General features: G+C 59.9%; 50 protein-coding genes, 2 tRNA genes and 1 pseudogene (2 of these 53 cut by a window edge). 20 read left to right on the top strand and 33 right to left on the bottom strand.

Going from position 1 to position 56,772, the window contains the following annotated elements:
- Positions 1–190, top strand: partial view of a paraquat-inducible protein A gene (locus ACZZ0A_RS20860; protein ID WP_095114359.1) — the final stretch only. 434 nt of this gene lie to the left of the window's left edge; 190 of the gene's 624 nt are visible here — the last part of the coding sequence; its start codon lies off the left edge, out of view; its stop codon occupies positions 188–190.
- Positions 183–2,486, top strand: coding sequence for a PqiB family protein (locus ACZZ0A_RS20855; RefSeq protein WP_007912970.1), 2,304 nt, complete (start codon positions 183–185; stop codon positions 2,484–2,486). Before ACZZ0A_RS20860 ends, ACZZ0A_RS20855 begins: the two co-directional genes overlap by 8 nt.
- Before the next feature lie 182 nt (positions 2,487–2,668).
- Here the strand turns inward: ACZZ0A_RS20855 and mksF are convergent, their stop codons facing one another.
- The 3 genes from mksF to mksB are packed head-to-tail and all read right to left on the bottom strand — an operon-like array spanning position 2,669 to position 7,474.
- Positions 2,669–5,509 carry an Mks condensin complex protein MksF gene (mksF, locus tag ACZZ0A_RS20850; protein WP_007912969.1) on the bottom strand — a complete coding sequence of 947 codons (2,841 nt, stop codon included), beginning with the start codon at positions 5,507–5,509 and terminating at the stop codon, positions 2,669–2,671.
- On the bottom strand, positions 5,506–6,207 hold the full coding sequence (gene mksE, locus ACZZ0A_RS20845) for an Mks condensin complex protein MksE (RefSeq protein ID WP_095114361.1): 702 nt from the start codon (positions 6,205–6,207) through the stop codon (positions 5,506–5,508). Before mksE ends, mksF begins: the two co-directional genes overlap by 4 nt.
- Positions 6,197–7,474 (bottom strand): Mks condensin complex protein MksB, encoded by a 1,278-nt coding sequence (gene mksB / locus ACZZ0A_RS20840; RefSeq protein ID WP_414893553.1) that lies wholly within the window; start codon positions 7,472–7,474, stop codon positions 6,197–6,199. The genes mksE and mksB overlap by 11 nt, the downstream gene beginning before the upstream one ends.
- Before the next feature lie 218 nt (positions 7,475–7,692).
- On the opposite strand from mksB, the gene ACZZ0A_RS20835 reads away from it, so the two are divergent.
- Together ACZZ0A_RS20835 and rimI are read left to right on the top strand one after the other, a co-directional pair.
- A complete protein-coding gene (locus ACZZ0A_RS20835) occupies positions 7,693–8,439 on the top strand; it encodes a hypothetical protein (protein ID WP_007912965.1) in 747 nt (248 codons plus the stop codon).
- Complete coding sequence (rimI, locus tag ACZZ0A_RS20830; protein ID WP_007912963.1) at positions 8,432–8,884, top strand: ribosomal protein S18-alanine N-acetyltransferase; 453 nt, start codon at positions 8,432–8,434, stop codon at positions 8,882–8,884. Before ACZZ0A_RS20835 ends, rimI begins: the two co-directional genes overlap by 8 nt.
- Before the next feature lie 103 nt (positions 8,885–8,987).
- Here the strand turns inward: rimI and ACZZ0A_RS20825 are convergent, their stop codons facing one another.
- Entirely contained in the window at positions 8,988–9,392 is a 405-nt protein-coding gene (locus ACZZ0A_RS20825; RefSeq protein WP_007912958.1) for a hypothetical protein, read from the bottom strand.
- A 141-nt stretch (positions 9,393–9,533) separates the two neighbouring features.
- On the opposite strand from ACZZ0A_RS20825, the gene can reads away from it, so the two are divergent.
- A complete protein-coding gene (gene can, locus ACZZ0A_RS20820) occupies positions 9,534–10,178 on the top strand; it encodes a carbonate dehydratase (RefSeq protein ID WP_007912954.1) in 645 nt (214 codons plus the stop codon).
- 8 nt (positions 10,179–10,186) lie between these two features.
- Here can and ACZZ0A_RS20815 read toward each other — a convergent pair whose 3' ends face one another.
- The 6 genes from ACZZ0A_RS20815 to ACZZ0A_RS20790 all read right to left on the bottom strand — a co-directional run bounded on the left by ACZZ0A_RS20815 (position 10,187) and on the right by ACZZ0A_RS20790 (position 19,019).
- Positions 10,187–10,711, bottom strand: coding sequence for an SET domain-containing protein-lysine N-methyltransferase (locus ACZZ0A_RS20815; RefSeq protein ID WP_007949698.1), 525 nt, complete (start codon positions 10,709–10,711; stop codon positions 10,187–10,189).
- A 180-nt stretch (positions 10,712–10,891) separates the two neighbouring features.
- Positions 10,892–12,064: a hypothetical protein gene (locus tag ACZZ0A_RS20810; protein ID WP_463543679.1), complete on the bottom strand. Its 1,173-nt coding sequence runs from the start codon at positions 12,062–12,064 to the stop codon at positions 10,892–10,894.
- A gap of 120 nt (positions 12,065–12,184) precedes the next feature.
- On the bottom strand, positions 12,185–13,879 hold the full coding sequence (gene acpA, locus ACZZ0A_RS20805) for an acid phosphatase (RefSeq protein WP_463543678.1): 1,695 nt from the start codon (positions 13,877–13,879) through the stop codon (positions 12,185–12,187).
- A gap of 99 nt (positions 13,880–13,978) precedes the next feature.
- On the bottom strand, positions 13,979–15,706 hold the full coding sequence (locus ACZZ0A_RS20800; protein WP_463543677.1) for a J domain-containing protein: 1,728 nt from the start codon (positions 15,704–15,706) through the stop codon (positions 13,979–13,981).
- Positions 15,707–15,717: 11 nt separating this feature from the next.
- Positions 15,718–17,415, bottom strand: a complete 1,698-nt coding sequence (locus ACZZ0A_RS20795) for a molecular chaperone HscC (RefSeq protein ID WP_007912942.1) — start codon at positions 17,413–17,415, stop codon at positions 15,718–15,720.
- A gap of 185 nt (positions 17,416–17,600) precedes the next feature.
- Complete coding sequence (locus ACZZ0A_RS20790; protein WP_007912940.1) at positions 17,601–19,019, bottom strand: short-chain fatty acid transporter; 1,419 nt, start codon at positions 19,017–19,019, stop codon at positions 17,601–17,603.
- Positions 19,020–19,370: 351 nt separating this feature from the next.
- Between ACZZ0A_RS20790 and ACZZ0A_RS20785 the strand changes: the two genes are divergently transcribed.
- Positions 19,371–20,684, top strand: coding sequence for an MFS transporter (locus ACZZ0A_RS20785; protein ID WP_007912938.1), 1,314 nt, complete (start codon positions 19,371–19,373; stop codon positions 20,682–20,684).
- 39 nt (positions 20,685–20,723) lie between these two features.
- On the opposite strand, the gene ACZZ0A_RS20780 is transcribed toward ACZZ0A_RS20785, so the two are convergent.
- Positions 20,724–22,094: a GntT/GntP/DsdX family permease gene (locus tag ACZZ0A_RS20780; RefSeq protein ID WP_007912937.1), complete on the bottom strand. Its 1,371-nt coding sequence runs from the start codon at positions 22,092–22,094 to the stop codon at positions 20,724–20,726.
- A gap of 190 nt (positions 22,095–22,284) precedes the next feature.
- Here ACZZ0A_RS20780 and ACZZ0A_RS20775 point away from each other — a divergent pair.
- The 4 genes and pseudogenes from ACZZ0A_RS20775 to ACZZ0A_RS20760 all read left to right on the top strand — a co-directional run.
- A pseudogene (locus tag ACZZ0A_RS20775) lies at positions 22,285–23,109 on the top strand (PAS domain-containing protein); the annotation flags it as partial.
- Positions 23,089–23,649, top strand: coding sequence for a methyl-accepting chemotaxis protein (locus ACZZ0A_RS20770; RefSeq protein ID WP_371748318.1), 561 nt, complete (start codon positions 23,089–23,091; stop codon positions 23,647–23,649). The pseudogene ACZZ0A_RS20775 and the gene ACZZ0A_RS20770, both read left to right, overlap by 21 nt.
- Before the next feature lie 182 nt (positions 23,650–23,831).
- Positions 23,832–24,431, top strand: coding sequence for a flavin reductase family protein (locus ACZZ0A_RS20765; RefSeq protein WP_007912933.1), 600 nt, complete (start codon positions 23,832–23,834; stop codon positions 24,429–24,431).
- A gap of 73 nt (positions 24,432–24,504) precedes the next feature.
- Entirely contained in the window at positions 24,505–25,137 is a 633-nt protein-coding gene (locus tag ACZZ0A_RS20760) for a LysE family translocator (RefSeq protein WP_007912932.1), read from the top strand.
- A gap of 80 nt (positions 25,138–25,217) precedes the next feature.
- Here the strand turns inward: ACZZ0A_RS20760 and ggt are convergent, their stop codons facing one another.
- The gene (gene ggt, locus ACZZ0A_RS20755) at positions 25,218–27,050 is read right to left on the bottom strand and encodes a gamma-glutamyltransferase (protein ID WP_463543676.1); all 1,833 of its coding nucleotides are present in this window, start codon (positions 27,048–27,050) and stop codon (positions 25,218–25,220) included.
- Between the two features lie 260 nt (positions 27,051–27,310).
- On the opposite strand from ggt, the gene ACZZ0A_RS20750 reads away from it, so the two are divergent.
- Together ACZZ0A_RS20750 and ACZZ0A_RS20745 are read left to right on the top strand one after the other, a co-directional pair.
- Positions 27,311–28,420, top strand: a complete 1,110-nt coding sequence (locus ACZZ0A_RS20750) for a DUF2817 domain-containing protein (RefSeq protein ID WP_463543675.1) — start codon at positions 27,311–27,313, stop codon at positions 28,418–28,420.
- Between the two features lie 283 nt (positions 28,421–28,703).
- Positions 28,704–29,180, top strand: coding sequence for a helix-turn-helix domain-containing protein (locus ACZZ0A_RS20745; RefSeq protein WP_007912922.1), 477 nt, complete (start codon positions 28,704–28,706; stop codon positions 29,178–29,180).
- A gap of 68 nt (positions 29,181–29,248) precedes the next feature.
- On the opposite strand, the gene ACZZ0A_RS20740 is transcribed toward ACZZ0A_RS20745, so the two are convergent.
- The 6 genes from ACZZ0A_RS20740 to ACZZ0A_RS20715 all read right to left on the bottom strand — a co-directional run bounded on the left by ACZZ0A_RS20740 (position 29,249) and on the right by ACZZ0A_RS20715 (position 34,861).
- Positions 29,249–29,325: transfer RNA gene (locus tag ACZZ0A_RS20740), tRNA-Met, on the bottom strand.
- An 86-nt stretch (positions 29,326–29,411) separates the two neighbouring features.
- Positions 29,412–30,866 carry an amidase gene (locus tag ACZZ0A_RS20735; protein ID WP_463543674.1) on the bottom strand — a complete coding sequence of 485 codons (1,455 nt, stop codon included), beginning with the start codon at positions 30,864–30,866 and terminating at the stop codon, positions 29,412–29,414.
- 60 nt (positions 30,867–30,926) lie between these two features.
- Positions 30,927–31,973 carry an ABC transporter substrate-binding protein gene (locus ACZZ0A_RS20730; RefSeq protein ID WP_007912918.1) on the bottom strand — a complete coding sequence of 349 codons (1,047 nt, stop codon included), beginning with the start codon at positions 31,971–31,973 and terminating at the stop codon, positions 30,927–30,929.
- Between the two features lie 27 nt (positions 31,974–32,000).
- The gene (locus tag ACZZ0A_RS20725) at positions 32,001–32,807 is read right to left on the bottom strand and encodes an ABC transporter permease (protein ID WP_025109361.1); all 807 of its coding nucleotides are present in this window, start codon (positions 32,805–32,807) and stop codon (positions 32,001–32,003) included.
- Positions 32,807–33,727 carry an ABC transporter permease gene (locus tag ACZZ0A_RS20720; RefSeq protein ID WP_463543673.1) on the bottom strand — a complete coding sequence of 307 codons (921 nt, stop codon included), beginning with the start codon at positions 33,725–33,727 and terminating at the stop codon, positions 32,807–32,809. The genes ACZZ0A_RS20725 and ACZZ0A_RS20720 overlap by 1 nt, the downstream gene beginning before the upstream one ends.
- A gap of 15 nt (positions 33,728–33,742) precedes the next feature.
- Positions 33,743–34,861: an ABC transporter ATP-binding protein gene (locus tag ACZZ0A_RS20715; protein WP_463543672.1), complete on the bottom strand. Its 1,119-nt coding sequence runs from the start codon at positions 34,859–34,861 to the stop codon at positions 33,743–33,745.
- Positions 34,862–35,087: 226 nt separating this feature from the next.
- Between ACZZ0A_RS20715 and ACZZ0A_RS20710 the strand changes: the two genes are divergently transcribed.
- On the top strand, positions 35,088–35,990 hold the full coding sequence (locus ACZZ0A_RS20710; RefSeq protein ID WP_463543671.1) for a LysR substrate-binding domain-containing protein: 903 nt from the start codon (positions 35,088–35,090) through the stop codon (positions 35,988–35,990).
- Here the strand turns inward: ACZZ0A_RS20710 and ACZZ0A_RS20705 are convergent.
- A complete protein-coding gene (locus ACZZ0A_RS20705) occupies positions 35,983–38,040 on the bottom strand; it encodes a methyl-accepting chemotaxis protein (protein WP_463543670.1) in 2,058 nt (685 codons plus the stop codon). The two genes, ACZZ0A_RS20710 and ACZZ0A_RS20705, sit on opposite strands and share 8 nt — an antisense overlap.
- Positions 38,041–38,461: 421 nt before the next feature.
- Between ACZZ0A_RS20705 and ACZZ0A_RS20700 the strand changes: the two genes are divergently transcribed.
- Entirely contained in the window at positions 38,462–39,679 is a 1,218-nt protein-coding gene (locus tag ACZZ0A_RS20700; protein WP_007912906.1) for an MFS transporter, read from the top strand.
- Positions 39,680–39,864: 185 nt separating this feature from the next.
- Here the strand turns inward: ACZZ0A_RS20700 and ychF are convergent, their stop codons facing one another.
- The 8 genes from ychF to ACZZ0A_RS20660 form a co-directional block, all read right to left on the bottom strand.
- The gene (ychF, locus tag ACZZ0A_RS20695) at positions 39,865–40,965 is read right to left on the bottom strand and encodes a redox-regulated ATPase YchF (protein ID WP_007912904.1); all 1,101 of its coding nucleotides are present in this window, start codon (positions 40,963–40,965) and stop codon (positions 39,865–39,867) included.
- A gap of 22 nt (positions 40,966–40,987) precedes the next feature.
- A complete protein-coding gene (gene pth, locus ACZZ0A_RS20690) occupies positions 40,988–41,572 on the bottom strand; it encodes an aminoacyl-tRNA hydrolase (RefSeq protein WP_007912902.1) in 585 nt (194 codons plus the stop codon).
- Between the two features lie 171 nt (positions 41,573–41,743).
- Positions 41,744–42,346 carry a 50S ribosomal protein L25/general stress protein Ctc gene (locus ACZZ0A_RS20685; protein WP_007912900.1) on the bottom strand — a complete coding sequence of 201 codons (603 nt, stop codon included), beginning with the start codon at positions 42,344–42,346 and terminating at the stop codon, positions 41,744–41,746.
- 141 nt (positions 42,347–42,487) lie between these two features.
- Entirely contained in the window at positions 42,488–43,429 is a 942-nt protein-coding gene (locus ACZZ0A_RS20680; RefSeq protein WP_003171603.1) for a ribose-phosphate pyrophosphokinase, read from the bottom strand.
- Between the two features lie 45 nt (positions 43,430–43,474).
- A tRNA-Gln gene (locus ACZZ0A_RS20675) sits at positions 43,475–43,549 on the bottom strand.
- A gap of 36 nt (positions 43,550–43,585) precedes the next feature.
- On the bottom strand, positions 43,586–44,437 hold the full coding sequence (gene ispE, locus ACZZ0A_RS20670) for a 4-(cytidine 5'-diphospho)-2-C-methyl-D-erythritol kinase (RefSeq protein WP_414893569.1): 852 nt from the start codon (positions 44,435–44,437) through the stop codon (positions 43,586–43,588).
- 3 nt (positions 44,438–44,440) lie between these two features.
- Complete coding sequence (gene lolB / locus ACZZ0A_RS20665; RefSeq protein ID WP_007912895.1) at positions 44,441–45,058, bottom strand: lipoprotein insertase outer membrane protein LolB; 618 nt, start codon at positions 45,056–45,058, stop codon at positions 44,441–44,443.
- Between the two features lie 3 nt (positions 45,059–45,061).
- Positions 45,062–46,786 (bottom strand): tetratricopeptide repeat protein, encoded by a 1,725-nt coding sequence (locus ACZZ0A_RS20660; RefSeq protein ID WP_007912892.1) that lies wholly within the window; start codon positions 46,784–46,786, stop codon positions 45,062–45,064.
- A 182-nt stretch (positions 46,787–46,968) separates the two neighbouring features.
- On the opposite strand from ACZZ0A_RS20660, the gene hemA reads away from it, so the two are divergent.
- The 6 genes from hemA (at position 46,969) to ACZZ0A_RS20630 (ending at position 52,329) form a co-directional block, all read left to right on the top strand.
- A complete protein-coding gene (gene hemA, locus ACZZ0A_RS20655; protein ID WP_007912890.1) occupies positions 46,969–48,255 on the top strand; it encodes a glutamyl-tRNA reductase in 1,287 nt (428 codons plus the stop codon).
- Positions 48,252–49,334, top strand: coding sequence for a peptide chain release factor 1 (gene prfA / locus ACZZ0A_RS20650; RefSeq protein WP_095114376.1), 1,083 nt, complete (start codon positions 48,252–48,254; stop codon positions 49,332–49,334). Before hemA ends, prfA begins: the two co-directional genes overlap by 4 nt.
- On the top strand, positions 49,335–50,165 hold the full coding sequence (prmC, locus tag ACZZ0A_RS20645) for a peptide chain release factor N(5)-glutamine methyltransferase (protein WP_007912886.1): 831 nt from the start codon (positions 49,335–49,337) through the stop codon (positions 50,163–50,165).
- Positions 50,159–50,914, top strand: a complete 756-nt coding sequence (locus ACZZ0A_RS20640) for a molybdopterin-synthase adenylyltransferase MoeB (RefSeq protein ID WP_007912884.1) — start codon at positions 50,159–50,161, stop codon at positions 50,912–50,914. The genes prmC and ACZZ0A_RS20640 overlap by 7 nt, the downstream gene beginning before the upstream one ends.
- Positions 50,907–51,698, top strand: coding sequence for a glutamate racemase (murI, locus tag ACZZ0A_RS20635; RefSeq protein WP_095114378.1), 792 nt, complete (start codon positions 50,907–50,909; stop codon positions 51,696–51,698). The genes ACZZ0A_RS20640 and murI overlap by 8 nt, the downstream gene beginning before the upstream one ends.
- 112 nt (positions 51,699–51,810) lie before the next feature.
- Positions 51,811–52,329 carry an acyloxyacyl hydrolase gene (locus ACZZ0A_RS20630; protein ID WP_095114379.1) on the top strand — a complete coding sequence of 173 codons (519 nt, stop codon included), beginning with the start codon at positions 51,811–51,813 and terminating at the stop codon, positions 52,327–52,329.
- Positions 52,330–52,424: 95 nt separating this feature from the next.
- Here ACZZ0A_RS20630 and ACZZ0A_RS20625 read toward each other — a convergent pair whose 3' ends face one another.
- The 6 genes in view from ACZZ0A_RS20625 to ACZZ0A_RS20600 are tightly spaced (at most 53 nt apart) and all read right to left on the bottom strand, a layout consistent with a single transcriptional unit that may run on beyond the window.
- Positions 52,425–52,730, bottom strand: coding sequence for a YkgJ family cysteine cluster protein (locus ACZZ0A_RS20625; RefSeq protein ID WP_007912865.1), 306 nt, complete (start codon positions 52,728–52,730; stop codon positions 52,425–52,427).
- A gap of 53 nt (positions 52,731–52,783) precedes the next feature.
- On the bottom strand, positions 52,784–53,275 hold the full coding sequence (locus tag ACZZ0A_RS20620; protein ID WP_007912864.1) for a DUF2878 domain-containing protein: 492 nt from the start codon (positions 53,273–53,275) through the stop codon (positions 52,784–52,786).
- Positions 53,268–54,533 (bottom strand): SAM-dependent methyltransferase, encoded by a 1,266-nt coding sequence (locus ACZZ0A_RS20615; protein ID WP_007912863.1) that lies wholly within the window; start codon positions 54,531–54,533, stop codon positions 53,268–53,270. The genes ACZZ0A_RS20620 and ACZZ0A_RS20615 overlap by 8 nt, the downstream gene beginning before the upstream one ends.
- A complete protein-coding gene (locus ACZZ0A_RS20610) occupies positions 54,520–55,335 on the bottom strand; it encodes a DUF1365 domain-containing protein (RefSeq protein ID WP_463543669.1) in 816 nt (271 codons plus the stop codon). The genes ACZZ0A_RS20615 and ACZZ0A_RS20610 overlap by 14 nt, the downstream gene beginning before the upstream one ends.
- Positions 55,332–56,579: an NAD(P)/FAD-dependent oxidoreductase gene (locus ACZZ0A_RS20605; protein WP_463543668.1), complete on the bottom strand. Its 1,248-nt coding sequence runs from the start codon at positions 56,577–56,579 to the stop codon at positions 55,332–55,334. Before ACZZ0A_RS20605 ends, ACZZ0A_RS20610 begins: the two co-directional genes overlap by 4 nt.
- Positions 56,576–56,772 carry the 3' portion of an SDR family NAD(P)-dependent oxidoreductase gene (locus ACZZ0A_RS20600; RefSeq protein ID WP_007912854.1) on the bottom strand. It continues 586 nt past the right edge of the window, so 197 of the gene's 783 nt are visible here — the last part of the coding sequence; the start codon falls outside the window, past its right edge; its stop codon occupies positions 56,576–56,578. The genes ACZZ0A_RS20605 and ACZZ0A_RS20600 overlap by 4 nt, the downstream gene beginning before the upstream one ends.

Below are 56,772 nucleotides of genomic sequence, written 5' to 3'. Positions count from 1 at the left end.
GTCGATGCTCGATATTTTTGTGATCGCCATTCTCGTGGCGGTCGTCAACTTCGGCCGGCTTGCCAGTGTCGAAGCCAATCTTGGCGCCATCGCCTTCGCCAGTGTGGTGATTCTGACGATGCTCGCCGCAGTAACTTTCGATCCCCGACTGATTTGGGATAACACGGAGTCGGACGACGACCATGACTGATTTGCCCGTAGCGAAAACCCGACCGGCTTCGAACTGGTCTGCCATTTGGGTTCTGCCTCTGATCGCGCTGATCATCGGCGGCTGGCTCGGCTGGCGTGCCTATTCCGAAACTGGTATCGAGATTCAGATCCGCTTTGAAAGCGGTGAAGGCATCCAGGCCAACAAGACCGAGGTCATGTACAAAGGCATGCCGGTCGGTAAGGTCAAGGCGCTTAAGCTCGACGATGAAGGCAACTCAAAAGGTGTGATCGCCACCGTTGAGATGAACAAAGACGTCGAGCAATACCTCAAGACCAGCACGCGCTTCTGGCTGGTCAAACCGAGCGTGACCCTGGCCGGTATCACCGGCCTGGAAACTCTGGTTTCGGGTAACTACGTGGCTATCAGCCCCGGCGAAGGCGAACCGACGCGCAAGTTCAAGGCGCTGGCCGAAGAGCCGCCGTTGTCGGACGCCAAGCCCGGTCTGCACCTGACTATCAAGGCGGATCGTCTCGGATCACTGAACCGTGGCAGCCCCGTGTTCTACAAGCAGATCAAGGTCGGCCAGGTCAAAAGCTACCTGCTCTCGGAAGACCAGAGTACCGTCGAGCTCAAGGTTTTCATCGAGCCGACCTACGCCAAACTGGTGCGCAAACACACGCGTTTCTGGAACGCCAGCGGCATCAGCATCGACGCCAACCTGTCCGGGGTGAAAGTGCGCAGCGAATCGCTGGCCAGCATCGTCGCCGGTGGTATCGCTTTCGCCACACCCGAAAACCGCAAGGACAGCCCGCCGACCGATCCAAGCCTGCCATTTCGTCTGTACGAAGACTTCGACGCGGCCGCTGCCGGGATCCGTGTGAAGGTCAAACTCAGCGATTTCGAAGGTCTGCAGGCTGGCCGTACACCAGTGATGTACAAAGGTATTCAGGTCGGCAACCTGAAGGCGCTGAAGGTCGATCCGGACCTGAACAGCGCCACTGCCGAACTGACTCTTGATCCGTTGGCTGAAGACTATCTGGTGGACGGCACGCAGTTCTGGGTAGTGAAGCCGTCGATTTCCCTGGCGGGCATTACCGGTCTGGAAGCATTGGTGAAAGGTAACTACATCGCTGTGCGTCCGGGTGATAAAGGCGCGCCGCCGAAACGCGAGTTCGAGGCACGGCCGAAGGCGCCGCCGCTGGATTTGCGTTCGCCGGGCCTGCACCTGGTGTTGTTCACCGATACACTTGGCTCGATTGATGTCGGCAGTCCGATTCTGTTCAAACAGGTCAAGGTCGGTTCGGTTCAGAGCTACCAGTTCTCCAAGACTCGCAAGCAGATAGTCATCGGTGTGCACATCGAGAAGGAGTACGAAAACCTGGTCAACGCCTCGACACGCTTCTGGAACGTCAGCGGTGTCACGCTGACCGGCGGGTTGACCGGCGGAATCCAAGTGAAGAGCGAGTCGCTGCAAACCCTGATGGCCGGCGGTATCGCTTTCGAAACACCGCAAGCCAAGGCGCCGTTACAGAAGCGCATTCCGCGCTTCCGTTTGTTCGCCAACCACGATGACGCTAATCAGAAGGGTGCCGTGGTCACGATCAAGGTCGATCGCGCCGATGGTTTGCGCAGCGGCACGCCGGTTCGCTTCAAGGGACTGGATGTCGGCAAGATTGAAAGCGTTGATCTGACTGACGATCTGCAATCGGTGATCCTCACGGCGCGCATCACTGAAGTGCCGGAGAAGATCGCCCGGGTTGGTAGCCAGTTCTGGGTGGTAAAACCGGAGCTCGGCCTGATCAAGACAGAAAATCTGGAAACCCTGGTGACCGGGAAGTACATCGAAGTGCAACCGGCGGCGAAGAACCTCGGCCCGCAGAAGAACTTTGTGGCCTTGGCCAATGCGCCGGAAGTGACCAAGCAAGAGGCCGGTCTGAGTCTGGTCTTGAGCGCGGCCCGTCGTGGTTCGCTGAAACCGGGTGTGCCGGTGACTTACCGTGAAATTACCGTGGGTAAGGTCACCGGTTATGAACTGGGCCAGACAGCTGATCGCGTGTTGGTGCACATTCTGATCGAGCCGAAATACGCGCCGTTGGTGCGCAGCGGTAGCCGGTTCTGGAACACCAGCGGTGTCGGGTTTGATATCGGTTTGTTCAACGGGCTGACGGTGCGCACCGAGTCGCTGGAGACGGCGATTCAGGGAGGGATTGCCTTCGCCACGCCGGATGGCGAGCGCATGGGTAACCCGGCGCGAGCTGAGCAGACGTTTCCGCTGTTCGACAAGTTTGAGGATGAGTGGCTGACCTGGGCGCCGAAGATTTCCCTCGGTAAGTGATTCTATGGTGTCTGAAGTGGCGCCATCGCGAGCAGGCTCACTCCCACAGGGGAGCGCATTCCAACTGTAGGAGTGAGCCTGCTCGCGATAGGGCCCGCAAAATCAGCACAAATCCCAAGCCATAAAAAAGGGCCGCGATCCAAACAGATCGCGGCCCTTTTTTTGCCTTCAGTTAATGCCGATCAAACCGCATCCAGCTCTGGCTCATCCGCTTCAACATTGACCGTAGCCTTCACCACATCATGGCGACGGATGTACTTCCAGTCCGCCTCATCAATGTAGATCCCCGCCGGGCCGCTGCCACCTTCCAGGTCGATCGCGACACTGGCGCAGACCTGCGGCTTCACACTCGCCAGAATCGGCACGAAGCCCAGTTGCAGACTGGTTTCCAGCAGTGCAGCCTGGTTTTTCTCGTCGATGTCTGCGGCCTCGTCGAGGTAGTACGGCAGGCGTACGCGACCGGCCTGGTCGCGATCCATCAAGTGCAGCAACAAGTACATGTTGGTCAGCGCCTTGATGGTCATGGTTGTACCGTTGGATGCGGCGCCATCGATGTCGGTGTGGATAACCGGCTGACCGTTGACCTTGGTGATCTCGAAGGCCAGTTCGAACAAGTCCTTGAGGCCGAGCTGGTTGTGGTTTGCCGCCACCAGCCGCGCCAGGTATTCCTTGGCCTCTTCGTTCTTGTTGTCCTGCTCGGCACTTTGGCTGAGGTCGAACACCGACAGGGTTTCGCCTTCTTCGTACTGACCGGCGCTGTGGATGATCTGGTCGATGTGCTTGAGCGCTTCCTTGTTCGGCGCAAGGACGATGCGGAAGCTCTGCAGGTTGGACACTTGACGCTTGTTGATCTCGCGGTTGAACAGCGCCAGTTGATGTTCGAGGCTGTCGTAGTCGCTGCGAATGTTGCGCAGGGTCCGGGCGATATCGGTGACCGCCGCACGACGGGCCTTGCCCAGTGTCAGCGCTTCATCGGTGCGGTGCGCGTAAGCGTTGATCAGCAACGACAGGCGGCGCTCCATGTCGTCTTCGCTGTCGAACTTGGCCACGCCTTTCAGGCGCACCTGCGCGTACAGCGCTTCAATCTGGCCATCGGCGCGCAGCAGACCTTGCCAGCTGTCCTGATAGTCGTTGAGCAGTGGCAGCAGGTTGTCCATCGAATCGTCGACCGGATCCATGAACGGCGTACCGAACGGCAGATCCGCCGGCAACAACTGACGGCGACGCAGCGCATCGTCGAGGGTGCGTTGCTTGGCTTCCATATCGGCGATCTGGCGGCCGACCAGTTGCAGCTTGGCCGACAGTTGCTGGACACGTTCGGTGAAGGCGTCGCTGGAACGCTTGAGTTCGTCCTGCGCGCCTTCCATCTGCGCCAGTTGCTCGAGCTTGTCGCTTTCTTCAGCGCTCAATGTCTGCGTGCGGCGGAAATCTTCCAAGGCTTTCTGCGCGTCCAGCACTTGCTGGTACAGCGCTTCGGTCTGGGTCTTGCTCGCGGCGCGGTCGGCGGCCACGGCTTGCTGGGTTTTCAGTTGCTTGAGTTCTTTTTCCAGACGCTCTTTCTGGTCGCGCAGCGCAGCGCGGTCAGCCAAGGCCTGCAGCGCCGGCGGCTCGATGTGCGAGATGTCGATGGACAAGCCCGGCACTTCGAAGCGCTCGCCCTTGAAGCCATCGAGAATCAGCTCGACCGATTTGACCCACTCGCCGTCGTCGTCGAGGGTGATGCCGTGTTCGCCCAGTGGCAGGCTGAACAGTGCGCTATTGAACAGGCGCATCAGACGCTCGACGTCCTGTTGCGAGAACTCTTCGCGCAGACGGGCATAGCTGTTGTTGTCGGCGTGATCGAGTTGCTGCTTCACCGACTTCAGGCGTTTTTCCAGATCGCGTACGCGCTCTTCCAGATCTTCCGCACTGAATTGACGCGATTGCGCCAAGGCACCGGCCAGTTCGTCGTGGGCGTCTTTGGCGGCGAGCAATTGTTGCTCGAGCACTTTGACGTCATCGACCAGGGCGAAGCGATTTTTCAGCACCGACAATTCGCCGAGCCAGCGCTGGATACCGGAAATTTCCCGCTCCAGACGCATCAGTTCCTGAGTGCCGCCGCGCTGATCGTTTTGCAGACTGTCCTGCTCGCCACGGTAGTGGTCGGCCTGAATCGTCAGCTCATCTTTGCGCGCACTGGCGTAGTCCGACCAGGTGCCGAGCAACGAATCCAGAAGTGGCGACAGGCGATGCAGTTTGCCGCGCAGCACGTCGCGCTGTTTCACGCCGTTGGCCAAGGCTTCAACCAACGGGCCGGCAGCGACCAGCGAGTTGTAGTCCTGTTCCATCCGGCGCACGTCGCGGAAGGCTTCTTCGCAGGCGGCGATGTAATCGACGCTGCCGGAACGCAGGCTGTGTTCGAAGGCATCGAGGAACAACTGCTTGAGCTTGGCCGCGGTGATTTCGCGCATGTGCAGCAGGTTGATAAACAGCGCACGGAAAGTCTTCAGGCTCTGTTCGCTGGTGGAGCGCAGTGGAATCAGGGTCAGATCCAAAGGAATCGACGTATGACCGCCCACCAGCAAACGACGCAGCTCATCAGGCTTGAGTTCGTAGGCTTTCAGGCCTTCTTTTTCAAGGTTGCTGAACAGCTCTTTCTGGCGCAGGCAGGTGTCGTTCTTCTGGTAATGCGCCAGATCGAGCTTGCCGGCGTAAGCAAAGAACTGGTGACCGAAACCGCCGCCCGGGCCGCGACCGACCACGCCGATCACGTGCGGGCCGTGGGGCAGATTCACTTCGACAAGGATGTAGCTGGTGTCGGAAGCGAAGTAGAAGCGCCGCGATTGTTCCAGGCTGTATTTGCCGAAACTCATGTCCGACATGCGCGCCAGAATCGGGAATTGCAAGGCGTTGATCGACGCCGATTTACCGAGGTTGTTTGCGCCGTAAACCGACAGCGGTTCTTCCAGCGGGAACAGGCCGAGGCTGTAACCGGCGGTGTTCAAAAGGGCAAAGCGGCGGATGCCGTAGCGTTCCTGGCTCATGCGTCGGACTCCTGTTCTTCGGCAATGGCGCGGGCCAGTGCGTCTTCTTCGCTCTCTTCTTCAAATTCGGAAAGATCGAGCGGGTCGTCGGTTTCGAGGAATTTGGCTTCGGCCGCTTCGTCGATCAGCACCGGTGCTGGCAACGGCAGCACGCTGTGCACGCTGGCCGCCAGATCACGGTCCTGCTGTACCGACAGGCAGACGTCGAGGAAGCGGTGCATCGGCGGCAGGAAGCGGTACACGCCGTTTTCTTCGCTGGCAAAACCGAGCTGAGTCATGCGGCGCATGATCTTTTCTTCGAGTTCTTCAACGGTCTGCACTTCGGCCTGAATGAACAGGTCGCGGTATTTCTCCAGCAGCGACGGCAACTCTTCGCGGCCGAGGCTGCCGCCATCGAGCACGGCAATCGGGTCGCGGCCCTGATCGGCCAAGTGCTCGACGAGGATGAAGGTGAACAGCGCCAGACGCTGGGCAGTCTTGTTCACCGCCGCAGCGGCCATGTCCGGCACGAAGTAGTAGAAACCACGGGTATCGCAGACCAGCTCAAAACCCAGCGCCTTGAACAGCGTGCGGTATTGATCCTGGAAGTTCGACAGTTGCGTGTACAGCTCCGGGTCGCGGCGGCTGACGTGGTAACCCTTGAACAGCTCGCGGAAAATCGGCGCGAGTTGCGACAGTTCGGAAAGATCAAGATGCATTGGGGATGCTCGCAGAATTCTCGGCGGCGTTATCGCTGGCCGAGAGCAGGGCGAAGGAGCGCAGGCTGACCTGGTGCTCGTGAGTGTGGTATTCGCGGCGTTCCAGACGCTCGCGCTTGAAGCGTTTTTCCCGCGACAGGCGCGAGAACCAGTAGAGCAATTCGTCGGTGGCGCCGTCCGGTTCCTGTTCCAACAGCCAGGTCATCAGATCCGGCATCGGCAGGGCTTCTTCGCAGCGGTCGACCATCTCGCGAACGGTGCGTGGCGCGCGTGGGGCTTCGCCTTTCTGCGTTTTGTGCGCTTTCGGGAAGCGCGCCGGTTTCGGCTCGAATCGCGCCAAGGCATAAACGTAGGCTTCGACCTGACTGGCGCTGCCGAGGAAGGTGCTCTGCGGGCGGGTAAACAGCGGCATCGCCGCTTGCGGCACGGCGTCGATGCCTTTGCGGCGAATCGCTGCCAACGCCAACGCGGCGCCACGGGTCACGGCGTTGTGCCGACGCGCTTCTTCACGCAGCGGCAGCAGCAGTTCACGGGCATGACGCAAAGTCAGCTGGGCACTGGTCTGCATTTCGAGGATGCGCGCGTGGGTGCGCAGCAGCATGTCGTCATCGACCAGATGGCCGAGGCGCTGCTGTTCGCTGAGCATCTTCAGCAGCACGGTTTCGACCTTGCGCACGCCTTGTTCGAAGGCGCCGTCGGCGTTGACCAGATCGATCATCGGCTCGACATATTCGTCCCACGTCGCCAGCACTTCGGCGTAACGCTGACGCAGCGGAATTTGTCGATCGCTGGTCTTCGCGCGCTCGGCGACGGCGACCAGGGCCTGTTCGTCGTTGTCGAGCTTCTTCAGCACATCGCGCACGCGCATGTCGAGCAGGCGCAACTGGCGCGCGAGGTCGTGGCCGTCGCGGATGTCGAACGCGTCCTGGATGTAACCGGCCAGACGCTCGAGGTGACGCAGATAGGCTTCGATTTCCAGGCACAGGCCCAGCCGGTGCTCACGACGCAGGTAAGCGAGGAAGTCGTGAATCTGCGCATTCAGCTCGAAACGGTTCGGGCTTTTCGCCACCGGAATCAGAATATCGAGGCGAATCCACACGTCGAGCAGGCTGGTGATGTCCTGCGGTGTGCTGTCCAGTTGTTGGGCGGCCAGTTGCGAGCGCAGTTCGTTGAGGCTCAATGTGCCTTGGTCGAAATGCTCACACAGTGGCTCAAGCAATGCCCAGTGTTCAGCGAGGGCGCGCAAGACGCGCTTGGGTTCGATCATCGGAATGCCCGGCTGGTTGGCAATGAAAAGCGGCGATTGTACTGCATCACGAAGGATGCGATTCACTCTCGGGACGGACTGTCGCTTTCTTTAGACCAAGTCTATCGATCAACAACGGGCGATCTTGAGCGAACGGCGGTAGAATCAGCGCACTTCAGTTATCCACAAGTGGCCGACCCTTGCTAATCGAGTCCCGCCGCCGCGCCTATTTGAACGCCATGCAGGTGGTCAACTGGCTGCCGCGCACCGAATTGCCTTTCGCCGCGCCTTCACGGCCCGAGCTGCTGGACATGCCCGAGCCCGAGGTAGAGGCGCCGGTGGTGCTTGCGCCTGCGGTCGAAGCGCCCGCGCAGCCTGCCGCTCGTCCGGCCGAACGGCCGAAGATCGAAGTGCCGCGTCCTTCGTTGGCCAGCACCCGGACCAACGCCAAACCGGTGGAAGAGGCCGACGACACGCCGGTTGTCGCCAAACCGGCGCCAGTGCCACCGCCACGTTTTGCTCTGCAATTGCTTCGTGCCGGGCGCTGCCTGTTGTTGGTCGAGTTACCCACAGGTGAACCGTTCCAGAGCCGTGATCCGGCTTATCTGTTGCTCAAGGACATGCTGCGCGCCGCCGGTCTGCCGGATGCGCCGCAAATCGTCGGCGAACCGGTGCGTTGGCCGTGGCTCAATCGCGGCACCATGGATCAGGGCCCGGACGCGGCGCGCGACTTCGTTCAGGGTTTCCTTTCGGTGCAAATGGAAGCCGCTCCGTGCGCCTGCCTGTGGCTGATCGGCCTACCGGCGGTACGTTTTGCCGGTGAAGCGGATGCCGAAGCATTCAATCGTGAATTGCAGATCGAAGGTCTGGGCTCGGCCTGGGCCATTCCCGGTCTGGAATTGTTAATGGAAGAGCCACAGCGCAAGGCCGCTGTGTGGCAAGCCATGCGTCGGCTGATGGCGCGCTGGAAAGAATCGAATGAGTGACGCTGTATCGTTCCGCCCGATGACCGAGGCGGATCTGGAAACCGTGCTGAAAATCGAGTACGCCGCTTACAGCCACCCGTGGACTCGCGGGATTTTTCTTGATGGGCTGGGCAAGTACCAGATCTGGCTGATGTTCGAGGGTGAGCAGCAGGTTGGTCACGGGGTGGTGCAGATCATTCTGGATGAGGCGCATCTGCTCAACATTACCGTCAAACCTGAAAATCAGGGGCGTGGGCTGGGGCTGACGTTGCTTGAGCACTTGATGTCGCGGGCGTATGCGGCTTCGGCGCGGGAATGTTTTCTGGAAGTGCGTGACAGCAATACGGGCGCGTTCAAGTTGTATGAGCGTTATGGCTTCAATGAGATTGGCCGGCGTCGGGATTATTATCCGGCGGTGGGCGGGCGCGAGGATGCCGTGGTCATGGCTTGCACCCTGGTTGACTGATGACCTGTAGGAGCTGCCGAAGGCTGCGATCTTTTGATTTTGATGTTACGACCAAGATCAAAAGATCGCAGCCTTGGGCAGCTCCTACAGGGGGGCACGTCTGCTAGCGGTTGCCATCCAGCGGATCACGCCGCGCCAGTTCCGCCTCATCCAGCCCATTGCCACCGCCGATGTCATCTTCATCGACAATGCTCAAATCCCAATCCGCCTGATTGCCTTCCCCGGCCTCTTCGGCATCCCGCGCACCGTCTTCGTGAATCAGCGTTTCCGGGCTCAAGTCATCGTCGGTGGGTTCATGGTCAGCGGTCGATGCACCGGTAAAACCGGCCTCGCGCACCCGCTCACGCGGCATCAACTGCTCGCGCTCACGCTCGGGAATCTCATCACCGATTTTCGCGCTGGGCTGGTCTTCATCGAAATCCAGCTCATGCACCGAACCCATGCGGTCTTCGTTATCATCAATGGGTTCTGGTTGCACCGCATCGTAAGGGCGTCGTGAATCAGTCATGGCAATTCCTCATACTGTGGGCCTTACTTAGGTGGACTCGCCGGGCACACGAGAATTCCAATGAAATCACTTGCGTTGGCGGCGTGACCCCGACGGGCGGTCGTCTGTCATACCAGCGCATCTTTCTTGAGGCCTTACAGCATGCATGACTTACAAGACCTGATTGATAACAACGAACGTTGGGCTGACGCGATCACCAAGGAAGACCCGGATTTCTTCGCCAAACTGGCGCGCCAGCAAACGCCGGAATATCTGTGGATCGGCTGCTCCGATGCGCGTGTGCCGGCCAACGAAATCGTCGGCATGCTGCCGGGCGATCTGTTCGTGCACCGCAACGTTGCCAACGTGGTGCTACACACCGACCTCAACTGCCTGTCGGTGATCCAGTACGCGGTCGACGTACTCAAGGTCAAACACATCCTCGTCACTGGCCACTACGGCTGTGGCGGTGTGCGCGCGTCAATGCAGGATCGTCAGTTTGGCCTGATTGATGGCTGGCTGCGTTCGATTCGCGATCTGTACTACGAGAAACGCGAAGAACTGGCCAAGCTGCCGACCGAAGAAGAGCAGGTTGATCGGATGTGCGAACTCAACGTGATCCAGCAAGTGGCCAACGTCGCGCACACCAGCATCATCCAGAACGCCTGGCATCGTGGGCAGAGCCTGTCGATCCACGGTTGCATCTACGGCATCAAGGATGGTCGCTGGAAAAGCCTGAACACCACCATCAGCGGTTTTGAGCAATTGCCGCCGCAGTATCGTTTGCGTCCGGTTGGCGCTTTGTAACCGGGCTGTCAGCGCAAACCCGAGAGCCGCCAGCGCTGTAAAAAGTGCTGGCCCTCGATACTGGGTGGCTCGTCGTGACCGGTGATCCACCCTCGACAGCGTTTGGCTGCGCAGCCGCAGGCAAACTGATGCAGCAGTTTGTCTTCGGTGGCGGCGTAGTCCATGGTCAGCCGCTCCCCCCTGTGGATATCTTTTAACGCCCACAACCACAGCTCGCTCATGTCGAGAAATACGTTGGGGTCGCACGCGTGTTCGATCAAACCGCAAAAGCGCGGATCGTAAATGTGGATGCCCGTCAGCATTTGTCGGGTCTGTCGGCAGCGATAGGGCAGTAGTTGCCCGGACACCCGGCATATCCGATGACTTTGCACAAACTCGCTTCGCGCTGCGACCGCCATAGGGCTGCCGTGCGCATCGTGGATGATTTCGAAATCGGCACTGGCGGGAAACCCCAGTCGCACGGGCAAACCGGCGAAGGGGTAAATACCTTCAGTATCGCGTGGCGCCGATTGCGCCATGGCGTGGATATTCATAACAGTCCTTGTCGCAAAGGTTTTGCGACTTCTTTGGGTTGACGTCCTGTCAGCACTGCAATACTTCTGTTTGGATCCAATCGTGTCGTATTAGGTATAGCCGGTCTACTGTCAGATCTGACAGGCGATTTAGACGCTTTCCCGCGTCAGCATTGGCTGACACGGGAGCGCTTTCGGCGATTACAGGTGCGGGGCGGGAACGGCGGTGGCCGGCAGCGGTGCCTGCAATTGCTTCAGTTGCGCCTTGATCGGGGTGGTCGCGCACTTGGCGACGGCCTGATCCGGGGTCAGGTTGCGGATCGAGGTGTAGAACAACTCGCAGGTTTTGACCTTCTGCGTCACCTGCCACGTCTGTGTGCAACTGTTGAGGGTGGCCTGCGCATCGCTGCCCGGTTTGCTGCCCATGCCAGCCTGCCAGCAGGCCGCGCTCAAATCCTGACCCATGACTTTCAGACCCGCAGCATCAGCCTTGGCCTGGGCGTCGTCGCCGGTGTAGCTTTTCGGGTCAGCGGCATACCAGATATAGCTCGGATGGTTGGAACCCAGCACCGGCACTTTCACGCCTTCGCTTGGGCTGATCGTCGCCAGGCCCAAGACATTCACGGTTGGCCCGTATTGTTGCTTGATCCAGTTACGCACCGGTGCGCCGAACGCGACCATTGGCAGCGTCGTGCCGCTGGCGGTCTGGCTGAACTGTTTGACCAGGGTGGTCTGGTAGTCCTTGAAATAGTCATACACGCCTTCCAGATCACTGCCGGCGTTGGACGGTGCCGCGATCGGGGCGATGTCGATAATGGTCTGGAACGCTGGTGTCTGGGCGGCGGGGATGCCGTTGTCGGTCAACAGAGTCGCCCAACGATCGGTGGTGTTCGAGCGCAGATAATCCTGCGCTTGCGTCAGCGAGTAATCCGGCGGGAAATGCAGCAACTCGACACTTTTGCGGTTTTCCAGAGCCATGCCCAGCGGCAGGAACAGGTACCAGCTGTAGGCCCATTTGCCATCGGCGTTGAGCTTGCTGGCGCCGGTGTAGGCCAGATCCCCGGCGTCCAGCAGCGCCGACAGCGGTTTGTCGTAATCCTTTGGCACGCCGGTGATTTCGGCGTAGAGCTGGCCGTTGTCGGTTTTTACCAACACCTTGGCATCGGCATAACCATCGCGTTGCACGCTCTGGCTCAGGTAATGGGCGACGGTCTGTTCCAGCGTCCAGTTGCGGAAGCAGATCACGCTGCAATTGTTGGGGTAAGCGAAGAGACGGGTGACGCGTTCGGTGCTGCCCAGTTTCAGATCGACATCGGCTTGGGCGGCTGCGCTCAGTGTGAGCGCGGCGAGTGTGAGTCCTGCGAGTTTGAACATGCTCAGATCCTTTTCAGCGTGGGTTCCCCCGCGTATCGGGGGCGCCTCATAGTGGATCAGCCGCGTTTGACAGAGAAGCCGTCATCGGCAGATTTTTGCGCAAACTCGCAGGGCGGGTTTTCAAGCCTGAAAATGCAGGGCGTTGGTCAGATCGCCCATGGGTTTCTGACCCCGGGCAATCATCGCCTCGTCCCGTTGCTTGAGGCCGTCAAGGGTCTCCAACTGGAAGACACGGGTGATCAGCCGCAGGATCGACGCGGTGTCGTAGACCGTGTGATCCACCGTGCCTTTGCGCGCGAACGGCGACACTACCAGCGCCGGCACGCGTGACCCCGGACCCCAGCGGTCGCCCTTGGGCGGCGCGACGTGATCCCACCAACCGCCGTTCTCATCGACCGTGACGATGACCACCATGTTTTTCCACTGGGGGCTTTCGCGCAGCACTTTCAACGCACGCACGATATGCCGATCCCCGGAGGCCACGTCGGCGTAACCGGCGTGCATGTTCAGGTTGCCTTGCGGTTTGTAGAAGCTCACCGCCGGCAACTTGCCCGCTTCGGCATCGGCGAAAAACCTGTTGGTGCTCGACTCATCGCCCAGACCGGCATCGCGCAAGCGTTTATTGCGTTCGGCGGGGTTCTCCGGACCTTGCTGCTTGAAGTAGTTGAACGGCTGATGGTGATACTGGAAGTTGGGGATTTTCGGAATGCCGCCGGAATCCTTGTACTGATCCAGCGTCGCCTGCCACGCACCGGCATACCACGCCCAGTCAATGTTCTTTTTCGACAACTTGTCGCCGATATGCTCGTGGGTCTGCGGCACCATGACGTTGGGCAGATCCGCTTTCGAATACGCCGGGCGCTCGGGGTCGCGAATCCAGGTGGGCCAATAGGGCGGGGCGAGGGTGTTGACGCCAAAGCCGTCCGGGGTCAGCGCACTCGGGCCGAACTGCGGCGGGCCGGTCATGGCGCTGGCCGGCGATGCGTCCAGCGGCTTGAGGCGCGGATCGGCCGGATCATCGCTTTGCAGCGCGGCGATCTGCGACTTGGCCACCGAATTGGCTGCGTCCGGATAGAACGGCGCGGTGGCGCTGATCAGGTACTGGTGGTTGAGGAACGAGCCACCGAAGGCGCCCTGAAAGAAGTTGTCGCACAGCACGAACTCCTGAGCGACGTCCCACAGGCGCAGGGAATAACGGCTCTGCGCGTAATGACCCATGGTCAAACCACCGGAGTCGGCCCAAGCGACGAAGCCGTCGTTCTTGCCGCCATTGATCTGCATCTGGTTCTGATAGAACACGTGCCACAAATCGCGGGTCACCAGACCGAATGGCAAGTCTTCGCCATTCGGTCCTTTGAGGGCGAACGGTGCATTGGGCAGGTTTTCCTGAAACTGCGTGGCGCTGGGGTAAGACACGCCATCGAGGGTTTGCGGGCCGATCTGCAGGACGCCGCCCCAAACGGGTGGCAGGGTTTGCAGCAGCGAGCCGTCGCGGTCACGTTGTTGATAGTCGCCGGGCTTGAGTGCGGCCAGCGGCTTTTCGACACCGGGGAAATCACCGAACAGATTATTGAAACTGCGGTTCTCGGCGTAGATCACCACCACGGTTTTCACTTGATCGCGCAGGGCCTTGTCCAGCTCGGCTGGCGTCAGCGGGCGCTCGGCCGCTTTACCCGGTTGATCGCTGGCGCTGCCACACCCGGCCAGTGTTGCTCCGACACCCAGCACCGCGACGCCGCCGAGAAAGCGGCGGCGACTGGTGTCGGTAGGTTGATTGGATTCAGGTGCGTCAGTGCCGTCTGTGTCGTCTTTCATCTGTCAGCCCGTTTTCGCTTAAATGTTTCAATATGTTTCGGGCGGACGCTAGCAAGGGAATATGACGGTTGGGTGACAGAGCGTTTTGTCGTTGTGCTCCTAGCCGGGCATGAGCTGGGTGAGCGAATAGCCGAGCCGGCTGGCCGCTGTTATTGCAGTCATGACCACCAGAAACAGCAATTGCAGTGGACTGAAGTGCGCCCAGTGCAATGCGGTCAGCCAAGGACGGCGGTGGCTCAGCTCCGGATCGAGCGAACCGATACGGCGTTTGTGCACCTGCCCGATCAGGAGCGTGCCGACATAAGTGAGCGCGCCCAGCGGCCCAAGCATCAGCGAAAACAGCAGCACCATGACCCCTTGCGGTACTCCGTGGCGTATCAGCAGCCAGCGCGTGTCAGGGTTCCATTTGCGCGGTATCAGCCATTCGGTGAGCCACAGGTCCGGCACGATGACATAGGACGTGAGCACCACCCACCAACTCAGGGCAAAGCGAAAAAACAAAACCGGCACGCAGGCAAACAACATCGGCATGAAGACGAGGTGCATGGCCGTTTTTGTTTGGGAGGACAGATGTTGCAGGAACAGCGCCAAGGCAATCGCCGTCCAGACCCACACCCAGGTTTCGGCGGCAATCGGTCGTGGAAGGAACCGTCGCCAGTGAAAAACATCGGCATAGGGCAAACGTGCGAGCAGCTCGGGGAAGCGCCAAGTAAGCTTTTCCGACAAGTCATGGCAGGCCTGCCATTCATTCTGGCCAAAGCCGTCGATGATTTTCTTTTGCTGCAGAGGCTTGAGCGGGTTGATCAACAAGTGCGCCGCCTGAACATCGGCCGCCCATGTCCGGTCGCTTTCAGCCTTGGCGCGCAGATTGTCGTAGAAACTTTCCTGCTCGCAGCGTTCGATCAAGGTGTCCCAGAGCCAGTCCGGTTGCGGGTGCAGGCCTTTGTTGTGATCCCAGCCGAACAGTTGGCCTATGCGGTCGAACAGCGGCACGCTCCACTCAGTGTCATTGAGCACGTGCAGCAGGGTTTGCTGCCATTGTTCGCGGCGATCAAATACCTGCAGCCACGGCTGAGCGCTGTAGCGTTTGAGCACGTTGAGAAATTCGCGTTCGCTCTGGCTTTCGAGCAGCGCTTGCAGGGCGTTTCGATAATCGGCCATCAGGCTTTCAGCGAGCAGGTCGCGCTGGCGATCATTCATCAGCACGTCTTGCCACGGCCCCAGCCATCCGAGGTGCTCGACGGCCCAGTGCAGCACTGGGCTGCGCAATTGTGGCTGGTCAAAACACCGTTGCAGCAACAGTCTTTCGAATGCCTTGGCGCAGCCTTGCTGTTGCGCCTGATCCCAACGCTCGCCGAGATTTTCTGCCGACAGCCCCTCAAGCAGTTGCCGTGCGGCCTGCGCTTCAAGCACATACGCTTCTGTGTCCGGGGCCGCCGTCAGTGGCTCGACAGGCAAAACATCATCCTTCGCCAGCGGCGCAAAAGGCTCTGGGGCTGCCGGGTTGACGGGCGGAACGTCGAGATCGGCAAAATCCCACGACTGGTTTTGCGCGGGGCTGTGTTTGTTTGCCAGCACAGCATCGAACGCCAGCGCGGCAAAGGTGCTGGACGCCGTGGCCACGGCGACGTCTTCTTCGTCCGCAGGCTCAGCGTTTTCAAGGCGCCACCGGGCAATCGCCAGCGCTTGCTCGTAGGCTTCGCGCAAGCGCTGGAAACCTTCGGCATCCTCATCGGGGCGGAAGGTTTTCAGCAGGCGCGCATAGGCGCGTTTGATGTCGCGGGCTTGCGCGTCATCGTGCAGGTGCAGCACCGACCAGCAATCCATGGCCAGGCTCCTTATTGCCACGGGGTGCGGTCGAGTTCGCTCAGGCGTCGGCTCAAGTCGGTGCGCACTTCACGGATCTGGCGCTCGTCCTGGGAATCGAGCGCGATCTGGAATTGCTTGGCCCAATCGCCCATCAGATCACGCAGATCGCCCAGGCTTTCCTGATAGAGGCGCTCCAGACGTGCACTGAGCAGCGTGTTGACCTGCTGCTCGCGCGGATGAATCTTCAGCTGTGCGAGGTTCGCCAGGCGTTGCTGGATCTCCTCGGGTGACAGCACGCCTGGGTTGTTCTCGATGACCAGCGAATGCTGTTGCCCGGTCAGGGGGATTTTCACCTGGGCTTCGAGCAGACCGTTGTTGTCGTAGGTGAAACGCACGTCGAGGGCAACTTCGCCGGCCTTGCGTTTCGGCACCTTGATGTCCAGTTCGCCGAGTGCCACGTTGTCTTTGACCAGACGGCTTTCGCCCTGAAAGATGCGCACGACCACCTGTTCCTGATTGTCGTGCAGGGTGTACACGGTTTTCACCCGACTGACCGGCACGATGCTGTTGCGCTCGATGATCGGCAGGTAGTGGCCGCTCTCATAGTTGCGGCCGACTTGCGTGGAGGTCTCGATGCCCAGCGTGTAAGAGCAGACATCGGTCAACACCACTTCTTCCAGCGCTGCAGCGCGGGCCTTGAGTGCCGCCTGAATGGCCGCGCCCTGGGCCACAACCTGATCCGGGTCGAGGGTGATCGACGGGAACCGGCCGAACAGCCCGGCAGCGAGTTTGCGCACCAGCGGCATGCGCGTGGTACCGCCGACCAGCAGAATCTCGTCGAGATCGCTGACGCGGATGCGCGCATCGCGCAGCGCCCGTTCAATCGGCGCGCGCAGACGTTCGAGCAGCGGCATGTACAGCGTCGCCAACTGTTGCTGAGTAATGGTGTGCGTCCACTGCCGCTCACCGAGTTGCAAGCGGAATTCAGCGCTGTCGTCCTGACCCAGCGCCTTGCGCACGCGCTCGGCCTCGCGACGCAGCGGCTGGATGACGCTGCTGCGCTCCGGGAAGTCTGCGGCGGAACGGTGCTGGCTGATGAAGTGCTCAAGCAGCACGGTGTCGAAGTCTTCGCCGCCGAGGAAGTTGTCACCGGCACTGGCGCGGACCTCCATCACGCCTTCGAACAACTCCAGAATCGACACGTCGAACGTGCCGCCACCGAGGTCGAAGACCAGGAACGAAGTTTCCTTGTCGCGTTGATGCAGTCCATAGGCGAGGGCGGCGGCGGTCGGCTCGTTGATCAGCTTCTCGACCTTCAGCCCGGCCAGTTCGCCGGCGATGCGCGTGGCTTTGCGTTGAGCGTCGCTGAAGTAGGCCGGGACGCTGATCACGGCTTCGGTGACGGTTTCGCCAAATGCGCGCTCGACGTCTTCTTTCAGACTCTTGAGCACCAAGGCGGAGAGTTCTTCCGGGCGAAACGCCTTGTCCGCCAGGTACGTTTGCGTGGCGCTGCCCATGTGGCGCTTGAACAGCGAAGCGGTCAGGCGCGGATGCGTGTGCAGACGCTCGCGCGCCGCCTGACCCACCAGAATCCGGCCTTGATCATCCAGGCCGACGACGCTCGGTGTCAGGAACTGGCCCAGGGCATTGGGCACCAACTCGGTGGCATCGCCCCGCCAGACGGCGACCAGGCTGTTGGTGGTTCCCAGGTCAATCCCTACGATCATTGCAACGAACTCCCTTTGCGCTTGGTAAAAAATGGAAACATTTATGGGCGCGCAGAATATTACCGAGGGTGCGATGCGGTAAAGCAGGATGATGGCTTTGAGCCATTATTTGCGACAGGCAGCCCGACACACGGCTGTTTCAGGAGAAAAATGCGGGCGCGGCCAGCATGACCGCGCCCGCTTTGTTACGGCATCACTGGCGGCGTATACGCCAGTGTCGTCCCCAGCGCCCACAACAACAGCAGCACCAGCGGTGTGTGCACCAGCAGTTGCACGAAGGAGAAACCAATCAGATCCCGCGCCTTCAACCCCAGCACGCCCAGCAGCGGCAGCATGTAGAACGGGTTGATCAGGTTCGGCAACGCTTCGGCGGCGTTGTAGATCTGTACCGCCCAGCCGAGGTGATATTGCAGATCATTGGCGACCTGCATCACGTACGGCGCTTCGATGATCCACTTGCCGCCACCCGACGGAATGAAGAAACCGAGAATCGCTGAATACACGCCCATCAGCAGCGCATAGGTGTCGTGGGAGGCGATGCTGACGAAGAACGTCGAGATGTGGTGCGCCAGGGTTTGCGCGTCGGTGCCTTTGACCGTGGTCATCAGCGCGGCAATCGAGCCGTACAAAGGGAACTGGATCAACACGCCGGTGGTGGTTGGCACCGCACGGGCCACGGCATCGAGGAAACTGCGCGGACGCCAGTGCAGCAGTGCGCCGAGCATGATGAACAGGAAGTTGTAAGTATTGAGCCCGGAAATCGCGGTGATCGCCGGTTTTGTCGAGAACTCATGGAACAGCCATCCCGCCGCCAACAGCACCAGCACGATGATCAGCAGCGGACTGTGCTCCAGCCATTCACCCGGCCGTGTGCGCGGTTGCAGCGGTGGCAAGTTGAAGGCCGGGTCGATGCCGCAGGCCTTGGCGTCGCGCGCCGAGTTCGGCCCGGGCGCGGTGGCGTAGGCGATGATGATCGAAATCACGATCAGCGCCAGTAACATCACGCCCGACTGCCAGAGGAAAATCGTTTCGGTGAACGGAATCACCCCGGTGATCGACAGGATCGACGGCGGCAGGCTGGCGGGGTTGGCCTGCAACTGCGCGGCCGACGACGACAAGCCCAGTGCCCACACCGCGCCAAGGCCCAGATAAGCCGCAGCACCGGCGGCGCGGTAATCCATTTTCAGATCGGTGCGGCGGGCGAGGGCGCGCACCAGCAAACCGCCGAACACCAGCGACAGGCCCCAGTTGAGCAGGGACGCGACCATCGAGATCAGCGCCACCCACGCCACGGCGGAACGGCCGTTTTTCGGGATGCGTGCCAGGCGATCAATCAGTTTTACAGCGGGCGGCGAACTGGCGACCACGTAGCCGCCGATCACCACGAAGGCCATCTGCATGGTGAACGGAATCAGACTCCAGAAGCCGTCCCCGAAGGCCATGGCAGCATCGGTGGGTTTGGCGCCCATGGCCAGCGTGGCCAGGGCGACGATGATCACCGCCAGCGCGGCGAATACCCAGGAGTCGGGAAACCAGCGTTCGGCAAAACTTGAACAGCGCAGGGCAAAGCGTGCGGAGCGGCTATCTTCGATATCAACGGCCACAGGGAGTACCTCGGATTTTTTATGGTTATTGTGGTCCGCGGGAACGCTCGCCGATCTCGACAACACAGAGATCCCTGTGGGAGCGAGCCTGCTCGCGAAGAGGTCGGCACATTCAACATTGAGGTTGCCTGAACTGACGCTTTCGCGAGCAGGCTCGCTCCCACATGGGGTTTACGGCGGTTGGCCGGTGTTGGCGTGGTCCCGCTGGACAGGCATTAACAGTAATTCAACTGCCGATGCTTTGTGAGCAGGTTTTGCAAAACCGGGACTATGGTCTAACGGGTTGTCCACCAGCCCATTTGCGTAGACCATGGGCGCCTTGGTTTTTTGCCTGTTTCCGAGTTCTTTGCCATGACTGCCCAATCCCCGGCCAAACCTGCGCCGTTCAGCCGTTCCGACTACAAGACCCTCGGCCTTGCGGCCCTGGGCGGCGCGCTGGAAATCTACGATTTCATCATCTTCGTGTTCTTCGCCCTGACCCTCAGCCAGTTGTTCTTCCCGCCGGAAATGCCCGAATGGCTGCGTCTGCTGCAAAGCTTCGGCATCTTCGTCACCGGTTATCTGGCGCGGCCGCTGGGCGGGATTCTGATGGCGCATTTCGCCGACAAACTCGGGCGCAAGAAAGTCTTCAGCCTGAGCATCCTGATGATGGCGCTGCCGTGCCTGCTGATCGGCATCATGCCGACTTATGCACAGATCGGTTATTTCGCGCCTTTGCTGTTGCTGGCGCTGCGCATCCTCCAGGGTGCGGCAGTCGGCGGTGAAGTACCGAGCGCCTGGGTGTTTGTCGCCGAGCACGCGCCGGCCGGTCATCGCGGGTATGCCTTGGGTTTCTTGCAGGCCGGGCTGACCTTCGGTTATCTGATCGGCGCATTGACGGCGACGTTTCTCGCGCAAGTCTTCACCCCGGCGGAAATCCTTGATTACGCCTGGCGCTATCCGTTCCTGCTCGGCGGCGTGTTCGGCGTGATTGGCGTTTATCTGCGCCGCTGGCTGAGCGAAACCCCGGTGTTCATGGCCATGGAAGCGCAGCGCGAGGCGCGGGTCGAACTGCCCTTGCGCACGGTGCTGCGCGAGCATCGACTGGCGATGCTGCCGGCGATGCTGCTGACTTGCGTGCTGACCTCGGCGGTGGTGGTGTTCGTAGTGATCACCCCAACCATGATGCAGAAAACTTTCGGCATGACCGCCAGCCACACCTTCGCGCTCAGTGCCTTGGGTATCGTGTTTCTCAATATCGGCTGCGTGATCGCCGGGTTGCTGGTCGATCGTATTGGCGCCTGGCGCACGGTCATGCTGTATAGCCTGCTGCTACCGTTGGGCATCGGCGTGCTGTATGGCTGTTTGATCATGGGCGGCGAATGGATTGGCCTGGCTTACGCCGTCGCCGGTCTGGCGTGCGGTGTGGTCGGTGCGGTGCCGTCGGTGATGGTCGGTTTGTTCCCTGCGCGTATCCGCGTGTCAGGCATTTCCTTCACCTACAACATCGCCTACGCCGCGTGGGCGAGCATCACACCGCTGCTGCTGATCGGTCTGATGCCGTGGAGCCCGTGGATTTGTGTGATGTTCTGCGCGGTGATGGGCATGGTCGGCATCGTCAGCGCGGCGTATTTCGGCGCGCGCATGCCCCGAGTCGGCAGCCAATCCGTGGCGCCTTGTTCCTGAAGGCGAGTTAACGGCCTCAGCGCAAACCCGCGGAGGCCGTTACGTCAGCCAGTGCCACCACAGTAACGTCCCCGCCAGGCCTACCACCGAGACGATGGTTTGCAGGATCGACCAGACCCAGATCGTCTGTTTCAGTTGCAAGCCAAAGTACTCGCGAACCATCCAGAAACCGGCGTCGTTGACGTGGCAGAAGAACACCGAGCCGGCACCAATCGCCAATGCCACCAACGAACTTTGCGTCGCGGCGAGGCCCGCCATCATCGGCGCCAGAATCCCCGCCGTCGTGGTCGTGGCCACCGTCGCCGAGCCTGTGGCCTGACGCAATGCCACAGCGATCAACCAGGCCAGCAACAGGTACGGCATATGCGCGCCTTCGGCGACTTTGCTGATGGTCTGACTGACGCCGGCATCCAGCAATGTCTGCTTCAAGCCGCCGCCGGCGCCGATGGTCAGCAACAGCACGGCAATCGGCGCCAGACTTTTGCGCAGGGTGCCGCCGACGTCTTCACGGGGCATGCCGTTGGCCCAACCGAGGCAGATCACCGCCGCCATCACCGCAATGCTCAGCGCCACCAACGGTTCGCCGAGAAACTTCAGGCTCAGGGCGACGCTGCTTTGCGGGCTCATCGCGACTTTCGCCAGGGTGCTGCCGAGCATCAGCAGCACCGGCAGCAGAATGATCAGCAGCGACATGGCGAAACTCGGCTGGCGCGGCGCTTTCGGCGGCGCACTGAACAACGCGCCGAGTTCTGCCGGCTCATCAATGTGCATGCGTTTCGACAGCCAGTTGCCGTACAGCGGCCCGGCCAGAATCACCGCCGGGATGGCGATGCTGAAACCCAGCAGCATGGTCAGCCCAAGGTCGGCATGCAACGCGCTGACAGCAATCAACGGCCCGGGATGCGGAGGCATGAGAGCATGCAGCGTGGTCATCCCGGCCAGCGCTGGAATCGCGATTTTCAACAGCGGCTGACCCGAACGGCGAGCCATGACGAAAATGATCGGCACCATCATCACCAGGCCCACTTCAAAGAACAGCGGCAGGCCGATCACCATCGCCACCAGCGCCATGACCCACGGCAACGACTTGCCTTTGCCCAGCCCGAGCAAGGTCGACGCAATGCGGTCGGCGGCGCCGGATTCGGCCATCAGCGCACCGAGCATCGACCCCAGCGCAATGATGATCCCCGCTTCACCGAGAATCGCCCCGGCGCCCTTGCTGAACGCCTTGGCCACGTCTTCGGGCGGTAAACCAGCGCCGACACCGGCAATGAAAGTACCGATCAGGATCGATAGAAACGGCGGCAGTTTAGTCGCGCTGATCAACACGATAATCGTCGCAATGGCCAGCAGACAGCAGAGAATCAGGCGGGTGTCGTGAACCATCCAGGCAGCGGTCGATAAATCCAAAACGGAACTCCTTATCGGGCGGATACCTGCAACATATTGTTGCAATTTGCCTTGAGGATACCCGATATGGCCGGGCCAGAGCGCTGGGTTTTGCAGTCGCTCGGTGGGGAACAGAACAGACCAGTGGCCTATCGAGATTATTTTTGACTGACCGGTCGCAAACGCTCTTCAGAAAAGATTTTCAAGGCCGATGGCTAGGCTGCATCCCGCTTTCTATCCTGCCCATCGGTACTTTCCCATGTTCAACAAACGCCTGAAGCAAGAGCTGGCCGCTCTTCGTGAAGAACTCTCCAGCCTCGTGCAGGTGAAGGAAAGCCTGGAAAGCGAGATGCTGGTGCTGAACCTTGAGCCCGACGGGCGCATTCAATCGGTCAACCAGAACTTCCTCACCGAGATGCTCTACAAGAGTCAGGACCTGATCGGGCGGGCGATTGAAGACATCGTCCCGGCGCATGTGAAGACTGACGAGTTCCATCACCGCTTCAAAAACGCCATGAACCGCGGCGAACATTTCGCCGGTGCCGTGCGCCTGCTGCGCGGCAATGGTGAAGAAGCGTGGCTGCGTTCGATCGTGCAACCGGTGCGTTCCTCGGATGGGCGCATCAAGCACATTTCGCTGTTCGCCAGCGACCTGACCCGCACCATCGAAGCTTCTCGTGAACACGAAAACCTGATCGGTGCGCTTGTGCGTTCGACCGCGGTAATCGAGTTCGACCTCAACGGCAATGTGCTGAACGCCAACGATCGCTTCCTCAGCGGCATGGGTTACAGCCTGGCGCAGATCAAGGGCAAACATCACCGCATGTTCTGCACGCCGGAGGAGTACAACAGCGCCGAGTACCAAAACTTCTGGCGCCGTTTGAACAACGGTGAGTTCGTGGCTGATCGCTTCAAGCGTGTCGACAGCCACGGTCGTACGGTCTGGCTGGAGGCGTCCTACAACCCGGTGGTCGATGCCAACGACAAACTGTACAAAGTGGTGAAGTTCGCCACGGTGATCACCGATCAGGTCAACCGCGAGCAAGCCGTCGCCGACGCAGCCAGCATCGCCTACAGCACCTCGCAGCAAACCGACAGCACCGCCCAGCGCGGTACCACGGTGGTGACTGAAGCGGTCAACGTAATGCGAGATCTGTCGCGGCACATGCAGGCTGCCGGTGAGGGCATTGAGGCACTGAACGAGCAGTCGCAGGTGATCGGTACCATCGTCAAAACCATCAGCGGCATTGCCGAACAGACCAACCTGCTGGCGCTCAACGCTGCCATCGAAGCGGCCCGTGCCGGCGAGCAGGGCCGAGGCTTTGCGGTGGTGGCCGACGAAGTGCGACAACTGGCCTCGCGCACCAGTCAGGCGACCGAAGAGATCGTCACTGTGGTGCGGCAGAACCAGGAAATGGCGCGCAACGCCGTGGCGCTGATGACCGACGGCAAGCTTCAGGCTGAACAAGGCCTGGCGCTGGCGGCCGAGGCGGGCACGGTGATTGTCGAGATTCAGGACGGTGCGCAGAAAGTCGTGAATGCCGTCGGCCAGTTCGCTAATCAACTCTCCCACTGACCTGCACCCAACCCCTGTAGGAGCTGTCGAGTGAAACGAGGCTGCGATCTTTTGATCTTGATTCCGAGGATCAACATCAAGATCAAATTATCGCAGCGTGCCGCAGCTCCTACAGAGTTTTCACCTGCCTGTATTTCGATGCTGGCGCTACAATCGGCTCCTTTTCCCCGGAGCAGATTCCCATGAGCGATTCCCACCGCCGCCCGGTGCCCCTGAACAAAGCCTACCGTTTGCTCAATCACGGGCCGACCGTTCTGGTCAGCGCCGCCCATGACGGCCAGCGCAACATCATGGCTGCCGCTTGGGCCATGCCGCTGGATTTCGAGCCACCGAAAGTTGCCGTCGTCCTCGACAAATCGACCTGGACCCGCCAGTTACTCGAAGCGTCCGGCACCTTCGTGCTCAATGTGCCTTGCGTCAATCAGGCCGACATCGTGCAAACCGTCGGCAATACCTCGGGCTTGGAAATCAGCCAAACCCAAGGGCAAGACAAGTTTCAGGCGTACGGCTTGCAGACGTTTACCGGCGAACAAGTCGAAGCACCTTTGCTCGACGGCTGTGTGGCCTGGCTCGAATGCCGTTTGCTCCCGGAGCCGCGCAATCACGAGCAATACGATCTGTTCCTCGCCGAAGTCATCGCCGCCCATGCCGATGAGCGTGTGTTCAGCGACGGACGCTGGCATTTCGAAGGGCACGATGGCTTGCGCACCTTGCACCACGTGGCGGGCGGGCATTTCCTGAAGATTGGTGACGCGGTGGATGGCAAGACGTTAGCGGTTTGAATACGGCTGATGGCAAAACATTACCGGATGTTGCAAGGTAGAGAGCATCGTCAAACCTATCAGGCGCATGCCCATGGATCTTTCCCTTTCAAGTTATCTGGCGCCGCTGCTGTCGTTGGCCCTGTTGTGGACGGTGGCCGTGGTCACGCCCGGCCCGAACTTCTTCAACATCGCGCAACTCGCGGTCAGCCGTTCCCGCCATCATGGCGTAGTCGCGGCGCTCGGTGTGGCCAGCGGAACCGTGTTGTGGGGGCTGGCGGGAGGCTTGGGCATTCAGTCGCTGTTCAGTGCCGCGCCAGCGCTGTACTTGAGCTTCAAGATTGCCGGCGGCTGTTACCTGATCTACCTCGGGCTCAAGCAGTTCAAGCGCAAGGCGCCGATCGTCGCGGGTACGCTGGATGACTCGCAGCAAACGTTGCTCGGCGCTTATGGCCGCGGCTTTCTGGGCAACATGACCAATCCCAAATCCGCACTGTTCGTCGCGACAATCTTCGCCACCGCCATGCCGGCTCACATCCCGCCACTGTTACTGGCGCTGGCGGTGCTGACGATGGCGACGCTGTCGTTCAGTTGGTATTGCTGCGTAGCGCTGTTCTTCGCCAGTCGCCGGATTGCTGGTGTGTATGAGCGTTCGCGGCAATGGCTGGATCGCTTGGCCGGTGGTTGTTATTTGCTGTTTGGGGTGCATCTGCTGGCTAATCGCTGAGCCGACTGATCTCCCGAGTTAATCAGCTGCATGAAAAAAGGCCTACCTCGCGGTAAGCCTTTTTTGTTTGCGTTCTAGCCTCAATCCCCCAACGCTTCGCCTTCACGCCGTGGATCCGCGCCACCTTCCAGCGACGCTTTCCCCTGCGCATCCTTGACCCGCACGATGGCCTGGGTGCCGCTGGTCATGTCGATTTCATTCACTGCGTGCCCTTTGTCTTTCAATGCCTGAATCAGCGTCGGGCTGAACTGGCCTTGTTCCAGTTCGGTGGGGCCGTTGCGGCTGCCGAAGTTGGGCAGGCTGATGGCGCTTTGCGGGTCGAGGTTCCAGTCGAGCAGGCCGACGGTGGTTTTCGCCACGTATTCGATGATTTGCGAACCGCCGGGCGAGCCGACGGTGGCGACGAATTCGCCGCTGTGGCGATCAAAGATCAGTGTTGGCGCCATCGACGAGCGTGGACGTTTGCCGGGTTCGACGCAGTTGGCGACTTTCTGGCCATTCTCTTCCGGGATGAACGAGAAGTCGGTCATCTGGTTGTTCAGCAGAAAACCCTGAACCATCAGGTGCGAGCCGAACGCGGCCTCGATGGTGGTGGTCATCGACACCGCGCCACCGAGGTCATCCACCGCGACCACTTGCGAGGTGGAGATGCGCAGCGGCGAGCGGTCCGGGGCGTAGGCAACCTGCACACCCGGTGGCGTGCCTGGTTTGGCGCTGCCCATGCTGCGTTCGCCGATCAGGCTGGCGCGGCTGGCGAGGTAACCGGGATCGACCAGGCCTTTGACCGGCACCGGCACGAAGTCGGTGTCGGCGACGTATTGCGCACGGTCGGCGTAGGCCAGACGTTCGGCTTCGGCGATCAGATGCACGGCTTGCGGATCCGGTTCGATGCCGGCCGGTTTGTCGGTTTTCACTGGTTTCAGCGGCGTCAGGGAAAGGCGTGGATCGCGAGTTTCCAGTGCCTGCAACGTACCAAGAATCTGCGCCACGGCGATCCCGCCCGACGACGGCGGCGGCATGCCGCAGACCTGCCAGCGCTTGTAATCGGTGCACAGCGGCGCGCGTTCCTTGGCCTGATAGCGCTGCAGATCGTTCAGCGACAGGCTGCCGGGGTTGGCGTGGCCCTGCACCTTGGCGACGATTTCTTCGGCGATCGGGCCTTTGTACAACGCGTCCGGGCCTTCGTTGGCGATGCGTTTGAGCACTGCGGCCAATGCCGGGTTTTGCAGACGCGTGCCGACGGCTTTGACGCTGCCATCGGCGTTGAGGAAATACTTGGCCATGTCCGGCGACTGGCGGATGACTGGATCTGATTCCAGCAGCGAGTGCAAACGCGCAGAGATCGCAAAGCCTTGCTCGGACAGTTTGATCGCCGGTTCAAACAGCTTCGCCCATGGCAGGCGACCGTGTTGTTTATGCGCCATCTCCAGCGCGCGCAGTACGCCCGGTGTGCCGACTGAGCGACCGCCAATCTGCGCCTGCGGGAACGACATCGGCTGGCCATCGGCGCGCAAGAACAGCTTCTCGGTGGCGCCGGCCGGTGCGGTTTCGCGACCGTCATACGTGCGCACCTGTTTACCGTCCCACAACACGATCATCGCGCCGCCACCGATCCCGGAAGACTGCGGCTCAACCAAGGTCAGCACCGCTTGCATCGCAATCGCCGCATCAATCGCCGAACCGCCCTGACGCAGCATCTCGCGACCAGCCTCGGCCGCCAGTGGATTGGCAGCGGCGGCCATGTGTTTACTGGCGTGACGGGTTTGCAGATCGGTGCGGTAACCGGAAGCAGCTTCAGGTGCCAGCGGCAAAGTCGAGGAGGGCGGGGCGTTGCACGCAGTGAGGGTCAGGGCGCTGATGATCAGCGTCAGGGCAGGCAGGCGAAAGCGGCTCAAGGGCAAGGCTGAAAACACGCGGGCTCTCCGTCCGTGGGATAAAAGTCTCGGGGACTTTATCGACCGCTCGGTCGCGACGCAAACCGGTGGGCATTTTTGTCTTTCTTTTCGGGGCGGATGTTCGCTAGGGTCAACCGCAATCGATCTACCGCACACGTCCCCTTGTAGGCCTTCGCCTGCTCGCGATAGCGTCATCACATTCAACATCATTGCTGACTGAACCACCGCTATCGCGAGCAGGCTCACTCCTACAATTACAAGATCAACAAGAGGCTGATATGCACAGCGAGTTCCCCGCCGAATCCAGCTACCGCGATCAACGCGAGCAGTTCATCGCCGCCGCCAATGCCGCCGGCGCCACGCTCTCTTCCTACGCACATCCGCGTTGCGGGCCATTCGGCGAACCGCTGAGCACCGACGTCGCCGTGCTCGGCGATCCACAGGCCAAACGCCGACTGGTAGCGCTCAGCGGTACGCACGGCGTCGAGGGCTATTACGGCTCGGATTGTCAGATCGATTGGCTGAAGGCATTCGTACCGGGCTCGCTGCCCAAGGATGTCGCGGTGGTGATGGTGCACCTGATCAACCCATGGGGCACGGCATGGTTACGCCGGGTCAACGAAGACAACATCGACCTCAACCGCAATCACCTCGACTTCACCGGGCCGCTACCGGATAACCGCGCGTACGCCGCACTGCATGAGATCTACGCCTGCACCGATTTGCACGGCCCCGAGCGCCAACGCGCCGATGCCTTGCTCGATGCGCAGATCAACGAACACGGCTGGCCAGCGGTGATGTCGATTGTCGAGGGTGGTCAACACAGCCATCCCGACGGACTGTTTTACGGTGGCCGCGCGCCGAGCTGGTCGAATCGCACTTTGCATCAAATCATCGAAAAGCATCTGGCTGGCGCTGAAACCGTGATGTGTTTCGACCTGCACACCGGCGCCGGCGAATACGGTCATCCGATGTTGCTGACCATCACCCAGGCGCCTTACCCGGCACTCGCGCAGGCCCAGGCGATTTATGGTCCATGGCTTTACACCCTGCACACGGGCGCCGACACCCTGAGCGAAACCGGAGTGGCAGCGACGGCCACGGGGTACACCTCGCAGGCGTTGCTCAAGGCCTTGCCGGACGTGCGGTTGATGCCGTTCGTGATCGAATGCGGGACGTATCCGGGGCCGGATGTGCATCGGCATTTGCGTGATGACCATTGGTTGCATTTGCATGGCGATCCGCTGGATGCGACGGGGCGGGGGATCAAGTTGAATTTGCTGGAGCAGTTCTATCCAGCTGATCCGGATTGGCGGACGATGGTCGGTTTGCGCACTCGGCAAATCTGGGCGAAAGGGTTGTCGGCGTTGGGTAACTGGTCGCGGTAAATCATCAGTGTCTTTGCTGCCGGCACTTTCCTCCGGGCACAAAAAACGGCTCACTTTGCGGTAAGCCGTTTTTTGTATCCGTGCTGCGCGATCTAATTCATACCTGCATCGAACCCGTTTCCTACAGCATTTTTTCAACCTGATCTCTCGGTACCGACTCAGTCGAATGAAAAGGCATTTCGCGCCTGTAGTACCTCGCCCCCGACCTAGCGGTTGTTCTGCACTTCTCCTACAGATTTTTCAGGTCGACAACTTACGCGCCTTTACCTGAGGATATTTTCTGTTGTTTTTTCCAGGATGGATTTCAGATGAAAAGGATGAGTCCGTTGCCAATCAACTCTATTTTCAGTCGGCCATTGTCATGAGTATTTCCAATGAGGATCGCGATTTTCTGGTGGCGATGGGCAGTCGCATTGCGCACTTACGCACAGTGCACGAGATCACACAGACTCGGTTTGCACGGGCTTTAGGTCTTTCCCGGCAAACCTTTCAGGGCTACGAGGAGGGCACACGCAGCATGCCGGTCACGACACTGGTGAAGATGGCATTTGCGCTTCGCGTGCCTGTTGAAGATCTGCTCGGGGTTCCCTCGTACACGGAGACGCCCAGACGCAGCTTGACCTCGACGTGGTATCGACGGCTGCAGTCCATCAATGAGCTCTCGAAGGTCCAACAGAAGGTCATTGCGCAGATGATCGACGCCTTGATCGCACAGGCAGCGACCAAAACGAGCAACGAACAGAAGGATATTTTGAAGTAACAGATTACCGAGACTTTTCTCGAGGCATAAAAAAACGGCCTACCTTTCGGTAAGCCGTTTTTAGTACTTGGTGGCTACACAGGGACTTGAACCCCGGACCCCAGCATTATGAATGCTATGCTCTAACCAACTGAGCTATGTAGCCAAGTGGCGCGCATTATTCCCCTGAAATGGAAAAGCGTCAAGCGTAAATTTAAAAATTTTTTCTACGCTTTCAACCGTTTATCAAAATCACTGGCCGAGCAGCGGCGAAGGGCAGCGTTGGAACCAGCGGCTGGCCTGCTCATACGCGTGCGCCAATTGCAGGACAGCGAAGTCAGCCTGGTGCTTGCCGATGATCTGTAGCCCCATCGGTAAACCGTGCGAATTGAATCCGGCCTGAACATTGGCCACCGGGCAACCCGACAGCGTGCCGGGGATGACCACCTCCATCCAGCGGTGATATGTGTCCATCGCCACGCCTTCGATAGACGTTGGCCACGGCTGGGTTTTGTCGAACGGAAACACCTGAGCACTCGGCAGCAACAGATAGTCGTAGCGTTCGAACAACTTCGAGATAGCCCGATACCAATCGCTGCGCACCACCGAGGCCGCGAACACTTCGCTGGCCGAGAGCTTCAGGCCGTTTTCCACTTCCCAGATCGCTTCCGGTTTTAGCAAAGCGCGTTTCTGCGGATCGGCATAGGTTGCGCCCAAAGACCCCGCGACCAGCCAGTGCCGCAACGTCCGCCAACTGCTCCACAGCCGCTCAGGCGCGAAACCGGGCTCAACCGACTCAACGTGGCAGCCAAGGCTCTCAAAATCAGCAAAGGTCTTCTCGCACAGCGACAGCACGCCTTGCTCCATCGGCAGATAACCGTTGATGTCGCCCAACCAACCCAACCGCGAGCCCTTGAAATCACGCTCTAGCGGCGCCGCAAACGCCTCACCGGATTCAGCTATCGACAACGGCGCCCGCGCATCGCCCCCCGCTTGCACCGACAACAGCAGCGCCGCATCTTTCACACTGCGCGCCATTGGCCCCTCATAACCGAGCTGATCGAAAAACAGATCCGCACTGTCATCGAACGGCACACGCCCCTGCGAAGGACGAAACCCAAAGATGTTATTGAACGCCGCCGGATTGCGCAGCGAGCCCATCATGTCGCTGCCATCCGCGACAGGCACCAGATGCATCGCCAGCGCTGCCGCCGCGCCGCCACTGCTGCCGCCTGCGGTTTTGCTCGGGTCATACGCGCAAGCAGTCGCGCCAAACAACGGGTTGTAACTTTGCGAGCCGAGACCGAATTCCGGGGTGTTGGTCTTGCCGATAATGATCGCGCCGGCCGCCTTGATTCGCTCGACCATGATGCCGTCGCGCTCAGGCACAAAGTCCTTGTACAGCGGCGAACCCAGCGTGGTGCGAATACCTTGGGTCAGCGACAGATCCTTGATCGCATGAGGCAAGCCATGCATCCAGCCACGGTATTCGCCACGCGCCAGTTCGGCATCGCGTTCATCGGCCTGAGCCAGCAGATGTTCCGGTGACTGCAGGCTGATCAGCGCATTCACCATCGGGTTGAAATGTTCGATATGGGCAAGGTAAGTCTGCATCACTTCCCGGCAGGAAACCTGGCGCAGGCGGATGCGTTCGGCGAGTTCGTGGGCCTGCAACAGGACCAGTTCGCTGATGTTATTAGAGTTCATTGCTAGCGGCCTTTCAGACGGCTGGAAAAGCGCCCCGCCAGTGCGCCGGGGCGGTAGCGATCAACGCATCAGGTTGGTCCAGAGACGGTCAGCGAGGCGGATCGCACCTTCGCCGCAAGTCTTGCTGAACACCACGTTCGTCCCTTCGGGAATATGCAGTTCCGGCGCGTCCTTGAGCGCCGCGTCGAGGAACGGTTCGACGCCTTTGATCGGGCTCTGGTGCTTGAGGAAGTTCTGCGTCATCGCCGAGTTTTCTGGCTGGCTGAGGAAGGCGATGAACGCCTTGGCATTCGCCGGATTTTTGCTGCCGGCAGGGATGACCATGTTATCGACCCAGGCCAGCACACCTTCTTTCGGGTAGAGGTATTTCAGCGTCGGTTTCATCTCACGGGCACGCATCGACGAACCGCCCCAGAACATCGACATGTCGATTTCACCTGAGGCAAGGTTCTCGCGAATCGAGCCGGCCTTGGAGCTGTAGGTTTTCACGAATGGCTTCTGCGCCTTGAGCAGTGTCAGCACCTGCTGCATCTGTTTCGGGTCTTCGCTGCACAGCGGAATATTCAGATAGAGGCTGGCCATATCGACCATGTCGCTGACCGAATCGAACATGTTGATGCGCCCCTGCAACTCGGCTGGCGGCTCATACAAAACCTTGTAGCTGTCGGCCGGGCCTTTGTAGCGCGCCGAGTCCAACACGACGCTGGTGGTGCCCCAGATGAACGGCACCGAATACGCGCCTTCCGGGTCCCAGCTCGGCTTTTTCAAGTTATCCACAACGCTGGCGTAGTAGGGCTCCTTGACCGGGTCGAAGCGCTCCAGCAGGTTTTCCTTGATCAGGATCGGCACGAACTGGTGCGACGGAATCGCCACGTCATAACCGGCGCCGCCCTGTTTCAATTTCGCCAACAAGGTCTCGTTGGAGTCGTAGGAATCGACGGTGACTTCGATGCCGGTCTGCTTCTGGAACTTGGCGAGAATCTCCGGCGAAAAATAGCCGCTCCAACTGACCACGTTGAGTTTTTCGGCCGCCTGAACACTAACAGCCATGGTCAGCGGCACAGTCAGAAACAACGAAGTGCCAACGCTTTTTATCCACTTGCTCATGCTATTTCCCCACAGGTCGTAGAAGGTTCAGGCGTTCTTTTTGCCCAACAGGTAAGAGAGGCTGACGAACAGCACCGAGACGCCGAGGATCAGCGTCGACACGGCGTTGACGTCGGGTGTCACGCCCATCCGCAGCAGGCCGAAAATGAAGATCGGCAGGGTCGTGGTGCCCGCTTGCGAGACCATCATCGAGATCACGAAGTTATCCAGCGAGACGATGAAGGCCAGCATCAGCCCGGAGAAAATCCCCGGCATCAGCAGCGGCAGAGTGACCTTGCGAAAGGTTCGCCACGGGCCGGCGTAGAGGTCGGCGGAGGCTTGCTCCAGCGACAGGTCCATGTCGTTCAGCCGTGCCCGAATCGGCAGGTAGGCGAAGGGAATGCAGAACACCGTGTGCGCGATGATCAGATTGCCGTAACCCAGCGACAGGCCGATGGTGGAGAACAGCGCCAGCGTCGCCACACCGACGACAATCTCCGGCAACACCAGCGGCAACATGATCGCGCCCATCGACAATTGCAGGCCCTTGAACTTGGCGCCGCGCGAGGTGCCGAGGGCGGCGAGGGTGGCAATCGCCGTGGCAATCATGCTCGCGCAAACGGCGATCAACAGGCTGTTGCCAGCAGCCTGGCGCAAGGCCTGATTGGCGAACGCGGCGCGATACCAATCGAGGCTGAATCCGGTCCACACCGTCGCCGATTGGTTGGCATTGAACGAGAACACCACCAGCACCACGATCGGTGCGTAGAGGTAAAGATAGAACAGAAAACTGAAGCCGCCGAACCCCGGGAAGTCCTGTACACCCAGCCCTTTACGTTTGAATAATGCGAGCATCACGCACCTCCTTTGGCGATGCGCTGGCGCTCTGCGCGCAGGGCATAAACGGTCAGCACCAGCATCACCGCGGCCATCAGCACCAGCGACAACGCAGCGCCAAAGGGCCAGTTACGCGCATCGCTGAACTGCCGGAAAATCAGATTGCCGAGCATCATTCGCGTGCCACCACCGAGCAGTTCCGGGGCGATCATCGCGCCCAGGCATGGCACGAAAGTGAGGATCGCGCCGGCGAGAATTCCCGGTTTGGCGATCGGCAACACTACTTTGCGCAAGGTGCGTATGCGTCCGGCGTAGAGATCCTGCGCGGCTTCGAGCAGGCGGATATCCATCTTTTCCAGCGTTGCGTAAATCGGCAACACCACGAACGGTGCGTAGGTGTAAACCAGCCCCAGCAGCACCGCGCCGTCGGTGTACAACAACTGCATCGGTTCATGGATAACGCCCAGGCCCATCAGGCTGTTGTTGATCACCCCGGTGTTGCGCAGCAGCAGAATCCACGCGTAGGTGCGGATCAGCAGGTTGGCCCAGAACGGCACGGTGATCAGAAAGATCAGCAAGCCACGGCGATGCGCCGGTTGCATGGCCAGCCACACCGCCACCGGAAAACCGATCAGCAACGTGATGATCGTGGTCAGCCCGGCAATGCCAATCGAGCGCAGGGCGATGATCAGATACGAGTCGGCAAACGCGAGGCTGTCGTCCAGTTGCCGCTCGAACAGCAGCGAGGTGTAGGCGTCACTGCTGAAGACTTTGTTGACCCCGCCGTAAGGGTTGGCCTCCATCAGCGAATAGCCGATGACGATGAGGATCGGCACCACCAGAAACAAACAGATGGCGATCAGCGCCGGGCTGACCCCGAGGAAACTCTGGAAGGCCTTGCGGCGTTCCAGCGTGTTGGCAATCGGTAAGGCGTGCATGGCAACTCCTCCGGCTCAATCGTGCAGGACGCTGGCGCTTCCACGGTCGAACAACAGACCGGCCTGGGAGCCGACGGCAAAGCGCAGGCTTTGATCGACGCAATTGGGCGTACGCACGGTGAGGCGCGAACCGTCGCTGAGGCTGACCTGATATTGCAGATCTGTGCCGAGATAGATCTGCGCTTCGATCCGGCACGGCAGCGCGGCTTCAGTCACGGCCGGTACCAGATGCAAGCGTTCGGGACGTACTGACAGGGTGACGTTGGCGCCGACCTGCACATCGCTGCACGGTTGCGCCGGCAATGGATGACCCGCCGGGCCGGCGAACCACGCCTGACCGCCGTCCACACGAGTGACGGTGCCTTCGATGAAATTGGTTTCGCCAATGAAGTCGGCGACGAAGCGATTGCGCGGCCGTTCGTAAATATCCTCTGGCCGACCGACCTGCTGCACTTCGCCTTCGGAAAGTACGGCGATGCGGTCGGACATGGTCAGCGCTTCTTCTTGGTCGTGGGTGACGAAGATGAAAGTGATACCGGTCTTGGCCTGGATGGTTTTCAACTCTTCACGCATCGCCTGGCGCAGCTTGAGATCGAGCGCCGACAGTGGCTCATCGAGCAACAACACTTTCGGATGCGGAGCCAAAGCGCGGGCGAGGGCGACACGTTGTTGCTGGCCGCCCGACAGCTGCGCCGGTTTGCGATTGGCGAAGCGCTCCATCTGCACCAGCGCGAGCATCTCGCGCACACGCTCGGCGATTTGCGCCTTGGTGAGGACTTTGCCCATTGGGTGCGATTCGAGACCGAAAGCCAGGTTCTCGGCGATGGTCATGTGCGGGAACAGCGCGTAATGCTGGAACACCGTGTTGACCGGGCGCTGGAAGGGCGGGCGATCAGCGATGTTTTCGCCGTAGAGAAGAATTTCGCCTTCGGTGGGAAATTCGAAACCGGCGATCATCCGCAGCAGCGTGGTCTTGCCGCAGCCGGAAGGGCCGAGAAGGGTGAAGAATTCGTTGTCGCGGATGTCCAGGTCGATGCTTTTCAGCGCCACCGGACCGGTCTGCGGATCACCGTAAACCTTGCGCACTGAGCGGATCGAGACCGCCAGCGTTTGCAGCGAATGCAGGGCATTCATGCGTTACCTCCGATTCCCCCATCGCCTGCGACTCGCTTTGCAAAGCGTTGCCGTCGGGCCATGGATATTATTTTTTTGGGCAGGATCGAGATTGCGTTCGGGTGTGAAACCAGCTGTTTTTTTGTTCTGCTGTGGCTCGATTATCAGCCAGGGGTTGCGCGGCGCGACACTTCAATTTAAACATGGCAGGTGTTAGTTAATTTAACAGCCGAAGGTGCCAGGAATCATGCCCGACCACCGTTTGCCGCCGCTCAACGCGGTGCGCGCCTTTGATGCCGCCGCCCGTTTGGGCAGCTACGTCGAAGCCTCGAAAGCCCTTCACGTGACCCAGCCTGCGATTGGCCGTCACGTGAAATTGCTTGAGGACTGGTTGGGCATTCAACTGTTCGAACGCACCTCACGCGGGGTCAACCTGACGCCGGCGGGGGAGAAGTACCACCGCAAGATCAGCGCTGCTTTGCAACTGATCATCGAAGCCGGCAAGGAAGCTCGGCCGAAAGATGCCGAGCGTTGGTTGCGGATCATGGTGGTGCCGGGTTTCGCCAAGCGCTGGCTGATGCCTCGGATCGAAGCGCTGCGGCATTTGCGCCCGGGATTGAAACTGGCGATCGAGCCGAATTCGACCTTCACCGAAGTGGATGGCAAGAGCGCCGATCTGGGCATCGTCTACGGTCTCGACGGGCAATATGCCGACTCGCGGGAGGCGCTGATTTGTCCTCGGGTTTTCCCGATCTGCACGCCGGCGTATCTGGCCAGCATTGCACCGATCAACAGCCCGGCCGATCTGGTCAGCCACGAGCTGATCCACGTCGATGACGGCGAATGGTGGAACCTGTGGTTCGCCGCCCACGACCTCGATATCCATCTCAATTCCGACATGCTCTACGTCAACAATGACCATGCGCTGTCAGTCGCCGAGAGTGGGCAGGGCATCGCACTGGCCAACGAGGTGCTGGTGCGCCATGAACTCGCCAGCGGCAAACTGGTGCGTGCCGTCGACGCTCAGGTGAGGCTGGAAAGCTACCGGGTGCTGACGCCGTCCGCCGAACTCTCGGCGGATGTGGCGTGGTTTATTCAATGGCTCAAGGCTGAGCTGGAAGCGGACTTCCCTGAAGCGGTAATCAACTGAGGCGGAAACGCGCGGTGTTGTCGCTGAGTGCCTTGCTGCCTTGGCTGAGGGTGTCTGCGGCGAGATTCACTGCGCGTGCGCCTTCGAGTAAACGCACGGCTGCCTGATCGACCTGCTGGATATTGCCGCTGACCTCGTCGGCGGTACTCGCCTGTTCCTCGACTGCCGTGGCGATCTGCGCGAGGGTATCGGTGACGCTCTGCACGGCGCTGGCGATTTCGCCCAAACGCTCACCGAGACCGGTGACCGACTCGGCATCGGTTTGCGCCTGACCGCAGGCGGCTTCCATCAAACTGACGGCTTCGTTGACCGTAGCGCGCAGGCTGTCGACCGTGCCGGCGATCTGCGCGGTGGACGACTGCGTACGTTGCGAGAGGCTGCGCACTTCATCGGCGACCACAGCGAAACCGCGCCCTTGTTCACCAGCTCGCGCGGCTTCGATGGCTGCGTTGAGCGCGAGCAGATTGGTCTGTTCGGCGACACCGCGAATCGTGTCGACGACCAATTGAATCTGCTGGCCTTGCTCGCTGACTCGACCGAGTGCCGCAGCGGTGTCGTTCAAACGCTGATTGAGCTGCTGAATACTCGCCGTGGTGCGCTGGCTGTCGCGGCTGCTGTCGGCCGCGATGCGTCGGGTGTGCTGGGCGCTGCCGGAGGCCTGCTCGCAACTCTGCGCCACGCCTTGCGACGTCGCGGCCAGTTGCGTGGCAGCAGCGGCGATCTGGCTGATCTGCAACTGTTGCGCCTCGACTTCGCCGAGAGCGCCGCTGGAGTGTTCGTTGAGGCTGCGCACGGCATGGCTCAACTGCGAGGTTTCGTGATCGACACCGAGCATGCTCGCGCGCAGTTGCACCACGGCAACGTTGAGCGCGGTGCTGATCGCTGCCAGCTCATCGCGGCCCTCCACCGGTACTTGCAGACTGAGGTTGCCATCGCGAAGGGCTTCGGCGAGCAGGGTGATGCCGCTGGCGCTGCGACGGATCGAGGCTTGCAGGCAGACAAACAGATACAGCGCCGCGAGTAGCAGGCAGCCGAAAATGGCCGCGACGATGATGAACTGACGGATCGCCGAGCTGTGGTAGGCATCGAGCCGCTGATCCAGCGATACCAGTGACTGTTGGCGCAGGGCGGCGAGGTCAGTCAGCAGGGCATCAAGGTTGCGTTCGAAGTCTTCCGGTTTGAGCGTGATGCTGCCGCCGAACACGCCGTCATCCAGCACCTTCAGGCCGCTATCAAGGCGTTTCAGGCTGTCGTGGTATTGGCTGGCCCAGCTCTGCTGATCTTTCGGCAGGCGTGCCTCAAGTAGCGTGGCGGTTTTCACCAGTTGCTCGCGGGCATCACCGATGCGGCTGCGCAAGTCGCGCAACTGCAAACGGCTTTGCAGGGTGAATTGACCGGAGACCACCGAGGCCTGGCCGACTGCGGCGAGGCGTCCGACCCGTTCGATCAGGTCGGGTGCGTGTTGCGTTGATATCTGCGTCAGCAGGTAGGTTTCCAGCCACGGTGCGAGGGTCAGGCGGTTGTCCATGACGATCTGCTCGCGCAACGCTTGCAGAGCGCTGAGGGCATTGGTGAAACGGTCATAACCGTCCGGCCACCAACCGACTCCGCTGAGGCTTTTCGAATCCAGACCATTGAGTGCGGTTTGCAGTGCCTGATAGCGCGTGAGGGTTTCGCCTTCAGCACCTTCATTCTTCAGGGCGTTGCCCAAGTCCGTGGTGGCTTGCAGTACTGCAGGTTGTACCGCGTCGAATGCACCCATGGCGGCTAGGGTGGCCGGCGTCGGTTGGCGATTGGTTTCCGTGGCGCGCCAACGGGCGGCGCGGTCGCGTTGCGCGGCGAGCAGGTTGTCCAGCGCATCGAGCGCGAGCAACTGACGCACGCCGGCACGTTCGCCGGAAATCAGATTGAGCTTGTCGCGATAGTCCTGGCCGATCATCAACAGGCTGCCGGCCAACGGCAGAATGAACAGCAGAAACAACAACTGGAATTTACCTGCGAAGCCAAACCGCCCCAGCAATTTGATCCCCGGTGAAAGGAAAGCCTGCATGCCCCATGACTCCTCTGGACACCACGCACCATTGGCGTGCATCGCGGTCGCTCGACGTTGATGTTGTGCCCTGCTAAAAGGCCTCGAAAGTTCACTCTCGCCCGCTCTGTAGGCCGGCTCTGTAGCGAAACTTCCCATTGTCGGTGCCCTTTGTAAGGGCGCCGCGTTCAAGGGATAGAGCAAGGCAAGATTCAGACCATGGCGTTGCGCTATCACCTATCCCTTGTAGGAGCTGCCGCAGGCTGCGATCTTTTGATCTGTGTTTTTAACGGCAAGATCAAAAGATCGCAGCCTGCGGCAGCTCCTACATGATTCGGTCAGGTCAGTTAGTTAGCTGGCTAAGGGGATGGCGCTAACGCACCGAAAAATGGCACATTGATGCACCTGCCTGCGTGCACCCATCTGCTGTCCGGAAACTTCCATGGCTATCAGCAACGTTCAGACCGCCGCTGCCTCGGCGCCCGCTGCTCCGCAAAGCAGCCCATTGGTGATGCGTATCATCGGCGCGGTGGCGCTGGCGCATTTGATCAACGACCTGATCCAATCGGTTTTGCCTTCGATCTACCCGATGCTCAAGGCCAATTACGGCCTGACGTTTACTCAGGTCGGCCTGATCACCTTGACCTTTCAACTGACGGCATCGCTGCTGCAACCGTGGGTCGGTTATCACACCGATCGGCATCCGAAACCGTGGCTGTTGCCGGCCGGTTCGATTTGCACGCTGATTGGCATTGTGATGATGTCGATGGTTGGCAGTTTCCCCCTGATCCTGCTGGCGGCGGCGCTGATCGGTATCGGTTCCTCGACGTTCCACCCCGAAGCCTCGCGGATTGCGCGGCTGGCTTCGGGTGGACGCTTCGGTCTGGCGCAATCGACCTTCCAGGTCGGCGGTAACGCCGGTTCCGCGTTCGGTCCATTGCTGGCGGCGGCGATCATCATTCCGTTCGGTCAGGGCAACGTGGCGTGGTTCGGTTTGTTCGCGGTGTTTGCGCTGTTCGTGCTGTACCGCATCAGTCGCTGGTACGCCCATCACCTCAACCTGTTCAAGCTCAAGGCCGGTCAGGCAGCGACTCACGGGCTGTCGAAGGGCAGGGTGACCAGTGCGTTGGTGGTGCTGGGGCTGCTGGTGTTCTCCAAGTATTTCTACATGGCCAGCCTGACCAGCTATTTCACCTTTTACCTGATCGAGAAGTTCGACCTGTCGGTGGCCAGTTCGCAGTTGCACCTGTTCCTGTTTCTTGGCGCGGTAGCGGCGGGGACGTTCTTTGGTGGGCCGATTGGCGACAAGATCGGACGTAAGGCGGTGATCTGGTTTTCGATCCTCGGCGTGGCACCGTTCACGCTGCTCATGCCTCACGTTGATCTGTTCTGGACCAGCGTTCTCAGCGTGGTGATCGGCTTCATTCTCGCTTCGGCGTTCTCGGCGATTGTGGTGTACGCGCAGGAACTGGTGCCGGGCAATGTCGGGATGATTGCCGGAATCTTCTTCGGTTTGATGTTTGGTTTCGGCGGGATTGGTGCGGCGTTGCTGGGGCACTTGGCGGATATTCACGGGATCGAGTACGTGTATTTCCTGTGTTCGTTCCTGCCGCTGTTTGGCGTGTTGGCGATTTTCTTGCCGCGCACCAAAAAGCCCTGATTCACACATTTCCCATTGTAGGAGTGAGCCTGCTCGCGATAGCGGTGTGTCAGTTACGGTTGAATTGACTGACACTCCGCTATCGCGAGCAGGCTCACTCCTACAAGGGATTGGTGGTGTGGCGGAAAATATTTCAGGCACAAAAAAGCCGCGTATCAAACGCGGCTTTTTCTTGGGCGTAACGCTTACACGTTGAAGCGGAAGTGCATCACGTCGCCGTCCTTGACGATGTAATCCTTGCCTTCCAGACGCCATTTACCGGCTTCTTTGGTACCGGCTTCGCCCTTGTACTGGATGAAGTCGTTGTAGGCGATCACTTCGGCGCGGATAAAACCTTTCTCGAAGTCGGTGTGGATCACGCCAGCAGCCTGAGGTGCGGTGGCACCGACTTTGACGGTCCAGGCGCGGACTTCTTCAACACCGGCGGTGAAGTAGGTCTGCAGGTGCAGCATTTCGTAGCCGGCGCGGATCACGCGGTTCAGGCCAGGTTCTTCCAGGCCCAAGGCCTCAAGGAACATGTCTTTCTCTTCGCCGTCATCGAGCTCGGCGATTTCCGCTTCGATCTTGTTGCAGACCGGAACGACCATCGCGCCTTCTTCTTCGGCAATGGCGCGAACCACGTCCAGGTGCGGGTTGTTCTCGAAACCGTCTTCAGCAACGTTGGCGATGTACATGACCGGCTTGGTGGTCAGCAGGTGGAAGCCCTTGATCACTGCTTTTTCGTCAGCGCTCATGTTCTTCATCAGGCTGCGCGCCGGCTTGGCTTCGGTGAAGTGTGCGATCAGTTGTTCAAGCAATGCCTTCTGAACCACAGCGTCCTTGTCACCACCCTTGGCGTTACGCGCGACTTTCTGCAGTTGCTTCTCGCAGCTGTCGAGGTCGGCGAAGATCAGTTCCAGGTCGATGATTTCGATGTCGCGCTTCGGGTCAACGCTATTGGAAACGTGAATCACGTTTTCATCTTCGAAGCAGCGCACGACGTGAGCGATCGCGTCAGTCTCACGGATGTTGGCGAGGAACTTGTTGCCCAGGCCTTCACCTTTCGAGGCGCCGGCCACAAGGCCTGCGATGTCGACGAATTCCATGGTGGTCGGCAGGATGCGCTTCGGATTGACGATGGCCGCCAGTGCTTCCAGACGCGGATCCGGCATCGGCACGATGCCGCTGTTCGGCTCGATGGTGCAGAAGGGGAAGTTCTCGGCCGCGATACCGGATTTGGTCAGGGCGTTGAACAGGGTGGACTTGCCGACGTTAGGCAGGCCGACGATGCCGCAATTGAATCCCATGGTGTTTCCCCTCGGATAAGAGTCAGGCCTTCTGGCTGTGCAGGTTTTTCATCGCGCGGTTCCATTCACCGGCGAGGATATCCGGCAGCACGCCGAGGGCAAAGTCGATGCTGGCATCGAGTTTTTCCTGTTCGGCGCGTGGCGCACGACCCAGGACGAAATTTGAAACCATACTGGCGACGCCCGGGTGGCCGATGCCAAGCCGCAGGCGGTAGAACGTATTCTGATTGCCCAGTTGCGCAATGATGTCGCGCAACCCGTTGTGACCGCCATGGCCGCCGCCCTGCTTGAGCTTGGCAACGCCCGGAGGCAAGTCGAGTTCGTCATGCGCCACGAGGATTTCTTCAGGCTTGATGCGGAAGAAGCCGGCGAGTGCCGCCACGGCCTGGCCGCTGCGGTTCATGTAAGTGGTGGGAATCAGCAGACGAACATCCTGACCCTGATGCGAATAGCGCCCGGTCAGGCCGAAATATTTGCGATCGGCGACAAGGTTGACACCTTGTGCGTCAGCGATGCGCTCAACAAAAAGGGCCCCTGCGTTATGCCGGGTCTGGTCGTATTCAGCGCCTGGATTTCCCAGGCCAACGATCAGTTTGATGGCAGTCACGATAGGGGCCCTTCCTTTGAGTGGTGAGTAACATCGCCGCGATCAGGAAAAGCGGCGAAAGTGGACGAAAAATGCTCATTTACCATGGATGTAAACTCCGCGTTCTCGCCCGCTTTCTCGCTACGTTCCAGTCCGCGATGTTCCTTGCTCACTCAGGCATGACAGAGTGAATTACTCTGCTGCGCCTTCTTCGGTAGCTTCTGGAGCAACACGTGGAGCGTGGACGTTGGCAACAGCCTTGTCATCGCCGTGTGCCAGAGCAACGAACTCAACGCCTTTAGGGGCTTTGAGGTCCGACAGGTGAATGATCGAACCGATTTCAGCGTCAGCCAGGTCGACTTCGATGAACTCAGGCAGATCTTTCGGCAGGCAGGTCACTTCGATTTCAGCAACAACGTGCGAAATCTCGCCGCCTTTCTTCACTGGAGCAGCTTCGTTGATGAAGTGCACAGGAACGATAGCGGTCAGTTTCTGGCCAGCGACAACGCGTACGAAGTCAGCGTGCAGCACGTGGCCTTTGGCTGGGTGACGTTGCAGAGCTTTGATGATGACGTTCTGCTTGGTGCCGCCAACGTTCAGCTCGATGATGTGGCTGTAAGCCGCTTCGTTTTCGAGCAGTTTGGCAACTTCTTTGGCCAGCATGCTGATGGATTCAGGGGCTTTCTCGCCACCGTAAACAACAGCTGGAACCAGAGCGGCGAGACGACGCAGGCGGCGGCTCGCACCTTTCCCCAGGTCGGAACGCACTTCAGCATTCAGAGTAAAATCGTTCATTTTGTATCTCCAAAATAGCCATGACCGAGTGGCGTTTGCGACCAGCGCCGAACACGGTATGGGCAAAAAAGCCCCGCCCCGGCAGGAATGCCGGGGCGGGGCGCTTTTCGTCAACGAGACATTTCGAGAAGGGCAGGGCCCTTAACGGAACATCGCGCTGATCGATTCTTCATTGCTGATGCGGCGAACCGCTTCGGCAACAACCGGTGCGATATCCAGTTGACGGATACGTGCACAGGCTTGTGCTGCAGCGGACAGCGGGATGGTATTGGTCACCACCAGCTCGTCCAGCACGGAATTTTCGATATTCTCGATGGCCCGACCCGACAGCACAGGGTGTGTGCAGTAGGCAAAGACCTTGGCTGCGCCATGCTCTTTCAGGGCCTTCGCCGCGTGGCACAGAGTGCCGGCGGTATCGACCATGTCATCGACCAGAATACAGGTACGCCCTTCGACATCACCGATGATATGCATCACTTCAGAGTGATTGGCTTTCTCACGGCGTTTGTCGATGATCCCGAGATCCACGCCCAGGGATTTGGCAACAGCACGTGCACGCACGACGCCACCAATGTCCGGGGACACGATCATCAGGTTTTCGAAGCGCTGATCTTCAATGTCATCCACCAGAACCGGGGAGCCGTAGATGTTATCTACCGGAATATCGAAGAAGCCCTGAATCTGGTCAGCATGCAGATCAACCGTGAGAACACGGTCGATGCCGACTACGGTAAGCATGTCAGCAACGACTTTCGCGCTGATAGCTACACGTGCGGAACGCGGACGGCGATCCTGACGGGCATAACCAAAATAAGGAATAACAGCAGTGATACGAGTAGCCGAGGAGCGGCGGAAGGCATCAGCCATCACTACCAGTTCCATCAGGTTATCGTTGGTCGGAGCGCAAGTCGGCTGAATAATGAAAACGTCTTTACCGCGAACGTTTTCATTGATCTCGGCTGTAATTTCGCCGTCGGAAAACTTACCGACAGAGATGTCACCGAGAGGGATATGCAGCTGACGTACAACACGCCGAGCCAGATCGGGGTTAGCGTTCCCCGTAAAGACCATCATCTTGGACACGCGCAGTACCTAGAGGCTGAGGGTAACCTGGATGAGTATAGAAAATGGCAGGGGCGGCTGGATTCGAACCAACGCATGGCAGGATCAAAACCTGCTGCCTTACCGCTTGGCGACGCCCCTGTATCTGTTGCATCAAGTGCCGAGCACCTGGTTCCTTTAGAGCAGACTTTGCAGTTTGCGGTGCAACATCGAAACGTTGCTGCCTTTGGCTACAAACCCTGTAAGGGTCTCTGTCAGAAGGGCCGAGACTTTATCAGCTTCAGCTTTGCTTGGGAAGCCCCCAAACACACAACTTCCAGTTCCGGTGAGTTTTGCTTCGGTAAATTTACCTAACAAATCCAATGCGTTACGTACTTCTGGATAACGCCTTGCAACCACCGGCAAGCAGTCATTTCGACTGTTTCCCTCGGGAACGGGGCGCACTTTAATGGGCGGCGTGTTACGTGTCAACAAAGGATCGGAAAAAATTTCTGCCGTACTAACAGAGACTTGCGGCACGAGCACCAGATACCACGGTTCTTCGGGATCCACCGGGGTGAGTTTCTCGCCCACGCCCTCGGCAAACGCCGCATGGCCACGGACGAAAACCGGCACGTCAGCGCCAAGCGTCAGGCCCAGAGTAGCCAGGCGATTTTCGTCCCAACCCAGCTGCCACAAATGATTCAGACCGAGCAAAGTGGTCGCCGCGTTCGAGCTGCCACCACCAATGCCGCCACCCATAGGCAGGACTTTATCGATCCAGATATCGATGCCGAGTGAACAGCCGGACTGTTGCTGCAGCATTTTTGCCGCGCGCACGATCAGGTTGCTGTCATGCGGCACGCCGACGAATTCGGTGTGCAGTTGAATCACGCCGTCATCACGCACGGCAAAAGTGATTTCATCGCCGTAATCGACAAACTGAAACAAAGTCTGCAACTCGTGATAACCGTCTTCACGACGACCGAGAATGTGCAGCATCAGGTTGAGTTTGGCCGGCGAGGGCAGGGTCAGGCGTGCAGCGGTCATGCGTTATTGCCCCAACTTGCGCGGTTGCCAGGTCTTGATCACCAGCGTGACGTCGAGGTCGGTGCCGTGCAGCTTGATGCGCTCGGGCAACCAGTAACCGTTTTGTTCGGTGTAGGCGGTGTATTCGACTTTCCAGCCATCCTGTTCCAGGTTGGCCAGACGACTGTCCGCATCCAGGTTCAGGCGGCTTTTGCTGTTCGGCGCCGGCAGGCCACGCACCCACCAGGCCAGATTCGACACCGGCAGTTTCCAGCCGAGCTGTTCTTCGAGCAGCGCTTCCGGCGACTCGGAGTCGTAGCGACCCTGATTGGCGACTTCCAGCGACACTTTGCCCGGCCGCCCGGTCAGGCGCGCGGCGCCACGACCCAGCGGGCCGGACAGACGGATGTCGTAATAGTCCTGACGTTGCAGCCAGAACAGCGTGCCGCTACCGGAATCTTTCGGTGCGCGGATGCCGATCTTGCCATCGATCTGCCAGCCATCGAGGCCGGTCAGTTGTTGTTTGTTCGCGGCCCATTGAGCCGGACTGCCGTGGCCCTCGACCGATTCGCGAGTGCCAAAACCCGAGCAGCCAGCGAGCAGGGCGATGAAGCTGAAAACAATAACGTGGCGCAAAAACATGAGTTAAAGAGTCTCGGATCCGGTCAGGCGCTTGATGGTGCTGCGCAGAATGGTGCTGTCGGGCTGATCCTTGAGGAATTTGCCCCAGATTTGTTTGGCTTCACGCTGGTTGCCCTTGGTCCACAACACTTCGCCCAGGTGGGCGGCGACTTCGTGATCAGGGAAACGCTCCAGCGCCTGACGCAGATATTTCTCGGCGTCATCCAGGTTGCCCAGGCGGTAATTCACCCAGCCGAGGCTGTCGAGTACGGCCGGGTCTTCCGGATTGATCTGGTGTGCCTGCTCGATCAGCGCTTTGGCTTCAGCGTAGCGAGTGGTGCGGTCGGACAGGGTATAGCCCAACGCGTTAAGGGCCATGGCGTTGTCCGGATCACGCTTGATGATCAGGCGCAGGTCTTTTTCCATCTGTGCCAGATCATTGCGTTTTTCCGCGAGCATGGCCCGGGTGTAGAGCAGATTCAGATCGTCCGGGTATTGCAGCAAGGCTTGCTGCAAGACTTTCCAGGCCTTGTCGTCCTGTTTATTGGCCGACAGGGTTTCCGATTCGATCAGGTACAACTGAATCGCGTAGTCCGGTTGTTCGTCGCGCTGGGCAGCGAGTTTGCTTTGCGCTTCAGCGGTCTTGCCGTTGTTCATCAGAATATCGGCCTGACGCAATTGCGCCGGCAGATAATCGTTGCCCGGGCCGACCTGGGCGTACTCGATGAGCGCGCCTTGCGGGTCGTTGCGTTCTTCGGCGATGCGACCGAGGTTCAGGTGCGCCGAATCGACATGGCTTTCCCGAGCGATCAAGTCTTCCAGATAACCTTTGGCCTCGTCCCAGGCCTTGGCTTCCAGGCATACAAGTGCCAGCGAATAACGCAGTTCGTCGTCTTCAGGATATTGCTGAACAAGGCTGGAAAACTCGGCCTTGGCGTCGTCCATCCGGTCCTGTTCAACCAGCATGCGTGCGTAAGTCAGGCGCAAGCGTTTGTCGTCCGGGTACTTCTTGATGCTTTTTTGCAGCAGAGGCAGGGCTTCGTCGCCACGGTTGAGCAATTGCAGCAGACGTGCGCGCAGCAGAATCGGCGCAATCTCGCCTTCTTCCGGCGGATGGTCTTCGAGCAATGCCAGTGCGGCTTTGTTGTCGCCATCCTGTTGCAACAACAGGGCCTTGCCGAAAATCAGCTGGCTGTTGTTCGGATGACGCTGCAACAAACGGTCAAAACTTTTCATCAGGCCGTTGCGGGTTTCCTGATCGGTATCCGCTGCCGACAGCGCGAGGAAGTCGAAATGGGTATCGCCCTTGCCCTGCAGGACTTTCTCCATATAGACCATCGAGTCGTCATAACGCCCGGCGCGCGCCAGTTGCACGGCAGCGGCGCGTTGCGCTTCGAGGTCGTCCGGGGCGTTTTTCGCCCAGATCAGCGCGGTATCAAGGGCCGGTTGATCGGCGCCCAGATATTCGGCGATACGGAATGCGCGCTCGGAGACGCCCGGATCCTGGGTGTTGATGGCCTGGGTCACGTAGTTGTCCAGGGCAATGTCGAAACGATTGCGCTGGCCGGCGAGTTCGGCGCTCAACAGACTGAAAACGGTTTCCTCGCTGAACGAGCTGTAAACCTTGGGCTTTTCAGGCGCGGGCGTGGTGTCTTCAACCGACGGCGTACCGTCCGGCGAAACGGGAGCCAAGGCCTGGCAGCCGCTGAGGAAGACAAAAGCGAGGAGCAACGCGGAAGATCTATTCATATAGGAAGAGGACGACTAACCTGCGGTCGGATCATCATGACACAAGCCTTCGGCCAAACATAACCGAGACTCAATTGTGCCCATTATAGGGGCTGACGATTGGGACAATAGTCAGCGGTAGTTGTTCTGAATCTTTCGAAGGTGGACAATTGCCGGCTTCACGTCACCATCAGCGACCTTGAATGGCCTTCCTTGCACTCGGTATCAACCACAAGACTGCTTCAGTAGACGTCCGCGAGCGCGTGGCCTTTACCCCTGAGCAGCTGGTGGAAGCCTTGCAGCAGCTCTGCCGACTGACCGACAGCCGCGAAGCTGCGATCCTCTCGACCTGCAATCGCAGTGAGCTTTATATAGAACAGGATCAGCTTTCTGCCGATATCGTGCTGCGCTGGCTGGCCGACTATCACCATTTAAGCCTTGATGAGCTGCGCGCGAGTGCTTATGTGCATGAAGATGATGCGGCAGTTCGTCACATGATGCGCGTCGCCTCCGGGCTCGACTCGCTGGTGCTCGGCGAACCGCAAATTCTCGGCCAGATGAAATCGGCCTACGCCGTGGCCCGCGAGGCCGGCACCATTGGTCCGCTGCTGGGACGACTGTTTCAAGCCACGTTCAATGCCGCCAAACAGGTGCGCACCGACACGGCGATCGGTGAAAACCCGGTGTCCGTGGCATTTGCCGCGGTCAGCCTGGCGAAACAGATTTTCAGCGATTTGCAGCGTAGTCAGGCTTTGCTGATCGGCGCCGGCGAGACCATTACTTTGGTCGCCCGCCATTTGCACGAGCTGGGGGTCAAGCGCATCGTCGTCGCCAACCGCACGCTGGAACGCGCCAGTCTGTTGGCTGAACAGTTCGGCGCTCACGCGGTGTTGCTCTCGGACATCCCGGCAGAACTGGTGCGCAGCGATATCGTGATCAGTTCGACCGCCAGTCAGTTGCCGATTCTCGGCAAGGGCGCGGTGGAAAGCGCGCTGAAGCTGCGCAAGCACAAGCCGATCTTCATGGTCGACATCGCCGTTCCCCGGGATATCGAGCCGGAAGTCGGCGAGTTGGACGACGTTTACCTCTACAGCGTCGACGATCTCCACGAAGTGGTCGCCGAGAATCTCAAGAGTCGTCAGGGCGCAGCCCAGGCCGCGGAAGAGATGGTTTCGGTCGGCGCCGATGATTTCATGGTGCGCCTGCGCGAACTGGCGGCGGTCGATGTGCTCAAGGCCTATCGTCAACAGAGCGAACGCCTGCGCGACGAAGAGCTGCAAAAAGCCCTGCGTCTGCTGGCCAACGGCGGCAACGCTGAAGACGTGCTCGGACAATTGGCCCGTGGCCTGACCAATAAACTGTTGCACGCGCCCAGCGTGCAATTGAAAAAGCTTTCTGCCGAAGGCCGCCTCGATGCGCTGGCCATGGCCCAGGAACTCTTTGCCCTTGAGGGCTCACCGGATAGCTTTTCGGATAAAAAATCGCAATGAAAGCGTCACTGCTCAATAAGCTGGACATCCTCCAGGACCGTTTCGAGGAACTGACCGCGCTGCTCGGCGACGGCGAAGTCATTGCCGATCAGACCAAATTCCGCGCCTATTCCAAGGAATACGCCGAACTCGAGCCGGTCGTGCAAACCTATAAAAAGCTGCTCAGCGTACAAAGCGATCTTGAAGGCGCCCAGGCGCTGCTCAAGGACAGCGACCCGGACATGCGTGAAATGGCCGTGGAAGAAGTCCGTGAAGCCAAGGAATTGCTGATTACCCTGGAAGGCGATCTGCAACGCATGTTGCTGCCCAAGGATCCGAATGACGGCCGCAACGTCTATCTCGAAATTCGCGCCGGCACCGGTGGCGACGAGGCGGCGATCTTCTCCGGCGACCTGTTCCGCATGTACTCGCGTTACGCCGAACGGCGTGGCTGGCGTGTGGAAATCCTTTCGGCAAACGAAGGCGAACACGGCGGTTATAAAGAAGTCATCGCGCGCATTGAAGGCGACAACGTTTACGGCAAGCTGAAATTCGAATCCGGCGCGCACCGCGTACAGCGTGTACCCGCCACCGAATCCCAGGGCCGTATCCACACCTCGGCCTGCACCGTGGCGGTGTTGCCCGAGCCGGACGAGCGCGAAGCCATCGAGATCAACCCGGCGGATTTGCGCGTCGACACTTACCGCTCCTCCGGGGCCGGTGGTCAGCACGTCAACACCACCGACTCGGCGATCCGCATCACCCACATACCGACCGGCACCGTCGTCGAGTGTCAGGAAGAACGTTCCCAGCACAAGAACCGTGCCCGGGCGATGGCCTGGCTGTCGGCCAAGCTCAACGACCAGCAAACCGCCGCGGCGGCCAATGCGATTGCCAGCGAGCGTAAATTGCTGGTGGGTTCCGGTGACCGTTCCGAGCGGATTCGCACCTACAACTTTGCTCAGGGCCGGGTTACCGACCATCGCGTCAACCTGACCCTGTACTCGCTGGATGAAATCCTCGCCGGTGGCGTTGAAGCGGTGATCGAGCCGTTGTTGGCCGAATATCAGGCTGACCAACTCGCTGCGATAGGTGAATAAATGACCATCATTGCCAGCCTGTTGCGCGCTGCCGAATTGCCGGACTCGCCCACCGCGCGTCTGGACGCCGAGTTGCTTCTCGCGGCGGCACTGGGCAAATCACGCAGCTTTCTGCACACCTGGCCCGAACGCATCGTACCCAGTGAAGCGGCGCTAACCTTTGCTGAATACCTGCAACGCCGCCGTAGCGGTGAACCGGTGGCTTATATTCTCGGGCAGCAGGGCTTCTGGAAACTCGATCTTGAAGTCGCGCCGCACACGCTGATCCCGCGTCCGGACACTGAATTGCTAGTGGAAGCGGCGCTGGAATTGCTGCCCGCGACCCCGGCCAAAGTGCTCGACCTCGGCACCGGCAGCGGCGCAATCGCATTGGCCCTGGCCAGCGAGCGCCCGGCATGGAAAGTCACCGCCGTAGATCGCGTACTCGAAGCCGTGGCTCTCGCCGAACGCAATCGCCAGCGCCTGCATTTGAACAACGCCACCGTGCTGAGCAGCCATTGGTTCAGCGCGCTGGAAGGTCAGCGTTTCCAGTTGATCATCAGCAATCCGCCGTACATCGCTGCGGCCGATCCGCATCTGGTCGAAGGCGATGTGCGCTTCGAGCCGGCGAGTGCGCTGGTGGCCGGTGAAGACGGTCTGGACGATCTGCGTCTGATCGTTGCGCAAGCCCCGGATCATCTGCAAGCAGGTGGCTGGCTGATGCTCGAACACGGCTATGATCAAGCCGAAGCCGTACGCGATTTGTTGCTGACGCGTGGTTTCGAAGAAGTCCACAGCCGCACCGATCTGGGCGGTCATCAACGCATCAGTCTGGGGCGCCTGCCGTGCTGAATGATCAGGAATTGCTGCGCTACAGCCGGCAGATTCTGCTGCAACACATCGACATCGACGGGCAACTGAAGCTCAAGGACAGTCGCGTGCTGATCGTCGGCCTTGGCGGTCTCGGTGCACCGGTTGCCTTGTATCTGGCAGCGGCGGGTGTCGGTGAATTGCATCTGGCGGATTTCGACACGGTCGATCTGACCAACCTGCAACGCCAGATCATCCATGACACCGACAGCGTCGGCATGAGCAAGGTCGACTCGGCGCTCAAGCGTCTGGGCGCGATCAATCCTGAGATCCAACTGATCGCTCACCGTCAGGCGCTGGATGAGGATTCTCTCGCTGCAGCCGTGGCGGCGGTGGATCTGGTACTCGACTGTTCCGATAATTTTTCCACGCGCGAGGCAGTCAACGCGGCGTGCGTGGCCGCGTGTAAACCGTTGGTCAGCGGCGCGGCGATTCGGCTGGAAGGGCAGTTGTCGGTGTTCGACCCGCGTCGCGCCGAGAGCCCGTGCTACCACTGTTTATACGGGCATGGCAGTGAAGCCGAACTGACTTGCAGTGAGGCCGGTGTGGTCGGGCCTTTGGTGGGTCTGGTCGGCAGCCTGCAAGCGCTCGAGGCCTTGAAGGTTCTGGTCGGTTTCGGTGAGCCGCTGGTGGGCCGCTTGCTGCTGATCGATGCCCTTGGTTCGCGTTTCCGTGAGTTGCGCGTCAAGCGCGATCCGGGTTGCAGTGTCTGTGGTTCGCGCCATGCGTGAAGCGCCGATCGGCGTGTTCGACTCCGGCGTCGGCGGCTTGTCGGTGCTGGCGGAAATCCAGCGTTTGCTGCCCAATGAATCACTGCTCTATGTCGCCGATTGCGGGCACATTCCCTACGGTGAGAAAACCCCTGAATTCATCCGTCAGCGCTGCAGCGTGATGGCCGGGTTTTTCCGTGAGCAGGGCGCCAAGGCGTTGGTGCTGGCCTGCAATACCGCGACGGTCGCAGGCGTTGCCGATTTACGACGTGATTTTCCCGACTGGCCGATTGTCGGTATGGAGCCTGCGGTCAAACCTGCCGCTGCCGCGACCCGCAGCGGTGTGGTCGGCGTGCTCGCCACCACAGGCACGTTGCAGAGCGCCAAGTTCGCCGCGCTGCTTGATCGCTTTGCCACCGACGTTCGCGTGATTACCCAGCCATGCCCCGGCCTGGTCGAGCTGATTGAAAGCGGCGATCTGCACAGCGCCGAGTTGCGCCAGTTGCTGCAAGGGTATGTCGAGCCACTGTTGGCCAGCGGTTGCGACACGATCATTTTGGGCTGCACCCACTATCCCTTTCTCAAGCCGATGCTCAAGTCGATGATCCCAGCGGACATAAGTCTGATCGATACTGGCGCGGCTGTAGCACGGCAACTTCAGCGGCTTTTGGCGGAGCGCGATTTGCTCGCTGGCGGCCCGAACCAGCCGGTCAGATTCTGGACCAGCGCCGATCCTGCGTACTTCAAAAACATCCTGCCGCTACTGGGGCAAAGTGCTGGCGAAGTGCAAAACTTCAGCTTGTAAAAAAATTGTGAAATAACTAAAACTTCAGCTGAACTTCTGAGTAGGCGCTAGCTTCTATAGCGAAGAGTTACCTAGAAAACCAAACGATCGTTCCGGAAAAGGAAGTTTCAACGTGAAGCGACTATTCTGCTTGGCCGCGATTGCGGCCGCACTGATGGGGCAAAGTATTACTGCGCAAGCGGCAGGTGTTGAGTTCGCGGTGGGGGCCACCAGCGACTCGACCATGACGTACCGCCTGGGCATGAATTTCGACTGGGACAAGAGCTGGCTGCAAAGTGACGTCGGTCGCCTGACCGGTTACTGGAGCGGGGCTTACACCTACTGGGAAGGTGACAAGACTTCCAGTAACAACAGCCTGTCGTTCTCGCCGGTATTTGTTTACGAGTTCGCCGGTCAATCGGTCAAACCGTATGTGGAAGCGGGGATCGGCGTCGCGGCGTTCTCCAATACCAAGTACGAATCCAACAACCTCGGCGGTTCTTTCCAGTTTGAAGACCGCTTCGGTTTTGGTCTGCGTTTCAATGGCGGGCATGAAGTCGGGATTCGTGCGACGCACTATTCCAACGCTGGCCTGGCCAGTGACAACGACGGCGTAGAAAGTTACTCGCTGCATTACACGATGCCGTTGTAAGCACGATCAAAAGATCGCAGCCTTCGGCAGCTCCTACAGGTGAAACACATTCCCATGTAGGAGCTGTCGAAGGCTGCGATCTTTTGTTTTTGGGATCACCGGTAAGCCGTGGTGATGCCTTTGCGCTCTTCAATGCACTCGGGCGCGCCCATCTCGAATTCGCGGCAGATCAACGGGCGTTTCTCATAGATCGTGCACATCATGCTGTCGCGATCCAGCGCCGCGCACCAGCCGTCGTCCAGACGCAGCATCACTTCGCCGCCCCACTCATCGGTATCGATAAAGCGATCAGGCACGCCAGTGTCGGTGATCAGCATCACTTCGAGTTGGCAACAGCACGCCGCGCAGGTCGAACAAGTGACCGCCGGTTCCGTGATTTGTTGGTGGGGAATGGTCTTCATGGCCGGCAGTGTAAGGCAGTGGCCGGCATGCGTGTGAAAGGTCTGACAGACGCTCAGTGCGTCAGTCGCCGCGCCATCGTATGCAACAGCGGAAACAGCAGCGCCCAGAGCAGGCCGATACCGATCAGTGTCGGCAGTTCACCATAGGGAAATTGCACGCCGGCCAGCCGCCCGCCGGCGTAGTACGACATTGCGCCACCGACGGCCCCCAGCGAACTCGCCAGCCACCACGGCCGCGCGCTCCAGGCCAGGCAGTGACGCAACGTGGTCGCGAGCAACGCCCAGAGCAGCATCAGCCACAACGGAATCAGCGGCGACAGATCCTGAAACTCGAATACACCCAGCGCGCGCAAAACGCTGTCCACCGCCGTGCCGACAATCACCACGCTCAACACCAGGCGACCCTCAGCCGCCCAACTGCTGATCCAGCGCAGATGAATCACCAGCACCGCCAACGCCAGTAGCAACCACAAACTGTTGCCGCCGAGCACGCAGGTCAGCCAGCCGATCTGGAACAGCACGGCATTGGCGACACGCTCAAGCATCGAAGCGTCCGAGCAGCGGCGCGGTCATCGCCGCCGGTTTGGCCAGCAACAATTGCGCGGTGCCGATGGTGCGTTCGAGGAAGCCACCCTCGCAGTAACACAGGTAGAACTCCCACAGCCGCAGGAAATAATCGTCGTAACCCAACTCGCTCAAGCGGCCGTGGGCGCGGCGGAAGTTCTCGTGCCACAGGCGCAGGGTGCGGGCGTAGTGCAGGCCGAAATCTTCCATGTGCAACAGGTTCATGTCGGTGTCGCGGCTGACCACTTCGAGCATTTTCTGCACGCAGGGCAGGGCGCCGCCGGGGAAGATGTAACGCTGGATGAAATCGACGCCGCGCTTGGCCTGTTCATAGCGCTGCTCGCGGATGGTGATCGCCTGGATCAGCATCAGACCGTTGCTCTTGAGCAGGTGCGCGCATTGTTTGAAATAGGTCGGCAGGAAGCGGTGACCGACCGCTTCGATCATTTCGATCGACACCAGTTTGTCGTATTCGCCGGTCAGGTCGCGATAGTCCTTGAGCAGCAGCGTGACCTGATCCTGCAAGCCCAGTTGTTCGATGCGTTGCGCGGTAAACGCGTACTGCTCTTTCGACAGCGTCGTGGTGGTGACCCGGCAACCGTAATTCTGGGCGGCGTAAAGCGCCATGCTGCCCCAACCGGTGCCGATCTCCAGCAAATGATCATCGGGTTTGAGCGCAAGCTTCTGGCAGATCCGCTCCAGTTTGTTCAACTGCGCCTGCTCCAGACTGTCTTCGGGCGTAAGGAACTGCGCCGCCGAATACATCATGGTCGGATCAAGAAATTGCTCGAACAGATCGTTGCCGAGGTCGTAGTGCGCGGCGATGTTCTTTTGCGAGCCCTTGCGCGTGTTGCGGTTGAGCCAGTGCAGACCTTGCACCAACGGCCGGCCGAGACGGGCCAGGCCACCCTCCATGGCGTCGAGCACGTCGAGATTGCTGACGAATACGCGTACCACCGCTGTCAGATCCGGCGAACTCCAATAGCCGTGGATAAACGCCTCGCCGGCACCAATCGAACCATTGCCGGCGACCATGCCCCAGACGGCCGCATCCGTCACATGGATTTCCCCCAGCAACGCACTGCCCGGCGTACCGAACATCAGCCGTTCGCCATCCTCGACCACCAGCAATTGCCCGTGTTTGAGTTGAGCCAATTGGCGCAACACGCCACGGCGCAGCAGCGATCCGGTCAAACCGTTGGCGCTGAACCGACTGACCGACAGACTAGAGGATTTCATGGCGCTGCTCCTTGGGAGGCACAGTGGCGGTTTGAAAGCTGCCGTCGGCAGTCTGATGAGCAAAGATCGGTGCGCGTTTGAGCAGCAGCCGCAGCGCTTGCCAGTAAATCGCCAAGGCAGTTTTTGCGGTCATCCACGGAAACCGCCGCAAGTAGCGGTGCAGGCTGCGACGATCGAGACTTTCGCGTTGCAGATTGAGCGTGGCGTCGAACAGTTTGTGCTCGCCCTGCCAGTCGGCCATGTGCACGCCGAGGGATTGCGCGGCGGGCCTGAAACTCATGCGGTATTCGAGATCGCGCGGCAAAAACGGCGAAACGTGAAAGGCCTTGGCCACGGCGAAGTGCTGGTGAAAGTCCCGCAGGTCGACGGGCGTGCGCGCTGGAAGCACATAGTGATAACGCTCGCGCCACGGCGTGTTGGTCACTTCGCAGACAATCGCCGCCAGTTGCCCGTCGGCTTCATGGCAATAAAAGAAACTCACCGGATTGAACGACAATCCCCAACTGCGTGCCTGGGTCAGCAGGCAGATCGAGCCTTGCGGTTCGTGGCCGATGGCGATGCCGACCTGCTGGCGTACGGCGTCGATCAGGCGTATGCCACGGCCGGTAAAGGTCTTCAGGTAGTCAGTCTCGCGAAATGAAAACGGCGCAAAACGGCTACGTCCGGCCAGCGGCGACAGTGCAAGCACCGCGTCCTGTTCGCTGAGATCGAGGTAGAGCAAACCGATCCGGTAGCGGAATTCATGGCGGCGCGGGGAAAAACGCCGATGGCCGATCCAGCCGCTGTACAGGGCGCTGTTCATAAGGTTTCCCCGAACGCAGCGGCCACGCGCAAGGCGCTGACCACACCGTCCTCATGAAAACCATTGGCCCAGTAGGCGCCGCAATAATGCGTGTGTTGCGCGCCATCAAGTTCGCCCCAGCGTTGCTGTGCGGCCGCTGCTGCGAGGCTGAACTGTGGGTGGGCGTAGGTGTAGCGGGCGAGCACTTTGTCGGGGCTTATGCCGGCACTCTGATTGAGGCTGACGCAGAACGTGGTGTCGCTCTGAATGCCCTGCAGAATGTTCATGTCATAGGTGACGGCGGCGTGGGTGTGACCGGCGCCGCTGAGCCGATAATTCCAGCTGGCCCAGGCCAGTTTGCGCGTCGGCAGCAAACGCGTATCGGTGTGCAGCACCACTTCATTGTCGGCGTAGGGCAGGGCACCGAGGATCGCGCGTTCGGCATCGCTGGGGACTGCCAGCAGTTTCAGCGCCTGGTCGCTGTGGCAGGCGAACACCACCCGATCGAAATGCTCAAGGCCTGCCGGGCTGTGGATAACTACGCCATGCACATCGCGATCAACCCGAGTGACCGGGCAATTGAGCCGAATCCTGTCTTTGATCGCAGCCGTCAGCGGCGCGATATAGGCGCTTGAGCCGCCTTCGATGACTTGCCACTGCGGACGATCACTGACCGATAACAGGCCATGGTTTTTGAAAAACCGTACAAAAAACTGCAGCGGAAAGTTGAGCATTTCCGCCATCGGCATCGACCAGATCGCCGAGCCCATCGGCACGATGTAATGCAGGATGAAACGTTCGCCGTAACCGCCGGCCTTGAGGTAGTCGTCGAGGGTGGTGTCGGCGGCGATGCGCAGTTCGACGAGGTCGCGCTGGGCTTCTTTATTGAAGCGCAGAATATCGCGCAACATGCCCCAGAACCCCGGCGACAACAGATTGCTGCGCTGGGCGAACAGGCTGTTGAGGTTGTTGCCGTTGTACTCCAGACCGGTGTCCGGGTCGGTCACCGAGAAGCTCATTTCCGTCGGCTTGAACGCCACGCCGAGCTGGCCGAGCAGTCGGATGAAATTCGGGTAGGTCCAGTCGTTGAAGACGATGAAACCGGTGTCCACGGCGTACTGCCGTCCAGCGACCGTAACGTCCACGGTGTGCGTGTGGCCACCGACCCAGTCGCCCGCCTCGAACACCGTGACGTCATGGCGGCGATTGAGCAGGTAAGCGCAGGTAAGCCCGGCGATGCCGCTGCCGACGATGGCAATTTTCATGTCGGATCCGTCAGTGGAGGCGACTTGCGCACCATGCGCTTGCCGATCGCCAGTTGTACCCGTGCCGGCAGTTTCGACAGCGGCCACAGCGCGGCCATGAACAGCGCCGGAAAGGCGATCTCCAGCGGCCGATCCTTGAGCTTGGCGAAGATGTGCCGCGCGGCTTTATCCACAGGCCAGCTCAACGGCATGG

Source organism: Pseudomonas sp. AC242 (assembly GCF_979258655.1).
The sequence above is the reverse complement of the archived record's forward strand: the minus strand, read 5'-3'. Positions and strand labels throughout refer to the sequence as shown.

Excerpts from the sequence above, each read along its gene's own strand:
- ACZZ0A_RS20855 (WP_007912970.1), top strand. The coding sequence starts at position 183 with ATGACTGATTTGCCCGTAGCGAAAACCCGACCGGCTTCGAACTGGTCT.
- mksF (WP_007912969.1), bottom strand. The coding sequence starts at position 5,509 with ATGAGCCAGGAACGCTACGGCATCCGCCGCTTTGCCCTTTTGAACACC.
- mksE (WP_095114361.1), bottom strand. The coding sequence starts at position 6,207 with ATGCATCTTGATCTTTCCGAACTGTCGCAACTCGCGCCGATTTTCCGC.
- mksB (WP_414893553.1), bottom strand. The coding sequence starts at position 7,474 with ATGATCGAACCCAAGCGCGTCTTGCGCGCCCTCGCTGAACACTGGGCA.
- ACZZ0A_RS20835 (WP_007912965.1), top strand. The coding sequence starts at position 7,693 with ATGCAGGTGGTCAACTGGCTGCCGCGCACCGAATTGCCTTTCGCCGCG.
- rimI (WP_007912963.1), top strand. The coding sequence starts at position 8,432 with ATGAGTGACGCTGTATCGTTCCGCCCGATGACCGAGGCGGATCTGGAA.
- ACZZ0A_RS20825 (WP_007912958.1), bottom strand. The coding sequence starts at position 9,392 with ATGACTGATTCACGACGCCCTTACGATGCGGTGCAACCAGAACCCATT.
- can (WP_007912954.1), top strand. The coding sequence starts at position 9,534 with ATGCATGACTTACAAGACCTGATTGATAACAACGAACGTTGGGCTGAC.
- ACZZ0A_RS20815 (WP_007949698.1), bottom strand. The coding sequence starts at position 10,711 with ATGAATATCCACGCCATGGCGCAATCGGCGCCACGCGATACTGAAGGT.
- ACZZ0A_RS20810 (WP_463543679.1), bottom strand. The coding sequence starts at position 12,064 with ATGTTCAAACTCGCAGGACTCACACTCGCCGCGCTCACACTGAGCGCA.
- acpA (WP_463543678.1), bottom strand. The coding sequence starts at position 13,879 with ATGAAAGACGACACAGACGGCACTGACGCACCTGAATCCAATCAACCT.
- ACZZ0A_RS20800 (WP_463543677.1), bottom strand. The coding sequence starts at position 15,706 with ATGGATTGCTGGTCGGTGCTGCACCTGCACGATGACGCGCAAGCCCGC.
- ACZZ0A_RS20795 (WP_007912942.1), bottom strand. The coding sequence starts at position 17,415 with ATGATCGTAGGGATTGACCTGGGAACCACCAACAGCCTGGTCGCCGTC.
- ACZZ0A_RS20785 (WP_007912938.1), top strand. The coding sequence starts at position 19,371 with ATGACTGCCCAATCCCCGGCCAAACCTGCGCCGTTCAGCCGTTCCGAC.
- ACZZ0A_RS20765 (WP_007912933.1), top strand. The coding sequence starts at position 23,832 with ATGAGCGATTCCCACCGCCGCCCGGTGCCCCTGAACAAAGCCTACCGT.
- ACZZ0A_RS20760 (WP_007912932.1), top strand. The coding sequence starts at position 24,505 with ATGGATCTTTCCCTTTCAAGTTATCTGGCGCCGCTGCTGTCGTTGGCC.
- ACZZ0A_RS20750 (WP_463543675.1), top strand. The coding sequence starts at position 27,311 with ATGCACAGCGAGTTCCCCGCCGAATCCAGCTACCGCGATCAACGCGAG.
- ACZZ0A_RS20735 (WP_463543674.1), bottom strand. The coding sequence starts at position 30,866 with ATGAACTCTAATAACATCAGCGAACTGGTCCTGTTGCAGGCCCACGAA.
- ACZZ0A_RS20730 (WP_007912918.1), bottom strand. The coding sequence starts at position 31,973 with ATGAGCAAGTGGATAAAAAGCGTTGGCACTTCGTTGTTTCTGACTGTG.
- ACZZ0A_RS20725 (WP_025109361.1), bottom strand. The coding sequence starts at position 32,807 with ATGCTCGCATTATTCAAACGTAAAGGGCTGGGTGTACAGGACTTCCCG.
- ACZZ0A_RS20720 (WP_463543673.1), bottom strand. The coding sequence starts at position 33,727 with ATGCACGCCTTACCGATTGCCAACACGCTGGAACGCCGCAAGGCCTTC.
- ACZZ0A_RS20715 (WP_463543672.1), bottom strand. The coding sequence starts at position 34,861 with ATGAATGCCCTGCATTCGCTGCAAACGCTGGCGGTCTCGATCCGCTCA.
- ACZZ0A_RS20710 (WP_463543671.1), top strand. The coding sequence starts at position 35,088 with ATGCCCGACCACCGTTTGCCGCCGCTCAACGCGGTGCGCGCCTTTGAT.
- ACZZ0A_RS20705 (WP_463543670.1), bottom strand. The coding sequence starts at position 38,040 with ATGCAGGCTTTCCTTTCACCGGGGATCAAATTGCTGGGGCGGTTTGGC.
- ACZZ0A_RS20700 (WP_007912906.1), top strand. The coding sequence starts at position 38,462 with ATGGCTATCAGCAACGTTCAGACCGCCGCTGCCTCGGCGCCCGCTGCT.
- ychF (WP_007912904.1), bottom strand. The coding sequence starts at position 40,965 with ATGGGATTCAATTGCGGCATCGTCGGCCTGCCTAACGTCGGCAAGTCC.
- ACZZ0A_RS20685 (WP_007912900.1), bottom strand. The coding sequence starts at position 42,346 with ATGAACGATTTTACTCTGAATGCTGAAGTGCGTTCCGACCTGGGGAAA.
- ispE (WP_414893569.1), bottom strand. The coding sequence starts at position 44,437 with ATGACCGCTGCACGCCTGACCCTGCCCTCGCCGGCCAAACTCAACCTG.
- lolB (WP_007912895.1), bottom strand. The coding sequence starts at position 45,058 with ATGTTTTTGCGCCACGTTATTGTTTTCAGCTTCATCGCCCTGCTCGCT.
- ACZZ0A_RS20660 (WP_007912892.1), bottom strand. The coding sequence starts at position 46,786 with ATGAATAGATCTTCCGCGTTGCTCCTCGCTTTTGTCTTCCTCAGCGGC.
- hemA (WP_007912890.1), top strand. The coding sequence starts at position 46,969 with ATGGCCTTCCTTGCACTCGGTATCAACCACAAGACTGCTTCAGTAGAC.
- prfA (WP_095114376.1), top strand. The coding sequence starts at position 48,252 with ATGAAAGCGTCACTGCTCAATAAGCTGGACATCCTCCAGGACCGTTTC.
- prmC (WP_007912886.1), top strand. The coding sequence starts at position 49,335 with ATGACCATCATTGCCAGCCTGTTGCGCGCTGCCGAATTGCCGGACTCG.
- murI (WP_095114378.1), top strand. The coding sequence starts at position 50,907 with ATGCGTGAAGCGCCGATCGGCGTGTTCGACTCCGGCGTCGGCGGCTTG.
- ACZZ0A_RS20625 (WP_007912865.1), bottom strand. The coding sequence starts at position 52,730 with ATGAAGACCATTCCCCACCAACAAATCACGGAACCGGCGGTCACTTGT.
- ACZZ0A_RS20620 (WP_007912864.1), bottom strand. The coding sequence starts at position 53,275 with ATGCTTGAGCGTGTCGCCAATGCCGTGCTGTTCCAGATCGGCTGGCTG.
- ACZZ0A_RS20615 (WP_007912863.1), bottom strand. The coding sequence starts at position 54,533 with ATGAAATCCTCTAGTCTGTCGGTCAGTCGGTTCAGCGCCAACGGTTTG.
- ACZZ0A_RS20610 (WP_463543669.1), bottom strand. The coding sequence starts at position 55,335 with ATGAACAGCGCCCTGTACAGCGGCTGGATCGGCCATCGGCGTTTTTCC.
- ACZZ0A_RS20605 (WP_463543668.1), bottom strand. The coding sequence starts at position 56,579 with ATGAAAATTGCCATCGTCGGCAGCGGCATCGCCGGGCTTACCTGCGCT.